This window comes from Elioraea sp. (genome assembly GCF_022842375.1).
GTDB lineage: Bacteria > Pseudomonadota > Alphaproteobacteria > Acetobacterales > Acetobacteraceae > Elioraea_A.
Genome location: NZ_JALHPR010000014.1, coordinates 56,483 through 112,901, shown reverse-complemented (window position 1 = coordinate 112,901; position 56,419 = coordinate 56,483). Strand labels below are relative to the sequence as shown.

The 56,419-nt window shown below is 69.5% G+C and carries 52 protein-coding genes and 1 tRNA gene (2 of these 53 cut by a window edge); 30 read left to right on the top strand and 23 right to left on the bottom strand.

Translation table 11 applies throughout. The features are described from left to right. Positions 1-1,499, top strand: partial view of a threonine--tRNA ligase gene (thrS, locus tag Q0C38_RS13470; RefSeq protein WP_291297615.1) — the 3' portion only. Its footprint begins 460 nt before the window's first position; 1,499 of the gene's 1,959 nt are visible here — the last part of the coding sequence; its start codon lies beyond the left edge, outside the window; its stop codon occupies positions 1,497-1,499. 63 nt (positions 1,500-1,562) lie between these two features. Beyond that, positions 1,563-2,081, top strand: coding sequence for a translation initiation factor IF-3 (gene infC / locus Q0C38_RS13465; protein WP_291297626.1), 519 nt, complete (start codon positions 1,563-1,565; stop codon positions 2,079-2,081). Positions 2,082-2,892: 811 nt separating this feature from the next. Here infC and Q0C38_RS13460 read toward each other — a convergent pair. The 13 genes from Q0C38_RS13460 to Q0C38_RS13400 form a co-directional block, all read right to left on the bottom strand. Further along, positions 2,893-5,346, bottom strand: coding sequence for a hypothetical protein (locus Q0C38_RS13460; RefSeq protein WP_291297614.1), 2,454 nt, complete (start codon positions 5,344-5,346; stop codon positions 2,893-2,895). A 33-nt stretch (positions 5,347-5,379) separates the two neighbouring features. Further along, positions 5,380-7,125 carry a DUF927 domain-containing protein gene (locus Q0C38_RS13455; RefSeq protein ID WP_291297613.1) on the bottom strand — a complete coding sequence of 582 codons (1,746 nt, stop codon included), beginning with the start codon at positions 7,123-7,125 and terminating at the stop codon, positions 5,380-5,382. A gap of 175 nt (positions 7,126-7,300) precedes the next feature. Next, complete coding sequence (locus Q0C38_RS13450; RefSeq protein WP_291297612.1) at positions 7,301-7,516, bottom strand: AlpA family transcriptional regulator; 216 nt, start codon at positions 7,514-7,516, stop codon at positions 7,301-7,303. A gap of 113 nt (positions 7,517-7,629) precedes the next feature. Continuing rightward, the gene (locus Q0C38_RS13445) at positions 7,630-8,460 is read right to left on the bottom strand and encodes a capsid assembly protein (RefSeq protein ID WP_291297611.1); all 831 of its coding nucleotides are present in this window, start codon (positions 8,458-8,460) and stop codon (positions 7,630-7,632) included. Then, positions 8,429-8,713 (bottom strand): hypothetical protein, encoded by a 285-nt coding sequence (locus Q0C38_RS13440; protein ID WP_291297610.1) that lies wholly within the window; start codon positions 8,711-8,713, stop codon positions 8,429-8,431. The genes Q0C38_RS13445 and Q0C38_RS13440 overlap by 32 nt, the downstream gene beginning before the upstream one ends. After that, positions 8,713-9,234, bottom strand: coding sequence for a hypothetical protein (locus tag Q0C38_RS13435; RefSeq protein WP_291297609.1), 522 nt, complete (start codon positions 9,232-9,234; stop codon positions 8,713-8,715). Before Q0C38_RS13435 ends, Q0C38_RS13440 begins: the two co-directional genes overlap by 1 nt. Continuing rightward, positions 9,231-9,647 (bottom strand): hypothetical protein, encoded by a 417-nt coding sequence (locus tag Q0C38_RS13430; protein WP_291297608.1) that lies wholly within the window; start codon positions 9,645-9,647, stop codon positions 9,231-9,233. The genes Q0C38_RS13435 and Q0C38_RS13430 overlap by 4 nt, the downstream gene beginning before the upstream one ends. Before the next feature lie 3 nt (positions 9,648-9,650). Beyond that, complete coding sequence (locus Q0C38_RS13425; protein WP_291297607.1) at positions 9,651-10,472, bottom strand: hypothetical protein; 822 nt, start codon at positions 10,470-10,472, stop codon at positions 9,651-9,653. A 102-nt stretch (positions 10,473-10,574) separates the two neighbouring features. Beyond that, positions 10,575-11,306, bottom strand: a complete 732-nt coding sequence (locus Q0C38_RS13420) for a hypothetical protein (RefSeq protein WP_291297606.1) — start codon at positions 11,304-11,306, stop codon at positions 10,575-10,577. Positions 11,307-11,319: 13 nt separating this feature from the next. Continuing rightward, on the bottom strand, positions 11,320-11,859 hold the full coding sequence (locus Q0C38_RS13415) for a hypothetical protein (RefSeq protein ID WP_291297605.1): 540 nt from the start codon (positions 11,857-11,859) through the stop codon (positions 11,320-11,322). A gap of 99 nt (positions 11,860-11,958) precedes the next feature. Then, entirely contained in the window at positions 11,959-13,230 is a 1,272-nt protein-coding gene (locus tag Q0C38_RS13410; RefSeq protein ID WP_291297604.1) for a site-specific integrase, read from the bottom strand. A gap of 505 nt (positions 13,231-13,735) precedes the next feature. Continuing rightward, entirely contained in the window at positions 13,736-14,605 is an 870-nt protein-coding gene (locus tag Q0C38_RS13405; RefSeq protein WP_291297603.1) for a M48 family metallopeptidase, read from the bottom strand. Positions 14,606-14,690: 85 nt separating this feature from the next. Then, positions 14,691-15,185, bottom strand: a complete 495-nt coding sequence (locus tag Q0C38_RS13400; protein WP_291297602.1) for a pyridoxamine 5'-phosphate oxidase family protein — start codon at positions 15,183-15,185, stop codon at positions 14,691-14,693. Between the two features lie 228 nt (positions 15,186-15,413). Here Q0C38_RS13400 and ffh point away from each other — a divergent pair, with 228 nt between their 5' ends. From ffh to Q0C38_RS13350, 10 genes are all read left to right on the top strand, one after another. Continuing rightward, positions 15,414-16,805, top strand: a complete 1,392-nt coding sequence (gene ffh, locus Q0C38_RS13395; protein WP_291297601.1) for a signal recognition particle protein — start codon at positions 15,414-15,416, stop codon at positions 16,803-16,805. Between the two features lie 61 nt (positions 16,806-16,866). Beyond that, a complete protein-coding gene (rpsP, locus tag Q0C38_RS13390; protein ID WP_291297600.1) occupies positions 16,867-17,220 on the top strand; it encodes a 30S ribosomal protein S16 in 354 nt (117 codons plus the stop codon). A gap of 28 nt (positions 17,221-17,248) precedes the next feature. Beyond that, on the top strand, positions 17,249-17,788 hold the full coding sequence (gene rimM / locus Q0C38_RS13385) for a ribosome maturation factor RimM (protein ID WP_291297599.1): 540 nt from the start codon (positions 17,249-17,251) through the stop codon (positions 17,786-17,788). Further along, complete coding sequence (gene trmD, locus Q0C38_RS13380; protein WP_291297598.1) at positions 17,785-18,534, top strand: tRNA (guanosine(37)-N1)-methyltransferase TrmD; 750 nt, start codon at positions 17,785-17,787, stop codon at positions 18,532-18,534. The genes rimM and trmD overlap by 4 nt, the downstream gene beginning before the upstream one ends. Positions 18,535-18,606: 72 nt before the next feature. Further along, positions 18,607-19,026 (top strand): 50S ribosomal protein L19, encoded by a 420-nt coding sequence (gene rplS, locus Q0C38_RS13375; RefSeq protein ID WP_291297597.1) that lies wholly within the window; start codon positions 18,607-18,609, stop codon positions 19,024-19,026. Between the two features lie 56 nt (positions 19,027-19,082). Next, positions 19,083-20,498, top strand: a complete 1,416-nt coding sequence (gene leuC / locus Q0C38_RS13370) for a 3-isopropylmalate dehydratase large subunit (protein WP_291297596.1) — start codon at positions 19,083-19,085, stop codon at positions 20,496-20,498. A gap of 11 nt (positions 20,499-20,509) precedes the next feature. Next, on the top strand, positions 20,510-21,115 hold the full coding sequence (gene leuD / locus Q0C38_RS13365; RefSeq protein ID WP_291297595.1) for a 3-isopropylmalate dehydratase small subunit: 606 nt from the start codon (positions 20,510-20,512) through the stop codon (positions 21,113-21,115). 88 nt (positions 21,116-21,203) lie between these two features. Then, a complete protein-coding gene (leuB, locus tag Q0C38_RS13360; RefSeq protein WP_291297594.1) occupies positions 21,204-22,316 on the top strand; it encodes a 3-isopropylmalate dehydrogenase in 1,113 nt (370 codons plus the stop codon). A gap of 103 nt (positions 22,317-22,419) precedes the next feature. After that, positions 22,420-22,496 (top strand) — tRNA-Arg (locus tag Q0C38_RS13355). A gap of 140 nt (positions 22,497-22,636) precedes the next feature. Further along, positions 22,637-23,455 carry a class I SAM-dependent methyltransferase gene (locus Q0C38_RS13350; protein WP_291297593.1) on the top strand — a complete coding sequence of 273 codons (819 nt, stop codon included), beginning with the start codon at positions 22,637-22,639 and terminating at the stop codon, positions 23,453-23,455. Here Q0C38_RS13350 and Q0C38_RS13345 read toward each other — a convergent pair whose 3' ends face one another. Next, positions 23,456-25,078: a DUF6311 domain-containing protein gene (locus tag Q0C38_RS13345; protein WP_291297592.1), complete on the bottom strand. Its 1,623-nt coding sequence runs from the start codon at positions 25,076-25,078 to the stop codon at positions 23,456-23,458. Between the two features lie 335 nt (positions 25,079-25,413). On the opposite strand from Q0C38_RS13345, the gene Q0C38_RS13340 reads away from it, so the two are divergent. From Q0C38_RS13340 to Q0C38_RS13315, 6 genes are read left to right on the top strand one after another with little or no spacing between them, the layout of a single operon-like run. Continuing rightward, a complete protein-coding gene (locus tag Q0C38_RS13340) occupies positions 25,414-26,028 on the top strand; it encodes a sugar transferase (RefSeq protein WP_291297591.1) in 615 nt (204 codons plus the stop codon). Between the two features lie 40 nt (positions 26,029-26,068). After that, a complete protein-coding gene (locus Q0C38_RS13335; RefSeq protein WP_291297590.1) occupies positions 26,069-27,580 on the top strand; it encodes a flippase in 1,512 nt (503 codons plus the stop codon). Next, a complete protein-coding gene (locus Q0C38_RS13330; protein ID WP_291297589.1) occupies positions 27,577-28,653 on the top strand; it encodes a glycosyltransferase family 1 protein in 1,077 nt (358 codons plus the stop codon). Before Q0C38_RS13335 ends, Q0C38_RS13330 begins: the two co-directional genes overlap by 4 nt. Beyond that, positions 28,650-29,774 carry a glycosyltransferase gene (locus Q0C38_RS13325; protein ID WP_291297588.1) on the top strand — a complete coding sequence of 375 codons (1,125 nt, stop codon included), beginning with the start codon at positions 28,650-28,652 and terminating at the stop codon, positions 29,772-29,774. The genes Q0C38_RS13330 and Q0C38_RS13325 overlap by 4 nt, the downstream gene beginning before the upstream one ends. Then, positions 29,774-30,649, top strand: a complete 876-nt coding sequence (locus Q0C38_RS13320) for a glycosyltransferase family 2 protein (protein ID WP_291297587.1) — start codon at positions 29,774-29,776, stop codon at positions 30,647-30,649. Before Q0C38_RS13325 ends, Q0C38_RS13320 begins: the two co-directional genes overlap by 1 nt. Further along, complete coding sequence (locus Q0C38_RS13315) at positions 30,646-31,524, top strand: glycosyltransferase family 2 protein (protein ID WP_291297586.1); 879 nt, start codon at positions 30,646-30,648, stop codon at positions 31,522-31,524. Before Q0C38_RS13320 ends, Q0C38_RS13315 begins: the two co-directional genes overlap by 4 nt. On the opposite strand, the gene Q0C38_RS13310 is transcribed toward Q0C38_RS13315, so the two are convergent. From Q0C38_RS13310 to Q0C38_RS13300, 3 genes are read right to left on the bottom strand one after another with little or no spacing between them, the layout of a single operon-like run. Further along, positions 31,521-32,318, bottom strand: a complete 798-nt coding sequence (locus Q0C38_RS13310) for a YdcF family protein (protein ID WP_291297585.1) — start codon at positions 32,316-32,318, stop codon at positions 31,521-31,523. The genes Q0C38_RS13315 and Q0C38_RS13310 overlap by 4 nt on opposite strands. Continuing rightward, positions 32,315-33,826 (bottom strand): hypothetical protein, encoded by a 1,512-nt coding sequence (locus Q0C38_RS13305; RefSeq protein ID WP_291297584.1) that lies wholly within the window; start codon positions 33,824-33,826, stop codon positions 32,315-32,317. The genes Q0C38_RS13310 and Q0C38_RS13305 overlap by 4 nt, the downstream gene beginning before the upstream one ends. After that, positions 33,823-35,553, bottom strand: coding sequence for a DUF6311 domain-containing protein (locus Q0C38_RS13300; RefSeq protein ID WP_291297625.1), 1,731 nt, complete (start codon positions 35,551-35,553; stop codon positions 33,823-33,825). Before Q0C38_RS13300 ends, Q0C38_RS13305 begins: the two co-directional genes overlap by 4 nt. A gap of 174 nt (positions 35,554-35,727) precedes the next feature. Between Q0C38_RS13300 and Q0C38_RS13295 the strand changes: the two genes are divergently transcribed. Further along, positions 35,728-37,005, top strand: coding sequence for an MFS transporter (locus Q0C38_RS13295; RefSeq protein WP_291297583.1), 1,278 nt, complete (start codon positions 35,728-35,730; stop codon positions 37,003-37,005). On the opposite strand, the gene Q0C38_RS13290 is transcribed toward Q0C38_RS13295, so the two are convergent. Genes Q0C38_RS13290 through Q0C38_RS13265 form a run of 6 tightly spaced genes read right to left on the bottom strand, consistent with a single transcriptional unit; the run spans position 36,995 to position 41,793 of the window. Continuing rightward, entirely contained in the window at positions 36,995-37,750 is a 756-nt protein-coding gene (locus tag Q0C38_RS13290; protein WP_291297582.1) for an SDR family NAD(P)-dependent oxidoreductase, read from the bottom strand. The two genes, Q0C38_RS13295 and Q0C38_RS13290, sit on opposite strands and share 11 nt — an antisense overlap. Before the next feature lie 3 nt (positions 37,751-37,753). After that, on the bottom strand, positions 37,754-38,200 hold the full coding sequence (rpiB, locus tag Q0C38_RS13285) for a ribose 5-phosphate isomerase B (protein WP_291297581.1): 447 nt from the start codon (positions 38,198-38,200) through the stop codon (positions 37,754-37,756). Positions 38,201-38,212: 12 nt separating this feature from the next. Next, a complete protein-coding gene (locus Q0C38_RS13280) occupies positions 38,213-39,490 on the bottom strand; it encodes a TRAP transporter large permease (protein WP_291297580.1) in 1,278 nt (425 codons plus the stop codon). A 9-nt stretch (positions 39,491-39,499) separates the two neighbouring features. Beyond that, the gene (locus tag Q0C38_RS13275; RefSeq protein ID WP_291297579.1) at positions 39,500-39,964 is read right to left on the bottom strand and encodes a TRAP transporter small permease; all 465 of its coding nucleotides are present in this window, start codon (positions 39,962-39,964) and stop codon (positions 39,500-39,502) included. Positions 39,965-39,987: 23 nt separating this feature from the next. After that, positions 39,988-40,995: a TRAP transporter substrate-binding protein gene (locus tag Q0C38_RS13270; protein ID WP_291297578.1), complete on the bottom strand. Its 1,008-nt coding sequence runs from the start codon at positions 40,993-40,995 to the stop codon at positions 39,988-39,990. 39 nt (positions 40,996-41,034) lie between these two features. After that, positions 41,035-41,793, bottom strand: coding sequence for a FadR/GntR family transcriptional regulator (locus Q0C38_RS13265; RefSeq protein WP_291297577.1), 759 nt, complete (start codon positions 41,791-41,793; stop codon positions 41,035-41,037). Positions 41,794-41,924: 131 nt separating this feature from the next. On the opposite strand from Q0C38_RS13265, the gene Q0C38_RS13260 reads away from it, so the two are divergent. From Q0C38_RS13260 to Q0C38_RS13210, 11 genes are all read left to right on the top strand, one after another. Then, a complete protein-coding gene (locus Q0C38_RS13260) occupies positions 41,925-43,418 on the top strand; it encodes an FAD-dependent oxidoreductase (protein ID WP_291297576.1) in 1,494 nt (497 codons plus the stop codon). 98 nt (positions 43,419-43,516) lie between these two features. Further along, positions 43,517-44,317, top strand: coding sequence for an ABC transporter ATP-binding protein (locus Q0C38_RS13255; RefSeq protein ID WP_291297624.1), 801 nt, complete (start codon positions 43,517-43,519; stop codon positions 44,315-44,317). Continuing rightward, on the top strand, positions 44,314-46,245 hold the full coding sequence (locus Q0C38_RS13250; protein ID WP_291297575.1) for a long-chain fatty acid--CoA ligase: 1,932 nt from the start codon (positions 44,314-44,316) through the stop codon (positions 46,243-46,245). The genes Q0C38_RS13255 and Q0C38_RS13250 overlap by 4 nt, the downstream gene beginning before the upstream one ends. Positions 46,246-46,252: 7 nt before the next feature. Next, positions 46,253-47,146 (top strand): branched-chain amino acid ABC transporter permease, encoded by an 894-nt coding sequence (locus Q0C38_RS13245; RefSeq protein WP_291297574.1) that lies wholly within the window; start codon positions 46,253-46,255, stop codon positions 47,144-47,146. Between the two features lie 6 nt (positions 47,147-47,152). After that, positions 47,153-48,223 (top strand): branched-chain amino acid ABC transporter permease, encoded by a 1,071-nt coding sequence (locus Q0C38_RS13240; RefSeq protein WP_291297573.1) that lies wholly within the window; start codon positions 47,153-47,155, stop codon positions 48,221-48,223. 86 nt (positions 48,224-48,309) lie between these two features. Beyond that, positions 48,310-49,590 carry an ABC transporter substrate-binding protein gene (locus Q0C38_RS13235; protein WP_291297572.1) on the top strand — a complete coding sequence of 427 codons (1,281 nt, stop codon included), beginning with the start codon at positions 48,310-48,312 and terminating at the stop codon, positions 49,588-49,590. Between the two features lie 55 nt (positions 49,591-49,645). After that, positions 49,646-50,494 carry an ABC transporter ATP-binding protein gene (locus Q0C38_RS13230; protein WP_291297571.1) on the top strand — a complete coding sequence of 283 codons (849 nt, stop codon included), beginning with the start codon at positions 49,646-49,648 and terminating at the stop codon, positions 50,492-50,494. 24 nt (positions 50,495-50,518) lie between these two features. After that, positions 50,519-51,775: an AMP-binding protein gene (locus Q0C38_RS13225; RefSeq protein WP_366937265.1), complete on the top strand. Its 1,257-nt coding sequence runs from the start codon at positions 50,519-50,521 to the stop codon at positions 51,773-51,775. Between the two features lies 1 nt (position 51,776). Continuing rightward, positions 51,777-52,949 (top strand): isovaleryl-CoA dehydrogenase, encoded by a 1,173-nt coding sequence (locus tag Q0C38_RS13220; RefSeq protein WP_291297570.1) that lies wholly within the window; start codon positions 51,777-51,779, stop codon positions 52,947-52,949. Then, a complete protein-coding gene (locus tag Q0C38_RS13215; RefSeq protein WP_291297569.1) occupies positions 52,946-54,547 on the top strand; it encodes a carboxyl transferase domain-containing protein in 1,602 nt (533 codons plus the stop codon). Before Q0C38_RS13220 ends, Q0C38_RS13215 begins: the two co-directional genes overlap by 4 nt. A gap of 8 nt (positions 54,548-54,555) precedes the next feature. Further along, a protein-coding gene (locus tag Q0C38_RS13210; RefSeq protein WP_291297568.1) for a biotin carboxylase N-terminal domain-containing protein crosses the window boundary here: on the top strand, positions 54,556-56,419 show its 5' portion. The gene runs 116 nt beyond the window's last position; 1,864 of the gene's 1,980 nt are visible here — the first part of the coding sequence; its start codon is at positions 54,556-54,558; its stop codon lies beyond the right edge, outside the window.

The window sequence follows — 56,419 nt, the reverse complement described above, 5'->3', positions numbered from 1 at the left end:
AGTACAAGGTCGAGCTCATCCAGGACCTGCCGCGGGGCGACACCATCACCCTCTACCGCCAGGGCCAGTGGGTTGACCTCTGCCGCGGCCCGCACATGCCGACGACGGCGCAGGTCGGCGATGCGTTCAAGCTGATGAAGGTGGCCGGCGCCTATTGGCGCGGCGATCACCGCAACGCGATGCTCTCGCGCATCTACGGCACCGCCTGGCGCGACCGGAAGGAGCTCGACGCCCATCTCCACCAGATCGCCGAGGCCGAGAAGCGCGACCATCGCCGCATCGGCCGCGAGATGGGGTTGTTCCACCTCCAGGAGGAGGCGGTGGGCTCGGTGTTCTGGCACCCGAAGGGCTGGCGCCTCTATCGCGCGTCGGAGGCCTATATGCGCCGCCGCCTCGACGACGCCGGCTACCAGGAGGTGAAGACGCCGCAGCTGGTCGATCGCGGCCTCTGGGAGGCGTCCGGCCACTGGGAGAAGTACCGCGAGCACATGTTCGTGGCCGAGGTGCAGGACGAGAAGGAGAAATCCCGCGTCCTGGCGCTGAAGCCGATGAACTGCCCCTGCCACGTGCAGATCTTCAACACCACGATCCGCTCCTACCGCGACCTGCCGCTCAGGCTTGCGGAGTTCGGCGCCTGCCACCGCTACGAGCCATCTGGCGCGCTGCACGGCATCATGCGCGTGCGCGCCTTCACGCAGGACGATGCGCATATCTTCTGCGAGGAGAGCCAGATCGCCGAGGAGACGGTGCAGTTCGTGGCCCTGCTCTCCTCCGTCTACCGCGACTTCGGCTTCGAGAGCTTCCGCGTGAAGTTCTCCGACCGCCCCGCCACGCGTGCCGGCACCGACGAGACGTGGGACCGTGCCGAGGGCGCGCTGAAGGAGGCCTGCCGCACCGCTGGCGTCGAATACGAGCTGAACCCCGGCGAGGGCGCATTCTACGGGCCCAAGCTCGAGTTCGTGCTGCGCGATGCGATCGGGCGTGACTGGCAGTGCGGCACGCTGCAGGTCGATTTCGTGCTGCCCGAGCGCCTCGATGCGCTCTACGTCGCCTCGGATGGCTCGCGCAGGCGGCCGGTGATGCTGCACCGCGCGATCCTTGGATCGTTCGAGCGTTTCCTCGGCATCCTGATCGAGCAGTATGCGGGGCGCTTCCCCCTCTGGCTCGCGCCGCTGCAGGTGGTGGTCGCCCCCATCACCTCTGATGCGGATGGCTATGCGAAGGAGGTCGCGCAGGCCTTCGCGCGCGCCGGCATGGTGGTCGAGACCGATCTCTCCACCACCAAGATCAACGCCAAGATCCGCGAGCATTCGGTGGCGCACGTGCCCGTGATCGCCGTCGTCGGTCGCAAGGAGGCGGAGGCGAGGACGGTGGCGCTCAGGCGGCTTGGCGGCGAGGCGCAGACGGTTCTGCCGCTCGACCAGGCGGTGGCGATGCTGGCCGCCGAGGCCTCACCGCCCGACCTGAGGCCCGCGATGGCTGTTGAAGCCGCAGCCTGATATAACCACACTCACTATCCCGGAAACGTCTAGGAGGCCTGAGCCATAGCCCGTCCGACCACCCTGGCGCCGCCGACCCGAGAGGGCCCGCGCGTCAACGAGGAGATCCGCATTCCCCAGGTTCGCCTGATCGGGAGTGATGGCGAGATGATCGGTGTGCTGACGACGCGCGATGCCCTCTACCGCGCGGCACAGGAGGGCCTCGACCTCGTCGAGATTTCCCCCGGCGCCGACCCGCCGGTGTGCAAGATCCTCGATTTCGGCAAGTTCAAGTACGAGCAGCAGAAGAAGAAGAACGAGGCTCGGAAGAAGCAGAAGGTCGTCGAGATCAAGGAGATCAAGGTTCGCCCGAACATCGACGACCATGATTACGATGTGAAGATGCGCCAGATGAAGGGTTTCATCGAGGAAGGCGACAAGGTGAAGGTCACGCTTCGCTTCCGTGGCCGCGAGATGGCGCATGTCGATCTGGGCATGAAGGTGCTGGAGCGCGTGCGCGCCGAACTCGACCCCGTCGCGAAGGTCGAGCAGATGCCGCGGATGGAAAACCGCCAGATGATCATGGTGCTCACCCCTCGGTGAGAAACTGAGGTTGCAGGCCGGTCTCCCGCCGGCCTGCTTCCGGCCAGCAACCACATAGCAACCACGGGGCGCGATCTCGCCCACCGCAACCAGGCTGCTGGGGAACGCACTCTCGACCCCGTTTCAAGTGCACGAGCGGTGGAAGACCCCTCGGTCCATGCCCGCGTGGCGGTGTTCCGCCTCGGCCGGAGGGTGATGCACTCCCTCGGTAGGGGAGACGATGCCGCCTCCGAGCATCGATGCGGTAACCCGTTACCGTCACGCACACCCGGAGAACGCGGATCAATACCGCTGAAATACGTGCGCGACGTGTGCCCCGGTGCCCCAGTGCCCCACATGTGTCCATCCATCAAGTAAGTGATTGATATATAGGGGCTGCTTCAGCCGAAGCCCTGGGGCACTAGGCTGGGGCACTCGTCTTCGCTCAGTGCCCCAGTGCCCCAACACTTCAGGCCGGACATAGCGACAGGCGAAATCGAGTGCCGATCGCCGATGCCGGCGCCGTCAGCCGATCCGCGCACGGGCCCGAACGGAACAAGCGGCCGGCTTGCGCCGACCGCTGTCCCCAAGTTGCCAAGCCGAGTTTTCGCTGGCCTCGAACGGCGACGGTGCTATCTTCCGTCTGCATGGCGTCGAGCCGCACCCGCCCAGGCTCATTGTCGCGGGTTCCACTGCCGGTCCGCGAAACCGGGAGTGGCCGATACGGGCGGCGGTTCTGGAACCCCGAGTCGGATCGCCGGAGCCGCCGCCCTCGCCCTTCTCCAACAATTACCGGTTTGGCCGCAAGTGAACGGGCAACTTTTTTTGCGCCTCAGCCTCCTCCACCAAGGCCAAGGGGGGCGCGTGTTGGAGATGCCTCGCCCGGCCGCCACCAGAACTCCTGTCCGTAGTCCTGCCGCGCTTGGTTCTCGAGCCTGCGCCACTTCCGCGCATGGTCGGGGTCGGCCATCTCCTGCAGCCGGTCCCACATCAGCCGGTCGAGGGCGAGGCGCGCATACCAGAGAGACGTGCCCGGCGCGTTGAACCGGGCGAAGCGGGCAAGCTCGGCGCCGAAGTTGGTGTCTTTCGCCTCTGCTAGGCCCTGGATGTTCCCACCCGTCAGCCTCGACAGGTCATCGATCAGCCCGCCGGTCGGCCCGCCGATCGCCGTCATGTAGAAGCTGCGCTCGGAGCGGGTGAGTGACGAATAGAGGAAGTCGCCGAAGATGCCGGCGCCGCCGCCCTGCATGAACGCCGCACCCCAGAAGGTCGGCGTCGTCATGTCGCGCGGGTCCTTGCCGGCGGCGATCTGCTTGAGCTGCATCGAGAACGCGCCGGCGATGGTGAGCGACACGCCCAGCGCGACCATGTAGCGCCCGCGATCGCCGCCCCTGTAGGCCTCGAGGCCGCGGAGCAAGTGCGTCGTCATCATCGTCACGGGGAAGGCCTTGAGCTGCGTGGTCGAGCGGATCAGCTCGCCGACCAGCGTTCCGGCCTGCGTCTTGCCCAGCATCAGCGCCCGCTCGCGCGCGCCAGGCTGGGGGATGGCGAAGTCCGTCTCGATGGTGATCCACTGCATCAGCCGTGCGGCGGCATCGGCCTCGCGGCGGCCCTGCTTCGCGATGCTCTCGGGGTGCAGCACCTTGCCGCCGTCGCCCAGGTCGAACATCGGCGCGGCGCGCATCACGTCCCAATCCTCGGCCGTGATCCCGTTGCGCTCCATGCCGCGTCGGAAGCCAGGGCGGAGGCGATCGAAGGGGAGCGCGGCATCGTCGGCGAGCTGCGCCAGCGTCTCGATCTGGAAGGCCCAGCGGCCGGCTTCGGTGTGCGCCGTCAGCCCCGACGCACGAAGCACCGTGTCGGCGACGCGCGAGCCGAGCCCGGCGCCAACGATATCCGCCTGATTGCGCTGCGTGGCGGCGGCGACGCGCGCCCAGCCTTCCGCGATCAGGCCCGTGCGGATGGCGTCCTTGCGGTCGGCCGCGCTCGTCAGCAGGCTCATGTAGCGCCGCATCACGTCCGATGCGGGGATCCCGTTCCACGCGGCGGTGAGGCGCAGCGTGGCGAAGTCCGATGCGGCCGAGAGGACGGCGCTGCCCAACTTGGCCGCCGTCAACCAGGCGCGGGTTTCGCGCATGAAGCCAGCCGCGGCACGGTTCACCGCGCCAGTGCTCGCCCCGCTCACGGTGTCCCACAGCGCCTCGAGGCGGTAGGCCTGCCCATCGGTCGCGCCAGCCTTGCGAGCGGTGTCGATCACCACGCGCGCCTGATGATGCGCCGAGGGCCCGAGCACCTCGATCATGCCGATATCGCGCGCGAGCCCGTCGAGGTGCTGCGTCATCAGGCTGTAGATGCCGATGCCGTCGCCCGCCCCGAACCGTTCGTTCGCCTCGAGCCAGGCATCGGCCGAGGTCCACTCAAACGCGCGCCGTTCCTGTCGGCTGTTCGCCAGGCGGCCGGCGGTCTGCTGCCCGGGCACAAGCCGGGAGAGGCCATCGGTGACGATGGCGTCGTACGCGTCAACGAGGATCTCCTGAGCCCGCGCGCGATCGACCGGCTTGCCGGTCTGCCAGTCGAGAACGCGAAGCTTCCCGGCGCCGATCGCGTCGAGCATCGCATCGGAGAACTGCACGCGGGTCAGCCGCGCGACGGCATCGCGATCCCACACTTGGGGCAGCCGCCAGTCATCGAGCTTCCACGTGCGCCCGCCGCCATCGACCCATCGCTTCCGCGCATACTCGGCCGCCTCGGTGAAGCCGCGTGCCGCGGCACCGGCCACGCCATCGCCTGTCGCCTCGCCGTAGAGCTCGCGCACCACGTTGCGCAGCCCCATCGTGTCGCGCGTGAGGCCCACCGCCTTCGACCGGTAGGCGTCGAGGAAGTCGACCACCTTGCCATGCAGGATGGCGAGGACGGCGCGCTGCCGCCCCTCCACGTTCGATCCTGCCGCCTCGGCGATGCCGGCCGCGTCGGCGGCCAGGTCACGCGCGAAGATGGAGGCAGCGCCGGCGTAGGGGCCGCGCGGGTGCGCGGCGAGGCGGTCCATCAGTTCGGCGTGGCGGAGCACCTGAATGGCGTTCTGCCGCTTCTTCAGCCGCGCGTCGGCTGCAAGCTCGGCGGCAGCGCGGGCGAGCGCTTCCTGATCGCTGAGCGGCACCGCGCCGGCAGCGTTCTCGGCCTCGATCTCGCGCACCTTCTGCGCGATCGCGTCAGCCTGCTCGCGCGTGAGTGTCCCGCCGCTCACGCGATCGTCGAGACACTTCCGGAGCCTGTCGCTGCTCGTCATCACCCTCGCCTTCTTCTGCTCATGCCTTTGGGGTCATCCCTCGTCGCCTTCGTCAGCGAAGATCGAGGGCAGGATCGTGACGAGCTCGGGGCGCCCGACCCCCTTCACCGACTTCGGCAGGGTGAAGCGGAGCTTGCCGCCTTTCATCTGGGTTTTCAGCACACCCGCCGCGGCGAGCATCCGCTTGGCCTCGAGCTCGCTCATGCCAGCGGGCACGACTTCCTTCTCGAACGTCTCGGGCTGGATGCCGTAGACCCACAGCTTCGTCCCTTCGTCCGCTTCTTCCCCAGTCCACTTCCACCCTGCGCGCTCGATGGTGCGAGTGTCAGGCGGCGCGACGGTGCCAGCGAGGTCACCGGGCGGGAGCGGTTCCTTCAAGGTTTCGAACCGCGACGCGCCGTGCTGAAGGAGGAACCCTCGAACCGCTCGCAGCACGTTGCGCAGCTCGAGCGGTCCGACGCTGCCGCGGCTTTCAAGCCAGGCCGTGAAGCATGCCTCGGCCGCACGCTCGGCCTCGCCCAGTGGCCAGCCGGTGACATTGGCCTCGGTCGCGAGCTCGCCTGCGAGTGCGATCAACGCGAAGCGGCCGGCGGCGCGCTGCACCTGCCCATCGGCCCCGTGCGGCAGCATCGCTGCTGCGATCGCTTGCAGCCTCGCGCGCGTGGCATCGAGCCAGGCGGGGTCGGCCACGCGCGCAGCAAGCCAGGCAACGAAGGCAGGGCCGGCATGCCCATGGCAGTCCTGCGCCGCCTGCTTCAGCTGTCGCGAGAAGAGGGCGCCGCTGTCTGCATCGTGCAGCTTCTCGAACATGCCGAGGCCGCGGCCGGCATCTGCCGGGATGTCGAGGAAGCGCGTCTCCTGCCCGGCCTTCGCGGCAACCTTGCCGCGGTTCATCAGGCTGACGATGCCTTCCTCGCCGCTCGACACGAACAGCAGGCGCCAGGTGTTCATGGTCCGCAGGCCGCCCCTGTCGCGCATGCGCGCGCTGCCCGCTTCGTTGGCCAGCATGTAGACCATGTCTCCCACCTTCGTGGGGTCCGCCTGCCCGATCTCGTCGAGCGGCAGCACGCAATCCGAGTAGGTCTTCGCCATCTCCTCGACGCCGTTGATGGTCGCGCGCCACTGCCGCACGAAGGCATCGGGGCCGGACGGTGCGCCCCAGGCGGAGGCTGTGAGATGCAGCGCCGTCGTCTTGCCGACGGAGCTGCCGCCGCGGAAGTGAATGCCGCCGGTCTCTTCACCCAGCGGCGTCAGCAACGGGCCGGCGAAGGCGACCGCCACCGCGAGCACCAACCGACTGTTGCCGACGCACCGCGCGGCAATGTCCTGCTTCCAGTCATCGAGCGATCCCCGCTCGCGGAACACCCGCGGCGGCGGGTCAATGTCGAGGAAGAGCTCTTCGCCATCGGCAGGTGTGCCGCACACCCGACGTGGCAGGACGTAGGCCGCTCCGCCATCGGCGGGCAGCACCCATCCGATGCGGGACACGGTGCGCGCCTTCTTTGTCGAGCGCACGAGCGATAGGTAATTCACGAGGGCGGTTCGTGCCGATCGGCTCGCGTAGAGCCGGAGCCCACGCGCTGAGAGCCGCTCGAACACGGATCGTTCGTCTCCCGTCAGCATCGCCTGTGACACGATCACCCGATGCTCGAGCTCGTCATCGTCGTGCCAGGCGAGCATGACGCCCCAGTTGTCGCCGCCCTCGGGCCTCGTCTGTGCAACCACGCGGAACGGATCACAGATCCACTCGCCGTCGCACTCAAGGCCGGTGGCCGTCATCGTAAACCCAGCCGGGCATATCACCCCATGAACGTCAGGGAGTGCCGATGCCGCATGGCCGCCAGCAGTCCCAAGGGGCTGCTTGCGCCGGCGCTTCCGCCGCGCCTCCTCAAGGCTGATCGGCCCTTCCGGTTCGCCGCTCATGCGCGACGATCCGCGATGGTGGCGAGCGTGCTCACGCCGCGCTCGTGTGCGGGCGCTTCCGCTCCGCCACCCAGGCATCAAGATCAGCGAGCTCGTACACGGCAACGCGGCCAAGCTTGGCGTAGGTTGGCCCTCCGCCTGTCACGCGGAGCTTGTCGAGGGTGCCGGGCGCGAGCCCGAGATACTTGGCCGCCTCTGTCGTGCGGAGATACCGGAGTGGTGCTGTAGCAGTGCCGTGGGTGCTCATGGGCTTTGCGCTCTCCTGTAGGGTGCTCAACGCGAATGGCGCGACACTGCGTGTCCGGAGGATGCCGCCGCAATGCACTGCGGCGAATATCGCGTTCTGCGAAGGAAGGTGCCTTAGCGGCCGGACATCCGCGGCGGCTGGGCCTTGCCTGGATACAGCCGGGCGAAGCCGTCAGTGACGCGCTTCATCACCTTCGGGTCGCGATCCCTCCAGTACGCTGGCGTGGCCATCAGCTCATTCAGCGTCGCGACATCATCAGCCGAAGCGCTGCCGCCGATCGGCGCGAAGCCAGGCCCGTCACCGAGCGCAACGACCCTTTCCATGGCGGTCACCAGCTCGGGCGTGTCGACGCCGCGGAAGAACGCCGCCGCATCGTGGTCGCCGACCTTGGCGCGGAGCTTTCCGTACAGATGCGCGACGCGCGCCTCTCCGTTCTCGCCGAGGGCCTCGTAGAGCGCCGCCTGCCGCGCCTTCGCCGCGCGCCGAAGCTCGCGCGTCGAGGGGACGGTCTTTGTCACAAACTCCGCGATCGTCTCGTTCACCTGCGCCGGCGTAAGGCCCCGCTCGTGCGCAATCTCAAGGAACCCGGCAAGCTGCGGGTCATCGCGGTTCAGCTGGATGTATTCGGCACCAGGCTCGGGCCGGAAGTCTGGGCCAGGCGGTTCCGTCAGGATGTAGCGCCCGTCGGGCAGGCGGCGCGGGAGCGCCGCAAGGTAGGCATCGGGGCTGCCCGGCAGCCCCTTGCGCTGCTCCGCCTCGAGCTGGGCGCGGACCTCCTCGCGGAGGCGCGGTGCTTCGGTTTCGCGGTACGCGGCCTCGGCTTGGGCGATGCGCTGCCGAAGGTCGGTCGTCTCGCGCACCATGCGCTCGACTTCCGCCATATCGGGCGTGCCACCGGTGGCGGGCGCGCCCTCAGGCGCGGCGGTCGCGGGCTGCTCTGGCATGGTCCATCCTCTGCATGATCTGTGCGACAAGCTCGCGCCTGCCCTCGTGTTGACGAAGCTCGGCATCGGAAGCGCCGGGGCCGAGCACCCGGTTAAGCGTGACAGCGCGAAGATGGGCGAGCACGCGCGCGCCAGGCCCGTCGCTGAAGGTGGCGAGCATCGCTTCGCTGATCTGTTCTTCATGCTCCGGCGAGCGCCGTATGCCGTCGATGCCAACAACCGACGGCGGCGCCTTGGTTTGTGGCGTGCCCATCAGATGCGCTCGCCGCTGCCGCTCTTCGACGTGCCGGGGTAGAGCTCCTTGAAGCCGGCTTCCACGCTCTGGATGAACGCCGGATCGCGATCGCGCCAATAGCGCGGGTCCTTCATCGCAGTCTTCAGCTCACCCTCGCGCTGCGTCCTATAGGCAGGATCAGCCGCACGCCCCGTCACTCCGGCCGGCACGGCAGGCTTCTCGAAGGATGGCAGCGGCGCCGTCTTGATCGTCACGGGTGCGCCGCGGATCTGCTGCACCGGCGGCAACGTCGCCGGTAGCCAGTCGCCGCGCATTGCCGCTCGCACCTCGGCGGCCGAAGGCTTGTCGCGGTGGTAGAGAAGCGCCTCGAGGCGCAGGAATTCCTCCGGCTTCGAAAGCGTGCGATCGATGCGCTCCGCCTCGGCGTCGCCCAGGGCACGCCGAAGCTCGCCGAACACCTGATGCGCACGCCGCACGCCCCCGTGGCCGAGCTGCTCATAGAATTTCGCTGCCTCAGTGGGGTCAGGGGGCTGTGTCATGAATGGGTCTCCTTTCGCTGGGAGGGCTGCGTCACGAACCGCTCGCGGACGGTCATGTCCCGTTCTTCCCCGAGCACTGCCGCGCCGCCGATCGCGGCAACCGCAGCCGCCGCTACGCGAACGGCGGTGATCATCTGCCGCGGGCTGGGGCGTTTCGTGTCGCCGTTCCAGTGTGTGCCTGAGCGCCACCGCAGCTCGTCTGCTCGACGCATCGCGCGATCGGCGTCCCACCACCGCGCGATGTGGCGCAGTGCCGCCACCGCGGCCCGGCCTGCCCGCTTCTCGCCAGGCGTGAGGCTCCGCACCCCCTCGATTTCGGCAAGCACGTCGACCGTGCGCTCGAGGCCGAACATCGCGAGATATGCGAGCTCGCCCTCGACGCGATCATCTGGCGCCGTCGCGGTCTCCGCCATGGCTCAGGCCAGCTCGCTCGGCAGCTTGCAGAGGACGGAGGCTGCCGGGCGCTCGACCCGCCCCTCCACCACGTCAAGCAGCAGCGCGCGAAGCGACGGCAAATGCACCTCGATCGGTCGCAGCTGGTCCGTCAGACGCCAGCGCCCATCGACAGTGGCAGGCACAGCAGCGCGGAGGATGCCGCCCGCCCCCTCGCGATCGGCGCCGCTGCCATCCTGGAAGCCGCTCACGACCAGGTGCGGCGTGACCACGATCGGCGCGCGGACATCGCTGGTGATCGGCTGTGCGACCGGAACGAGATTGAGGAGGATCGCGTGTGAGATGAACGCCATCGCCGCGTTGACCGTGAACACTTGCGCCATGGGCGGCGACTGCTTCAGCAGCTCCCACGCAGCGTCCCCCTGCCACGGATGCCAGGCTCGCTTGTCCGCCAGCTCCTCGGCCGTGGCGGCGCGGAAGGGAGCGCGGGCGATCCATCGTGCGGCGAAGGCAGCGTGGACCGCGCCTGCGTCGACCAGCATCTCGCCGAGCGGGAGCCAGGTGTTCGCGCGCCGATCGAACGCACGCGCCGTGAGCTGCCGCGAGCCGAGCTCGACCGGTGGCGCGAGGCATTCGCCGCTGCCGTCGGGGAAGAAGCAGCGAAGCTCAGCGCGGCGAACAAGGGCGATGATCGACGTGAAGACCGTTTCGCCAGTGAGGGCGAAGGTCGCCATCGTCTCGGCCATCACGCTGCCGCACGGGCGGAAGTCCGCACGGTCGTCGGGCGGGAAGGGAAGCCCCGCATGCGGTCGCGGGGCGTCGAGGGCAAGGGCTGCGTCGGGCATCGGCTTCTCCTGTTCGCGCCCTCTGGCAGGAGGGGCGGTGGAGCCGATAATCCACAGCCGAAACCCGACGGCCTAACTGAACAAAGTGGCGTCAGACTTAATTCAGTTTGTCGACTTCTCGCGCGCCCCGCGCGGTCTCTCGGGTTTGAGGCTTAACTCGGGCCGATGCCGTTTGACCTCGGCCCAAGGGCCACTCCATCGCCCTTTCGGCCCGTCCGGCTCGACTTTTTCCTGTGCAGAAATTTGCGGCAGTATCTTCCCCGTGGTGCGAAGCGCTTCTTCCTGCACGCGGATCAACGAACGCGCGCGCTCGCTCAGCGGCGCGTGAGCACTGCGAGGCTCAGTCCTAACGCCGCCACGCGCGAGAGGCTCCGGGTCCGCCCCCGGCGCACCTGTCAACACTGGCTCTCGGCCATCGAGCCAGGCCCGCACGTCGCCCGCGCTGACGATCGGCCGTCCTCGCGGGGCGTTGACGACAACCGGCAGCGTTGCACTCGGCAACATGCGCGCGGTGAGGGGTCGGGAGGGAACGCTCACCCTCTCACCCGGCCACATGGCGCGGGCGCCGGCGGTGCTTCGCCAGAACTCCGGCGGAATAGGCTCTGTGATGCCATCATCGAACAGCGCCTCGGCACGAAGCACGCCATCGGCGAGGGCGCGGCGGACCGCGTCGCGGGCCGGCTGCGGCGGCGACGGCGCGATCGCACCGCGGATGACGGCGGGGAGCGTCACCCCGTCGTCGTCCGGTGTGGCGGTCGTCGATCCATGGCGCGCCCACCAGGCAGCAACGGCCGCGTCCAGGAACAACCGACCAGCCGGCGGGATGAGCGACATGGCGCGCCCCCCGTCAGTGCAGCCGGGCGGGCGCGGCGATCGACGCGTCGGCCTCCGCATCCTCGCGTGCCGCCGCGGCGCTGGCTCCCGTCGGTTCTGGCGTGACCCTGACAAGGGGATGCCCCGTGTTGATGCCGCTCGTTCGGTCATAGGCGGTTGCCAGGGCGGCCTCGATCTCCCTCGCCGTGCGCAGCGCGAGATGCACAAGCGGATGCTTCCGGTTCGGCATCCGATAGCGCAGCGCGCGCACAAGGGTGCGCAGCGTCGCCGCGCCATCGGCCAGGTTGGCGAGGGCGCTTTCGGCGCGATCGTCGACGCCCCCGCCCCGCTTCGGCAGCCTGCGCCGCACGGCTTCGATCTGATCGACCATCGCATCGGCCGCCCATCGCACGCTTTCGCAGGGGGATGTTCCCTCGTCGTCGCGCATCGGCGGGTCCGCGTTGATGTCGATCAGCGTCGCCGCAACCTCGGAGATGCCGCGCGCGAGCTGCGCGGCCTCCTCGAGCTCGGCACGCAACGCGCCGGCAGGCGTGATATTCGTCTGGGTAGCCATCATGTCGCAGTCCCTTTGCGCTTGGTCGGTCAGGGCCGGGTGGTGTTCGCTGCACCACTCGGCCCGCCCTATGCCCGGAACCGCCGGGCGCGGCCGTCTCTATGTCGCCGCTTTCGCGAGCCTCCGGCGGCGTCGAGCCTCGGTGATCGTCACGACCTCGCTTGCCGGGGCCGGCTCCGCAGCGCCGCCAGGCATCGGCAGGCCGAGCGCTCGGGCGGCTTGGTCACCGACAAGTGCAGCCGCCCGCTTCACGGGATCGTCGGCCAGGTGCGCATAGGCAGCCGTCGTGCGCGGCTGGCTGTGCCCGAGCAGACGGCCGATCACGGGCAGGCTCAGGCCTGCGGCAGCGCCCAGGCTGGCGTGGGTGTGCCGCAGGTCATGCAGACGCACCGGCTTCAATCCGGCGCGCACGCGCACATCGTTCCAGGGGCGGTTGAGGCAGGAGAACGGCGCGCCGGCCTTCTCCCCCGGGAAGACGTAGGGGTTCCGGTCGATGCGGGGGAGCGCCCCGAGGATCTGCATGGCCGCCGGCGGAAGGTGGATCACCTTCGCGCCCGTCTTGCTCTTCGGCAGATGCAGGCACGCGCGGTCAATGTCGACGTTCTCCCAGCGGAGCGTGCGGATTTCGGACCGGCGCGCGCCGGTCAGGATCAGCATGCGGAGCGCCGACGCCGCATAGGGGTTCAGCTTCCCCTCGGCCTCGAGCGCGGTCATGGCTTCGCCAACGGTGCCGAGCTCGGCCTCGCTCAGGAAGCGTTGCCTCCGCTCCTCCTTGAACCGCTGCACCCCCTTGCACGGGTTGCCCGACGCCTCGGGGCGGCGGTGCTGCGAGACGCACCACGCCATGAGCGCGGCGAGGGCGGCGAGGCCGCGGTTCGCCTGATAGGGGGCTGCCTTCTGCCGCGCGTGCCAGGCGGCGACCTCGGCGCGGGTGAGCTTCGCCACCGGCTTCTTGCCGAGCTCGGGGAGGATCACGCGGTCGAACAGGTCACGATAGAGCGCGATCGTGCTGCCCTCCCGCTTGCCCTCGCTCTCCGCGATCCAGGCGGCGAAGGCATCGGCCAGCGTGTCGGCCGCGGCGGCGTGCTCCTCGAGACGCTCCGCCTGCGGATCACCGCCGGCAGCAATCCTGCCCAGCGCCCGCTCGGCGAGGGCGCGCGCCTGCTCGGCCGTGATCGCGCCGAAGGTGCCGAGCGTCAGCCACCGTTGCGGGCCGCTCGGGCCGCTTGGCCGATACTTGAGCACGAACACCTTGCGGCCGGACTTGTAGGCGCGAAGGCCATAGCCGGGCAGCGTGCCATCCCAGATCAGGCGCGGCTTCTCGCCGTCGGCCTCGGCTGCCTCGACGGTCCGCTTCGTCAGCTTCGGCATGGGTTCCTCCGCTCATGGTGCTGCCCTGGGGCACTCGGGGCGCGGTGCCCCAGGGGGGTGACCGCCGGTGCCCCAAGGTAAGGCCCTGATCGCACACGGGAATTCGCCGTGTGGGGCACTGGGGCACGTGGGGCACCACTTTTAGGCTCTATACGAATGCGCACGTCGCGTCGGCCTCCGGCGCGCGCGTCACATCCGATCATTCGGCCTGGGAAATAGCCGCGATCCACGGCAGGGGGCGGCGTCGCCATTTTTTGACCCCCCCTCCTCTCCTGGGCGATCGAGCGAGCCCCCCGGGGGGTGCTCCATGGCTGCTGATCCGGCCCATCCGCGATCCAGCAACCAAGCAGCAACCACGATAGCGGCAATCGCTGCCCATGTCAGCACCCTTGATAGGGCTACATTCGGCCTTTCGGTAGGGTTATGCTTGGTTGCGGCAACCCCGTCAGGGATGCATTAGGAGATGATCATGGTGCTGACGCCGCGCTGAGCGCGGCGTCGGTTCTCAGCCCCGCCGGGCTGCCACAGCCCGCCGCACGTCGGGGTCCTCGCGAATGAGCACTGCGAGCCGCTCCCGCCTGTCGCCATGGGAAGGGTGGGTCGAGAGGAAGGTCGGGCCTCGGGCCTGGCCCTGCTGCGCCTCCATCCTGTCCCAGAATCGCTGGGCCGCCTGCGGCTCGTAGCCCGCGCGGGCGGCGTAGACCAAGCCCAGCCTGTCCGCCTCGAATTCGTGGCTGCGCGAGAACGCGGCACCGCCCATCGCGGCCCCGAGGCCGAGTGCTGCGCCGATCGCGGGCGAATACCGCCGCGCACCAGCGCCTGCCGCCACCGCGGTGCCGAGCACTGCGGCGCCGAGGCCAAGCGCGAGTTGCTGGCTCACCCGCTCCTGCGCATGCCGGCCGGTGAGGTGGCCCATCTCATGGCCCATGATGATGGCCAGCTCGTCCTGGTTGCCGCCGACGAAGCCCCACATCCCATCGAAATAGCCCGAGTAGCCGTTCGGCAGCACGAAGGCGTTCACGCTGCGGTCAGCCAGCAGCTCCGGCCGGAAGCCCTGCGGCGGCTGCGGCGCGCCCTCGACGTCCGATAGCCTGCCCGCCACGCGCTCGAGCGCGCGCTGCCGCGCCGGATCACGCAACGGCCCGCCCGAGCGGCGGCGGATGTCAGCCTCCGCGATGTTCGACATCTGCTCGAGCTCGGCGTCGGACACGAGGATGAGCTGCGAACGCCCGAGCTGTTCGTTCTGCGCGCAGCCGCCGAGGGGCAGGCCAAGTGCAAGCGCGGTCAGCATGCCTGCTCCTGCTGAGAGCAGGGCGCGGCGGCGGTGGCAATAGGCGGGGCTCGCCAGTGGCAGGCGCCCCTCGGTCGCGGCCATGCCGGTCTCCCCCGTGATCGCATGTTGCCGCGGCAGGATGCCGCAAGCCGGCGGCACCTTTCCAGGCGGATCGGGGGAGGCGCGCTCAGGGCGGCCGCGACAGGGAGACGCGGGCGACCTTCTCCTTCGCGTCCTGCTTCGGATTCTTGCCAAACATCAGCTTCAGCCCCGCGACCAGGCTCGTCTCGTTCAGCCAGATCTCGGCCTCGGTGGTGTCGAAGCGCAGCAGCACCAGCGTGGGGTCTGCCCTGCCATGCTCGTACCAGACGGCAATCTGGCTGTTCCAGAGCCGGTCGATGACGGCGGGGTCGTCATCCCGCACGAGGGTGCCCTCGATCGTCGCGAACAGGTCGTGACCGGACGAGACGAAGGCCGCCGTTGCCCGCGCGCCGCTGCCGAGCTTCTGCACCAGCACGGCGTCGGTCGAGGTGAAGAACCAGATGGGCGGCGCATCGCGGTCGAACTGGGCGGTCATCGGGCGGGTATGCCCGCCCTCGGCCCCGACGAGGCCCAGCATCACGATCTTGTCCGCGCGCAGGGCCGCCCAGAGCCTGGTTTCCATGTCGTGGTCGTCGGCCATCGGTCGCTCCTCCCCGGTCCGTCTGGGAGGCTGCAACCGCTCGGCGGGCCTGGAGTTGCACCCGCCACCCCCGCTGCTCCGCTTGACGCAACCGCCGGGTCCGGCCATACACCGCCGACCACGGCAGACCCTGCCGCTCGTCCCACCCGGTGTGGGGCACCGCCGCTCCGCGAAGGCTCGCGCAGCGGCGCATTCGCGTTTGGGGCCCGCCTGGATGATGGAGCGAGCATGTTCGACGCCCTTTCGGGCCGGCTGACTGGGATTTTCGACAAGCTGCGCCGCCGCGGCGCGCTGTCGGAATCCGACGTGACCGAGGCGCTGCGCGAGGTGCGCGTGGCACTTCTCGAGGCTGACGTCGCACTGTCCGTCGTCAAGACCTTCATCGACGACGTGCGCGAGAAGGCCGTCGGCGAGAGCGTGCTGAAGTCGGTCACGCCAGGCCAGCAGGTCGTCAAGATCGTCAACGACGCGCTCGTCGCCATGCTCGGCCCGGCGGCCCCTGGCATCGACCTGAACGCCCCCGCGCCCGTCGTCATCCTCATGCTCGGCCTGCAGGGCAGCGGCAAGACGACGTCGGCCGGCAAGATCGCGCTTCGCCTGCGCACGCGCGACCGCAAGCGCGTGATGCTCGCCTCGCTCGACACGCAGCGGCCCGCCGCGCAGGAGCAGCTCGCCACGCTGGCTGACCGTGCGGGCGTGCTGAGCCTTCCCATCGTCGCCGGGGAGCGGCCTGTCGCGATCGCCCGCCGAGCGATGACCGAGGCGCGCCAGGGCGGCTTCGACGTCCTGGTGCTCGACACCGCGGGCCGCCTCGCGATCGACGAGGCGCTGATGGAGGAGGTGGCCGAGATCGCCACCGTCGCCTCCCCGCACGAGAAGCTGCTCGTCGTCGATGCGATGACCGGCCAGGACGCGGTGACAGTCGCGCGTGCCTTCCACGAGAAGGTGGGCGTCACCGGCATCGTGATGACGCGGATGGATGGCGATGCCCGCGGCGGTGCGGCGCTCTCGATGCGCGCAATCACGGGCGCGCCGATCCGCCTCGTCGGTGTCGGCGAGAAGCTCGACGCGCTCGAGGATTTCCACCCCGATCGCGTGGCCGGCCGCATCCTCGGCATGGGCGATGTCGTCTCGCTCGTCGAGAAGGCGGCTGCGACGATCGAGGCGGATGACGCCGAGAAGCTCGCGGCCAAGCTGCAGAAGGGCACGTTCGACCTCGACGACTACCGCAAGCAGCTCGGCCAGATCACCAAGATGGGCAGCCTCCAGGGCCTGCTCGGCATGCTGCCTGGCGCGTCGAAGGTGAAGGCGCAGATGGCCGAGGCGCGGGTCGACGACAAGATCCTGAAGCGCCAGGTCGCGATCATCGACAGCATGACGAAGGCAGAGCGCCGCAAGCCCGAGATCATCAAGGCTGGGCGCAAGAAGCGCATCGCTGCCGGGGCCGGCATGAAGGTCGAGGACGTGAACCGCCTGCTGAAGCAGTTCGACGACATGACGACGATGATGAAGCGCATGCAGAAGATGGGCCAGAAGGGCATGCTCCGGCAGGGCCTCTCCGGCCTGATGGGCGGCGGCGGGGGATTTCCCGGCATGCCCGGCGGCAAGCGGCCGTTCTGATCGGCCAACGACACCCTACCGAAACGACACACTCTTCTTCCGACAGAAGGAACCTGATGGAATGAGCCTCAAGATCCGCCTTTCCCGCGCCGGTGCCAAGAAGCGCCCCTACTATCACATCGTCGTGGCAGACAGCCGCAGCCCGCGTGATGGCCGCTTCATCGAGAAGGTGGGCGCGTACAACCCGATGCTGCCGGCCGACCACGCCGACCGCGTGAAGCTCGAGGCCGAGCGCATCCAGGACTGGATCGGCAAGGGCGCGCAGGTGACCGAGCGGGTCGAGCGTTTCCTCGCCAAGGCGGGCCTCGTTCCCGCCCCGGTGATGCGCGAGCAGTCCAAGCAGCACCTGCCGAAGAAGAAGGCCCAGGAGCGCGCCGCCGCCGCTGCCGCCGCCGCAGCCGCGGCGAACGCCTGAGCCTGCGCGCAGCGGAAATTGACGCGCGATGCCTGATCCTCGAGTGCTGATGGGGGTGATCGGCCGCCCGCACGGCGTGCGGGGACTCGTGCGCGTGCAAGCCTTCACCGCGCGGCCAGAGGACATCGCCGCCTACGGCCCACTGAGCGACGAGACGGGCGAGCGGACATTCCGCCTCGAGATCGTCACGCCTGGCGAGATGCCGGTCGTGCGCATCACGGGTGTGGCGGATCGTGATGCCGCCGCGCGGCTGACGGGCACGCGGCTCCATGTCGCTCGCGCCGTGCTGCCGCCGGCCGAGGGGGACGAGTTCTACCTCGCCGATCTCGTCGGGCTTGCCGCGCTCGATGCATCGGGTGCGGCGGTGGGCACGGTGACGGCGGTGCATGACCATGGCGCTGGCACCTTCCTCGAGATCGTGCGGGATGGCGCCGCGGCGATGCTGCTGCCCTTCACGCGCGCGGCCGTTCCGGTGGTCGACATCGCGGCTGGGCGCATCGTGATCGATCCGCCAGCCGAACAGATCGTGCCGCCCTCTGCGGATGTGGGCGAGGGGGCGGCGGCATGAACTGGACCGCGCGCGTCCTTACCCTGTTCCCGGAGATGTTCCCCGGGCCGCTTGGCCACTCGCTCGCCGGCCGTGCGCTCACGCGCGGCGACTGGGCGCTCGAGACGATCGACATCCGCGCGCATGCGACGGGGCGGCATCGGTCGGTCGATGACACGCCCTTCGGCGGCGGGGCGGGCATGGTGATGCGGCCCGACGTGCTCGATGGCGCGCTGACCGCTGCCGAAATAGCGGATGCGCCGCTCGTCGTGCTGACCCCGCGCGGGCGGCCGTTGACGCAGGCGCGCGTCGCCGCGCTCGCCACAGGCCCGGGCGTGGTGCTGCTCTGCGGCCGCTACGAGGGGATCGACCAGCGCGTGATCGATGCGCGCGGGATGGAGGAGCTCTCGGTCGGCGACTATGTGCTGTCGGGCGGCGAGCCTGCGGCGATGGTGCTGCTCGATGCCTGCGTGCGGCTGCTGCCAGGCGTGATGGGTGCTGCGGAGAGCGCGTCGGAGGAGAGCTTCGCGGGCGGCCTGCTGGAATACCCGCACTACACGCGGCCCGCGCTCTGGAAGGGGCATGCGGTGCCTGAGGTTCTGATCGGCGGCAACCATGCGGCGATCGCCGCATGGCGGCGTTCCGAGGCGGAGAGGATCACGCGCGAGCGGCGGCCCGATCTGTGGGCTGCCTATCGCGCAGCGCCCAGCGCCGTTGCCCCGGAAACAGCAACGACCGCGCGGCCCGAAGCCGCGCGGGTGACATGACCAACGCGACATAAGAGGAACGCGCCGCGGGGGGCTTCACGCCGCGGCCATGAGGTGACAAGGAGAACGACGATGAACATCATCCAGCAGATCGAGGCCGAGCAGGTCGCGAAACTCACCGCCGAGCGGGCGGTGCCCGCCTTCGCGCCCGGCGATACGCTGCGCGTCATGGTCAAGGTGGTCGAGGGTGAGCGCACCCGCCAGCAGGCCTTCGAGGGGGTGTGCATCGCGCGCAAGAACGCGGGCATCAACTCCAACTTCACCGTTCGCAAGATCAGCTATGGCGAGGGGGTGGAGCGTGTGTTCCCGCTCTATTCGCCGAACGTGGCCGAGATCAAGGTGATGCGCCGTGGCGATGTGCGGCGCGCGAAGCTCTATTATCTCCGCGGCCGCACCGGCAAGGCAGCACGCATCGCCGAGAAGATGGGGCTGACGAACACCGCTGCCGCCGCCGTACCGGCGGACGAGGCGGTGGAAGCAAAGCAGGACTGAGCGAGTAAGGTTTGGGCCGGCCGCGCCGGCTGCCGCAAACGGGGGGAGAGAGGGACATGGCCGCAGGGCGCCCGCGCACGCTGTTCGACAAGATCTGGGACAGCCATGTTGTGGAACGGCTGCCGGACGGCACATGCCTTCTCTACATCGACCGTCACCTCGTGCATGAGGTGACGTCGCCTCAGGCGTTCGAGGGGCTGCGCATCGCGGGCCGGCCGGTGCGCCGTCCCGATGCGACCTTCGCTGTGGCCGACCACAACGTGCCGACGTCGGATCGCAGCGCCGGCATCGCCGAGCCCGAGAGCCGCATCCAGGTCGAGACGCTCGAGAAGAACGTCGCCGATTTCGGCGTTCCGTACTTCCCGCTGCGCGATGCGCGCCAGGGCATCGTGCACATCGTCGGGCCAGAGCAGGGCATCTCCCAGCCGGGCATGACGATCGTCTGCGGCGACAGCCATACCTCGACGCATGGCGCGCTCGGCGCACTGGCCTTCGGCATCGGCACGTCGGAGGTCGAGCATGTGCTCGCCACCCAGACGCTGCTGCAGAAGCCAGCCAGGAACATGCTGGTGCGCGTCGACGGCGCGCTGCCGCTCGGCTGCACGGCGAAGGACATCATCCTTGCCATCATCGGGCGCATCGGCACGGCGGGCGGCACGGGCCACGTGATCGAGTTTGCCGGCGAGGCGATCCGCGCGCTCGACATGGCCGGGCGGATGACGGTCTGCAACATGTCGATCGAGGGCGGCGCGCGGGCCGGGCTGATCGCGCCTGACGAGACCACCTTCGCCTACATCAAGGGCCGCCCCCACGCGCCGCAGGGTGAGGCGTGGGACCGTGCCCTCGCCTGGTGGAAGAGCCTGCCCTCCGATGAAGGTGCGGCGTACGACACGACGGTGGTGATCGATGCCGCCACGATCGTGCCGCTCGTCACCTGGGGCACGAGCCCCGAGGACGTGGTGGCCATCACCGGCACCGTGCCCGACCCTGCGAGCGAGACGACCGACGCGCGCCGCGCGGCCAAGCAGCGCATGATCGAGTACATGGGCCTCACGCCGGGCCAGCGTATGCAGGACCTCGCGGTCGATGTCGTGTTCATCGGCTCCTGCACCAATGGCCGGATCGAGGACATCCGCGCTGCCGCCGCCGTGGCGAAGGGCCGCAAGGTGGCTGACGGCGTGCGCGCGATGGTGGTGCCCGGCTCCGGCCTCGTGAAGGAGGCGGCGGAGGCAGAGGGGCTCGACAAGGTGCTGCTCGAGGCTGGCTTCGAGTGGCGCGAGGCTGGCTGCTCGATGTGCCTCGGCATGAACCCGGACCAGCTGAAGCCAGGCCAGCGCTGTGCCTCGACGTCGAACCGCAACTTCGAGGGGCGCCAGGGCCCGGGCGGGCGTACGCACCTGATGAGCCCGGCGATGGCTGCGGCAGCGGCAATCGCCGGCCGGCTGGCCGACGTGCGCGACCTCGCACGCTGAGGGAGAGAGCGATGCAGCCCTTCACGACGCTGACCGGCATCGCGGCCCCACTGCCGCTGCCGAATGTCGACACCGACAAGATCATCCCCGCGCGCTTCCTCAAGACGATCCTGCGCACGGGCCTTGGCAAGAACCTGTTCGACACGCTGCGCTTCAACGCCGATGGGTCGGAGAACGCCGATTTCGTGCTGAACAAGGAGCCGTACCGGCGCGCCGAGATCCTGGTCGCGGGCCCCAATTTCGGCTGCGGCTCCTCGCGCGAGCATGCGCCCTGGGCGCTGCTCGATTTCGGCATCCGTTGCGTGATCGCACCTGACTTCGCGGATATCTTCTTCAACAACTGCTTCAAGAACGGCATCCTGCCGATCAGGCTGCCGCAGGCGGTGTGCGATGCCCTTGCCGCCGACGCTTCGCTCGGCCCCAATGCGCGCATCACCGTCGACCTCGAGCGCCAGGTGGTGGTTCGGCCGAATGGCGACGAGATCCGTTTCGAGGTCGATGCATTCCGCAGGCACTGCCTGCTGAACGGCCTCGACGATATCGGGCAGACGATGGCGCATGCGCCGAAGATCGATGCGTTCGAGGAACGCCGCAGGGCGGAGCAGCCCTGGCTTTGATGGATTGCGGCTCTGATTGACTGGAACGCGCCGATCCGCTTGCGCGCGGGGGTGCGCGGCGGGGCGTTGGCAAGGGGGAGGTTGGGTGATGGCATCGAACAAGAGGCTTCTGGTTCTTCCCGGCGACGGGATCGGCCCCGAGGTGATGCGCGAGGTGCGCCGCGTGATCGACTGGATGGACCGCCGCCGCGCAGTCACCTTCGATCTCGGCGAGGCTCTCGTCGGCGGTGCCGCGATGGACGCGCAGGGGCTGCCCATCACGGACGAGACGATCGAGAAGGCGAGGTCGGCGGACGCGGTGCTGTTCGGTGCGGTCGGCGGCCCGAAATGGGACACGCTCGGCTTCGACAAGCGGCCAGAGATCGCGATCCTGCGCCTGCGCCGCGAGCTCGGCCTGTTCGCCAATCTCCGCCCCGCGACGGTGCTCGACCCGCTGGTCGATGCATCGACGCTGAAGCCCGACGTGGTGCGCGGCCTCGACATCATGATCGTGCGCGAGAGCACGGGCGGCATCTATTTCGGCGAGCCGCGCGGCATCGAGACACTGCCCGACGGCACCAAGCGCGGCGTCAACACCGAGGTCTACACCACCGGCGAGATCGAGCGTGTGGCGCGCGTGGCGTTCGAGCTGGCACGCAAGCGCAACAATCGCCTCTGCTCGGTCGAGAAGGCGAACGTCATGGAGAGCGGCCTGCTCTGGCGGCAGACCGTGACGGCACTGCACGCCCGCGAGTTCGCCGATGTCGAGCTCAGCCACATGTACGCCGACAATTGCGCGATGCAGCTGGTGCGCAATCCGCGCCAGTTCGACGTGATCGTGACGACGAACCTGTTCGGCGACCTGCTGTCGGATCTTGCCAGCATGCTCACCGGCTCTCTCGGCATGCTCCCGTCGGCCACGATCGGCGGGCTGTCGGCCGATGGTCGCCGCCATGCGCTGTATGAGCCCATCCACGGCTCGGCGCCCGACATCGCCGGCCGCGGCATCGCCAACCCGATGGCGCAGATCCTCTCCTTCGCCATGCTGCTGCGCTTCAGCTTCGACATGGTGGAGGATGCGCAGCTGATCGAGCGCGCCTGCACCAAGGTTCTGTCGAGCGGGCTTCGCACCGCCGACATCATGCAGCCAGGCATGGCGCGCGTCTCGACCCAGGTGATGGGCGAGGCGGTAACGCGGGAGCTCGATAAGATCGCTGCCTGATCGATCCACCTCCGCCGGTGCAGGCCGGACTTCTCCGGTCCGCACTTGCGGGGGGGCGGGCGTTCCGTTAGAACGCCGCCTCCGTCGCTGAAAGGCGACCTGCGCGCCCGTAGCTCAATTGGATAGAGCGTCTGACTACGGATCAGAAGGTTGTGGGTTCAAGTCCTGCCGGGCGCGCCATTCTCCAAGTGAACTCTCTGTGACGTGCTGAGCTGCCCATGAGGGATTTCCATGGGCGCGAGCCGCTTCAGGCCGCATGCGGTCTGCGCTAAAGTGAACGCCCGCCGTTGAGTCGGCATGGCTTTGGCGAGGGGCGATCGATGTCGATCTCATCGCGTCATGACGCCTGGAGCGCCGGCACGAGCTACGACGCCTACATGGGGCGATGGAGCGGCGAGGTCGCGACCCGCTTCCTCGCGTGGATCGACGTTCCCGCGAGCGTCGACTGGCTCGAGGTCGGCTGCGGCACCGGGGCGCTCTCCGCCGCCATCCTCGCCACCTGCGCGCCGCGGAGCCTTCTGGCCATCGATCCGTCCGATGGTTTCCTGGCCACCGCGCGGCACAAGCTCCCCGACCCGCGTGCCACGTTCGCGCCCGGCGGGGCGGATGCCCTGCCTGCCGCCGACGCCAGCCGCGATGCGGTCGTATCAGGCCTGGTTCTCAACTTCGTGCCGGACCGGGAAAAGGCACTCGCCGAGATGCGCCGCGTGGCACGCCCGGGGGCGCGGATCGGCTTCTATGTCTGGGACTACCCCGGCCGCGGCGTCGCGTTCATGAGGGAGTTCTGGGACGCAGCGACCGCGCTCGACCCCGCGGCGCGGGATCTGACGGAGGACAGGCGCTTTCCGTTCTGTACGCAGCCGGATTTGGTGGCGCTCGCGCATCGCGCGGGGCTCGTCTCGGTCGCAGCGATCCCGATCGAGGTCGCGACCGGGTTCGCGGACTTCGACGATTTCTGGACACCCTTCACCCTCGGCGCCGGCCCGGCGCCCGGCTACTGCATGAGCCTCGAAGCCGATGCGCGGGCAAGGCTGCGGGAGAGGCTCCGCCACACCCTGCCGCGCTCGGCGGATGGCGCGATCGCACTGACCGCGCGCGCCTGGGCGGTCAAGGCGGTCGTGCCTCCAGCATCCGGCTGATCAGCGGCAGGCGACGGCTGCGCCAACCGCGCCGCAGCGGATCGCTGCGTCAGGCACGAGCGGCACCAGGGCCGGCACGGACGCGGGCAGGATCAGCCGGAGTTCGCCCGGCGCGAGCGGGGCGGCGGCGCGTGCCGCGTCATCGCAGCGCGGCGGCGTGCGCCAGCGCGCGAGATGCATCGTGCTCGCGGGCAGCGCGCGCTCGGCACCGAGGGCCAGGGCCTCGTGCGCGGCGACGAAGGTCGCGGTCGCATCGGCCGGAATGCACGGCCATGAGGGAAGCAGCGTCAGCGCCCGCGCCTGCATCATCATCGGGCGCAGGGCGGGGGCGTCGAGCGTCCAGGCCGGGCGCGCGTTTGCCCAGTCAGCAAGGTCGCGCCGGATCGGCGCGGCATCAACCGCCTGGACGATCCCGAACGCCAGCACGAGAACCGGCCCCGCGCGCCCGCTCCGTGCCAGCAGCACGGCAGCGCCGATCAGCAGCGCGTAGGCCACCGGCCAGAAGAACCGCCCCGAGGCGCGGAACTGCTCGAGGACGCCAGGCACGGTGCCGAGGTCGAGCACGATCCGCTCGCCGAGCCCGACCCGGTGGCTGATGGCGAGAACCGTCAGCCCCGCGAGGGCGAGCGCGAGCCCGCCGTGGCGGCGGACCAGGGCGACCAGCGCGGCGGGCCGCAGCACCGCCGCGAGAACGAGCCCGCCGATCAGCCCCGCGCCGAGCCAGTTGTAGCCTTCCCACCCGCCATGCCCCGTCGCGTCGATCTCGCGCGCGATGCCGCCACCGAACAGGGCCGAGCGGTAGGGCCAGACCGGCGACAGGAGGTTCAGCGCGAACTGCCCGTAGCCGCCATCCCCCGTGGCGCCGAGATAGCCGAAAGCCCCCATCGTCACCGCAACGGCCGCGACCGACGCCACGACGCCGAGCGCAGCCCCGGCCCAGCGCCGATCGCCCCGCAGCAGCAGCGTCAGCGGCGCGGCGGCGATCAGCGCGCTCGCCATGGCCGCGAGATAGGGGTGGACGAGAAGGGACGCGACCAGGAACGCCCCGGTCACGATCCAGAGCCTGCGCGAAGCGTCGCGGACGAGGCGGAGAGAGACGCCGAGAGCGAGCAGGATCACGGCATGGCCCGTCAGCGCCGCATGGCCATAGCGAGCCAGGAAGGCGGGCATGGCGAGTGCCGCGAGCACCACGCCGATCGCAGGCAGCAACCGCCGCTCTCCCGCACTTCTCAGCGCGAACACCGCGGCGAGCGCCTGGCCCAGTGTTGCGATCGCGTACCAGAGGCCGATGCCATGGAACCCTGCCGGCAGCAGCGGTGCGGCGAGCTTCAGCGGCAGCGCGAGCAGCGGGATGCCATCGGCGAACGCGATGTTGGTTCCCTCCGGCGTGTTGAGGTTCAGCGCGAGCAGCGGCGGCCAATGCCATGAATCACGGATGAAATACGCCTGCGCGATCGCATGCTGCGCTGCATCACCGGAGGGCGCCCAGCCACGGCCGGCTTCGGGAAACAGGAACGTGAACGGAAAGATGAACAGCACCTGAAGGAGGCCGATAAGGCCGGCGCCGAGATACGCCGCCGTCGCAGGGATTCCCTGGCTCTCCTTCGTGTTCCGCCGGTTCATCGATCCACCTGCATGCTGTTGCCCGGCGCGCACGGGTGACGCTCTACCCCCGACCCCGTCGATCGACAAGCGATGCGCGCGCAGGTTGTTGCGGTGCCACAAATCCGCCCCAAGCCCGTCGTGATGCCGCCCATGAGCAGCGTCATAACCGCGCCGCTGGTGATCCGAAACCGGTCTTGGTGTGGCGGTGTCTGCGGCGTGCAGCGCCCTGCAAACAGAAGCCGGAACGACGGGTCAGGCGGGAATAGAGGATGGTCATGTCCGGTCTTCGGGCTTCCGATGCGTTGCGTCCCGGCTCGTTTCTCGTCTTCGGCGGCGGCCGTCGGGCTGCCTCCGTGCTGCGTCCTGCTGCCAAGCGTACGCTCGATATCGCGGTCGCGGGCACGGCGCTGGTCCTGCTCGCCATCCCGATGCTGCTGCTCGCGCTGATCGTGCGCATCGATGGTGGCCGGGCGATGTTCTCCCACGCCCGCGTCGGCCTGGGCGGGCGGCTGTTCGGCTGCCTCAAGTTCCGCTCGATGGTGCCTGACGCCGAGGCGCGGCTGAACGCGCTGCTCGCGTCCGACGAGGCCGCCCGCACGGAATGGGCCGAGACGCGGAAGCTGAAGAACGACCCGCGCGTGACGCGGATCGGCCGTTTCCTCCGCGCCACCTCGCTCGACGAGCTGCCGCAGCTGATCAACGTGCTGAGGGGCGACATGAGCATGGTCGGCCCCCGCCCGGTGCAGGCGGCGGAGCTTGCCACCTACTACGGCGCGGCCGCCGAGCATTACCAGTCGGTCCGCCCGGGCATCACCGGCCCGTGGCAGGTGAGTGGCCGCAACGAGACGAGCTATGACCGCCGCGTCGCACTCGACGTCGCCTACGCCACCCAGCCCTCGCTGATCGAGGACGTGCGGATCCTGCTGCGCACGCCCGCGGTTGTTCTTCTCCGCCGGGGTGCCTACTGAGGGCTGCATCTCCCGCCACGGGAGAGTATTGGTCCCATCCATGACTGACGATGCCGCCTCCCGCGCAGGGGGGCGGCGGCTCGTCTCGGGCGTCGCGTGGAACGCGCTCGGCCGCGGGCTGCCGCTCCTCCTTGCCCTCGCGCTCACCCCCGTGCTGGTCAGCCAGCTCGGGATCGAGCGGTGGGGCCTGTTCACCCTGGCGCTGGCACTGGTCGGCGTGTTCGGCATGCTCGATCTCGGCGTCGGGCCGGCACTGACCCGTGCCCTGTCGGAGCGAATCGGCGCTGGCGAGAAGGAGGGTGAGGGGGCGCTGGTCGCGAGCGCGCTCGCCGCGCTGATCGCATCATCCGCGGTGTTCGCCGCATTCGCCTGGTGGGGAGTCGGGCCGCTCGTGCGGCACGTGCTGAACGTACCCGATGCGCTGGTGGCAGAGGCGGTGGCCGCGATGCGCGTGCTCGTTGCTGCCGCACCGCTGGTCGTCGCCAACGCGGCCCTCTGGGGCGTTCTCGCCGCGCACCAGCGGTTCCGCGCGGCGAACCTGGTCACCATCCCGGTCAGCATCTTCTACTATCTCGGGCCGGTGCTTGCGCTGATGGCGTGGAACTCGCTGGTCTCGGCCATGCTGGCGCTGGTCGCCTGCCGGCTGGCCAACACGATCTCCTATGCCTGGCTCGTGCGCCCGCTGGTGCCCGGCATCAGGTTCGGCGCGATCAGGCCGGCGCTTGTCGTGCCGCTGCTGCGCTTCGGCGGGTGGATGACGTTCTCGTCCGCGCTGACGCAGGCGCTGCTCTACGCCGACCGGTTCATCATCGGCGCGCTGCTCACCCTCTCGGCGGTAGCGTTCTACGCAACCCCGCTCGACCTCGTGCTGCGGTTCTGGATCCTCCCCGTCGCAGTGGCGCAGGCCTTGCTGCCAGCGCTCGCCTCGAGCTTCCGCACCATGAAGGCCGAGACGGTGGCGCTGCTGCGACGCGGCACGCTGCTGATCACCGCGATCGTGCTGCCGGCCGCCATCATCCTCGTCACCTTCGCGCGGCCGTTGCTGCATCTCTGGCTCGGGCCGGCCTTCGCGGAGGGGGGCGGCGATGTGCTGCGCATCCTCGGCGTCGGCATCCTGTTCAATTGCGCTGCCTTCGCCGCGACCAGCCTGATCGAGGCGGTGGGCCGGCCCGATCTCACCGCCCGGTTCTCGCTCGCCCAGGCGGTGGTGTTCGTGCCGCTTTCCGCCCTGCTCGTGACCACGGTTGGCATCGAGGGGGCAGCGATCGCCTGGACGCTGCGGGCAGCACTCGACTGCGCCGGCCGCTTCACGCTTGCCGCGCGCGTCTATCCGGAGGCGGCAGAGGCGGTGCGCGCGCTCGCGCTGCCGCTTGGCCTTTCCGGTGCGGGGCTCGCGCTTGCCGCGGCGCTGCCGACGATCACGGCCGCGCTCGCGGTCGGTGCCGTCACGGCCGGGGGCTTCGCCGTGCTCGGCTGGCGCGGCCTGCCGGCGGAGGATCGCGCGGCACTGGCGCTCGCGCTGCGCTCGCCTGCCTCGGTGCTGCGCCGATGAGGCCACTCGTGCTCAACGGCCGGTTCCTGACGCAGGGGCTGACCGGCGTGCAGCGTTTCGCGATCGAGACGACACGCGCGCTCGATGACCTGGTGGGCGAAGGTGCCGCACCGCCGATCCGCCTGCTTGCGCCTCCCGGGGCCGAGGCCACCTGGCTGTCGCACATCCGGGTCGAGACCGTCGGCTCCCGCGGCGGGCAGGCGTGGGAGCAGATCGACCTTCCCCGTGCGGCGCAGGCTGGGTTCATCGTGAACCTCGGCAACACCGGGCCGATCATCGCGGGCCGCAACCAGGCCGTGGTGATCCACGATGCCGGGGCCTTCGACACGCCGGAGAGCTACTCCTTCACCTTCCGCACCTGGTATCGCGCGTTGCACCGCATCCTCGCATTGCGGGGTGCGCAGATCGTCACGGTATCGAAATTCTCGCGCGGCCGGATCGCTGCCAATCTCGGCATCCAAGAGGCGCGGATCGGCGTGATGGCCGAAGGTGGCGAGCACATCCTGCGCGAGACGCCAGACATGTCGGCTCTGCAACGGAACCGGCTCGTCCCTGGCCGCTTCGCTCTCGCCGTCGGCACGCGGGCGGCGCACAAGAACCTCGGTGCCCTCGCTGCCGCTGCGGAGGCGCTGGCCGCGCGCGGGCTCGTCATCGCTGCCGCGGGCGCTGCCGATCCTGCCGTGTTCCGCCCGGCAGGCCAGGCCGGCGGCAAGGGGGCGGTGGCACTCGGGCGCGTGTCGGACGCGGCACTCCGCGCGCTCTACGAGAACGCATTCTGCCTTGTGTTCCCCTCGCGCTACGAAGGCTTCGGCCTGCCGCCGGTCGAGGCGATGGCGTCGGGCTGCCCCGTCATCGCCTCGCGCGCCGGTGCTGTGCCGGAGGTGTGCGGCGATGCGGCATTGTGGTTCGACCCGGCCGATCCGGCGAGCCTTCCGACAGCGCTCGCACGCCTGCTCGACGAGCCCGGCCTTGCCGCCACGATGCGCGAGCAGGGCCTTGCGCGGGCAGCAGAGTTCACCTGGGCGAAGGCAGCGGAACGGCTGCTCGCGCTCATCGGGGAGAAGGCCGCATGAAGGTCGCGATCGTGCACGAGTGGCTCGATACCTATGCGGGATCGGAACGTGTTCTCGAACAGCTCCTGCTCGCCTGGCCGGACGCCGACCTCTTCGTGGTGTGCGACTTCCTGCCCAGCGATGAGCGCGGCTTCCTCGGCGGCCGGGTGCCGCGGACCACGTTCATCCAGCGCCTGCCCTTCGCGCGGAAGCATTTCCGCAAGTATCTCTCGCTGATGCCGATGGCGGTCGAACAGCACGACCTTTCCGGATACGACCTTGTGCTCTCCTCCAACCATGCGGTGGCCAAGGGCGTGCTCACGGGCCCGGGGCAGCTGCATGTGAGCTACATCCACTCGCCGATGCGCTATGCCTGGGACCTGCAGCACCAGTACCTTCGCGAGAGCGGGCTCGACCGCGGCATCAAGGGCGCGATGACGCGGCTGATGCTGCACAAGCTCCGCATCTGGGACCGTGCGTCGGCCGCAGGCGTCGACATTCTCGTTGCGAATTCGAGCTATATCGCCGAGCGCATCAGGAAGGTGTGGCGGCGCGAGTCGGTGGTGGTGCACCCGCCCGTCGCGGTGCAGCGCTTCACACTCAGGCGCGAGAAGCAGGAGCATTACCTCGTCGCCTCGCGCATGGTGCCCTACAAGCGGATCGAGCTCGTCACCGCCGCGTTCCGCCGCATGCCAGGCCGCAAGCTCGTGGTGATCGGCGATGGGCCCAACATGAAGACGGTGCGCGAGGCAGCGGGCGATGCGGGCAACATCACCTTCCTCGGCCGCGTCAGCCAGCCTGAGCTGATCGCGCGGATGCAGGGCGCACGCGCGGCGCTGCACGCGGCGGAGGAGGATTTCGGCATCGCCATCGTCGAGGCGCAGGCCTGCGGCACGCCGATGATCGCCTATGGCCGTGGCGGTGCGCTCGACATCGTGCGCGCGCCGCCGGCGAACGACCCGACGGGCGTGTTCTTCGCCGACCAGACCGCTGACAGCATCATCGCGGCGGTGGAGGAGTTCGAGGCGCTCGGCGACGCGATCACGGCCGAGGCTTGCCGCGAGAACGCGATGCGCTTCGGCGAGCCCGTGTTCCGCGATGCGATGCGCGCCCTCGTCGCGCGGCAGATGGGCGAGCGCTGATGCGCTTCAGCCTCGTCGTCGCCACGAAGGGGCGCAGCGACGATGTCGGCGCCCTGCTCGCCACACTCGCGGCGCAGGGTGCCGTCGGCGCCGAGGTGATCATTGTCGACCAGAACGAGGATGAGCGCCTTGCGCCCGTGCTCGCGCCCTGGCTGCCGAGGCTCGCTGTCATCCATCTGCGCTCGCGCATCGCCAATGCGAACAACGCGCGCAACCTCGGCCTCCGCCACGCCAGGGGCGAGATCGTCTGCTTCCCGGATGATGACTGCCTGCTGCCCGAGGGTGTTCTCGCGCGCGTCGATGCCGCCTTCGCGGCCGATGCGTCGCTGATGGTGCTGACGGGCCCCGCCGCCTCGCCCGAAGGTGGCCTCGGCTCCGGCCGCTGGCGGGAGGAAGGCGGGCCGATCACGCCCGGCAATGTCTGGACAAGCGTGATCGAGTTCAACCTGTTCCTCCGCCGCGAGGTGGCCCTCGCGCTCGGCGGGTTCGACGAGACGCTGGGCCCCGGCACGCGTTTCGGCTCTGCTGAGGGCAACGACCTCGTCGCGCGCGCGGTCCGCGCCGGCCATGCGGCGCGCTACGATGCCGGCTTGCGCATCATCCACCCCGACAAGCGGCTGACGCCCGTTGCCGTCGCCCGCGCGGCACTCTACGGGGCGGGGCTCGGCGTGGTGCTGCGGCGGCACGCGCCAGGGTTGGGCACGGTGCTGCCCTTCGTCATCCGCCCGCTGGGCGGCATCGTGGTGAGCCTGCTTCGCTTCCGCATGCTCGCCGCACGATACTATCTCGCAACGGTGCGTGGCCGCATCGAAGGCCTGCTCGCGGGCGATGCCGCGCGCCGGCCTGTGCCTGCGCCGCTGGAACCTCGGCTGTGAGCCTCTCGATCGCCGTCGGCATCGCGACGCGCGGGCGGCCGGCCATCCTGGCCGAGACGATCGCGGAGCTCGACCGGCAGGTGCGCCGCCCCGATGCCGTCATCGTCTGCCACGTGGCGCCGGACGATGTGGGCGACCTTCCCGCACGGCGCCCCGACATCACCTTCCTCACCGCGCCGGCCGGCCTGCCGCGGCAGCGCAACACCATCCTCGATGCCGCGGCCGCGCATGACGTGGTGCTGTTCCTCGATGACGACTTTCTTCCCGCACCGGAATGGCTCGCCGTTCTCGAGGCCGTGATGCTCGCGCGGCCCGACTGCGTGGTCGCGACGGGAACGGTCATCGCCGATGGCGCGAAGGGGCCTGGCATCACGGTGGCGGAGGGTCGCGCGATCCTCGCAGCCGATGTCGCGCCGCCCGATGCGCTTGCCGCCGTGCCGCATTTCAACGGCTATGGCTGCAACATGGCGTTCCGGATGGCACCCGTGCATGCCTACGGCATCAGGGTCGACGAGGCGCTGCCGCTCTATGCCTGGTACGAGGATATCGATGTCTCGCGCAGGCTCGCCGCGCATGGGTCGATCCTCCGGCTCGCCGGTGCGCGCGGCGTGCATCTCGGCGCGAAGGCAGCGCGCACGCCCGGCCTCAGGCTCGGCTACAGCCAGGTGGTGAACCCGATCTACCTCGCCCGGAAGGGCAGCTTTCCGTGGAGCCACGCGATCCCCTCCGCCGCGCGGCACTGCCTGATCAACCTCGTGCGCTCTGCCTCGCCCGAGCCGCATGTCGACCGGTTCGGCAGGTTCCGCGGCAACATGCTGGGGCTATGGGACCTGATCCGCGGGCGCGCGCATCCGGGTCGCATCCTGCAGCTTTAGGGCGCGGGGAACACCGCGTCCGTCCGGCCCATCAGCCAGTAGGCGGTCAGCCCCACCCACTCGCGCAAGGCCCCCTCGAACTGGCCGATGCGCTCTGGGAACGGCGCGTCGTAGAGGGCGGCGAGGCTTCGTCCGGTGCGGTAGTTCACCGGCCACGGCACGATCGGAAAGCCGGCCTCGCGGAACACGCCGACGGACCGCGGCATGTGGCTTGCGGAGGTGACGAGGAGCCACGTCTCGCCGGGTGCCGGGTTGATCAGCGCGCGCGAGAGCACAGCGTTCTGGTGCGTGTTGCGGCTCTCGCTCTCGTAGGTCACGCGCGCCTGGTCGAGGCCCATCGCGGTCCAGAGCGCGCGGGCGACATCGGCCTCCGTCAGCCCGCCATGGATCAGCGAGCCCTGCCCGCCGGTGAAGACGATGCGCGCATCCGGATAGCGGCGGGCGAGCACGACGGCCTCCGTCATCCGCTCGGCAGCCCCATTGAGTGCCGGGATGCCGCGCGCCTCGGTGAGGTTCTGGTCGACCGCGCCGCCGAGGATGATCACGCCATCGACATGGGCGGGCGGGTTCGCAGGCCGTGCGAACCGTTCCTCGAGGGGGATGAGCATCAACCCGCCGATCGGCGTCACGATGACCATGACGAAGAAGCCGAGGCCCGCGGCGAGCGGCCAGCGGCCCCAGCGCCGGCCGCGCCACATCAGCACAAGGCCGATCAGCGCGAGGATCAGCGCGAAGGTGCCGGGCCGCAGCACGAACCAGAGCAGCTTGGAGATGACGTAGCTGATCGTCGTCATGGCGTCTCTCTCAGGCGGTAGATCTCCACCGGCCCGTTCGCTTCCAGCACCCGCGCGGCGAACACATAGTCACGCGCGAGGGCGGCCTCGATCACGCCGCGGATGGGGGGGCGGATGGCGGTCCACCAACCTCGGTCGACCACGATGGCGGCAGGGCGGCTGGCGAGAACGCGATCGATCTCGGCATCCGCGTCGATGCCGGTCACGCCGCTGTACCAGCCGGCAAGGTGGGCGGGAAACGCGAACCGCGTCGGCACCGCGACGTCAGCCAGAACGTAGACGACGGGGTGGTAGTTGGCGATCCAGACCGGTGCGCCATCGGGCACCGTCGCGCGCACCGCCTCCGCCACCAGCCGCACCGGATCGGGCCTACGGAAGCCGGGGCCGAGCTCGATCCGCCGCGCGGCATCGGCCACCCAGGCGTTCACGGTCATCGCGCCGACGATGAGGCCGAGCAGCCACACCGGGCGCGCCGGCATGAGAAGCTGCGCGAGCGCCCAGGCGCCGGCCGCGGCAAGCAGCGACAGCGGCGGCAGGATGATCAGGAAGTAGTGGTTGAAGAACATGCCGGGTGCCGCGACCGCGACCGCGGCGACGACGAACCACACAGCCCCGAACCGTGCGGCGCGTGCGACGCCGGCGCCCGGCAGCAGCGTTGCGCTGGCGAGCGCGAAGGGCCAGGCAAGGAAAAGGATGACGGAGACAGCCATCCATGCCGCGTCACGGAACGCGATGCGCGCGCCAACGTAGCGCAGTGGGGCGATGAACCAGACATCGACGAACACATCGAACGCGCCCTGCGCGGCGTAGGCGAGCGCGATCACGAGCGTCGGCAGTCCGCAGGCGCCGGCATAGACGAGCGCGAGCACGATGAGCCGCCGGAGCGTCAGCGTGCGTGCGGCAAGCCCCGCGCCCGCGATCACCGCGAAGGCGAAGCAGCCTTCCAGCACCACGATCGACTTGATGGTGAGCGCGATGCCGATCAGCAGCCCGGCGCTGATCACGGCGGCCATGCGCGGCGGCTCGTCCTCATCGAGCGCTCGCCGCGCCTCGATCGCCGCGATCAAGAGCGCGGTGACGGCGAAGGGTGCGAACAGGATCTCGGTATTCGTCGCGAGCCCGCCGAAATTCGTCGTCATCGCGATCGAGAGAAGCCCGGCCGAGAACGCCGCGAACGTCGGCAGCCCCAGCGCGCGCGCGAGCAGGGTGAGCGCAGTGGCGGTCGCGGCAACGGCGATGGTGCCGATCAGGCGGACGGCGAAGATTACCGGCAGCGGCAGCAGCATCGCCAATGCGGCCAGTGCCGGCGCGCCGATCGGGTGCATGTCCCACACCCCGATCAGCGGCCAGGTGCCGGCGAGCCAACTGCGCGCCTGGACGATGTAGAGCCCCTCGTCGGTGTCGATCACCGCCGGCACGAAGGAGAGCGAGCGCAGCGCGAGCGAGGCTGCGAGCATCGCGAGCGGCAGCCCGATCGGGCTGGTGATCGCGGCGGCAAGGCCCCTCATCGTGTTCCCTCCGTGATCGTGCCCTCGGGCAGGCCGGCGAAAGGCGGCGCAAGGCGGCGGATGTTCGCCGGTACCTCGCGCTCGCCCCAGCCGGGGGCGAGAACCACGAGCCCGTCGATCAGCAGCAGCGCATCACGCGCCCTGTCACGGCCGAACTCGGCGCGGATCAGGCTCTCGCGGTCGCGCAGCACGTAGAGCGTGCCCGGCTCGTGCCTGCCGGAGAACAGGTCCGCCGCCACGCGCCCCCGCAATGCGTCCACCTTGCCCGGATCGATCCGCGCGAGATAGACGGCATCGGTCGTCATGCCGTGGCGGATCGCGAAGCGCGCGGCCGATTCCCAGTGCAGCCCGCGGTCGGCGGCCGGCACCGCGCGGATGCGGCTGTAGGCACCGCCGAGCGTGTCCCAGAACGGATCGGGCAGGCGCTCGGGCTGGATGCGCGGCTGCTTGATCGCGAGCGATTCGTAATGCCGCATCGAGGGCAGGAGATCGGCGAGCTGGATCGCGGCCAGCGCCACGAACAGCCCCGCTGCAACGCGGGCGCGTCGCTCGCCGATCGCGCGCAGCACGACGATGGCGGCCCCCGCGAGCAGGGCGTAGCCGAGCGGCCAGGCAAACCGCGTCGAGGCCCTGAGCGTACCGGCAAGGCTCAGCATCCAGTGCGGCGGCTCGAACAGCGTGATGCGCACGCCCAGCACCGAGGGCTCGTGCGTGGCCGCGAAGGCGATCATCGCGATGAGCGCGAGCACGAGCGGCCAGCGCGCGAGGATCGTCCGCCCAAGTCCGGTATCCCGCCGCACCGCCACGGTGCCGAGGCCGACCAGCAGCAGGATGATCCCGCCCAGGCCCAGATAGTCGCTGCCCGACTCGCCGTGGCCCACGTCAGGGATGGCTGGGATGAGTGAGCCCCAGAGGCTGCTGTCGACCCAGGCGAGAACGTTGAAGCCGAGATCGCCGTAGCCCGGCGCGCCGAAGCCGGCGCTGATGGCGAAGAACCCGGCGAGCCAGAGGCCGCTGATGGCAAGCCCGGGCACCACGGCGGCCTCCGCCACGCGCGCCAGCGCGGGGGAAGCGATCGCCCGCCTCAGCCAGTCGGCCCCCCAGAGGGCACCGACCATGACCAGCAGGTAGGAGTGCACCAGGCTGGTCGCGAGCACGAGCAGCCCCCAGCCCACCGGCCGCCGCCAGCCGCGCCCCTCGGTGAAGCAGAGGAGCAGGGCGGTCAGCACCGTCCACTGCCCCGCCAGCGCGAGGTGGCCCTGCATGCGCATCAGCATCATCGGTTGCAGCGTGATCAGCGCCGCCGCGCCCAGCAGTGCGACGCGGCCCCACCCGGTCGTGCCGATACCCGAGAGAGCGGCGAGGCGGAGACCGAGCACAGCCTGCGCGATGCCGCAGGCCAGCAGCCAGGCGCCCCAGTACTGCTCGACCGTGATGAACGGCGAGAGCGCCTTCAGCGGCAGCGCGATCAGCGGGATGATGTCGGCGTAGAAGATGGTGCTCGAGAGCTCGAGCCCGTAGCCGGGGTTGAGCCCGGGCGGGAAGCGCCACGCATCGCGGCGGAACCAGGACCAGCCGAGCCAGTACTGGACGGGGTCAGGCCCCATGGGCCCGGCGAGCATCCAGCCCGTCGCGGTGGGGGAGAGGACGCCGTGCCAGAACTCCCACGGCGTCGGCCCGAAGGAGAGGATCACGACGGCCGCGCCGAGCAGGGCGGCGGCGAGCATCGTCACCGCATCGGGGCGTGCGGAGTCTGGCCGCGTGGCGTGGTCGGATGGGTGACGCATGGCTGGGTCCCGCTCTCTGCCCTCTGATTGCGGCGCGCGTCGGGCACGGTTAGCGTCGGGTTGGGAAAACGCCGGCACGCCGGGTGCGCGCCGCTTGCATGAGGCAACGAAGGCATGGATCGCGCGGCCGCGTCTGCGGAGGCCGGGCTCCGGGCGGCGGCGTGGCGGGCTGGCGGCGTCGAATCGCGCTATGCCTGGATCAGGCTGGTGGCGGTGCTGCTGCTCGGCATGATCGGCGGCGTCGGCATGTGGTCGGTCGTCGTGGTCCTGCCCTTCGTGCAGGCCGAGTTCGGCACGGCGCGGGCGGATGCGTCGCTTCCCTATACCTTTGTCATGCTTGGCTTCGTCGGGGGCAGCGTCATCCTCGGCCGCGTGGCTGACCGCTACGGCGCGATGGTGCCGGCGCTGATCGGCGCCTGCTCGCTCGGTGCGGGCTATGTCGCGACGTCATTCGCGCCGTCGATGTTCAGCTTTGCCCTGCTCAGCGGCGTGCTGATCGGGCTGTTCGGCGCATCCGCCGTGTTTGCGCCGCTGGTGGCCGACAGCTCCCGCTGGTTCGACCGCAACCGCGGCATCGCGATGGCGGTGGGTGCCAGCGGCAACTACCTCGCCGGTGCGGTGTGGCCGCCGATCCTCCAGGCGCTCGTCGCCGCCTTCGGCTGGCGCCAGGCGCATCTCGTGGTCGCGGCCGTGTGCGTCACGACGATGATCCCGTTGGCGCTGGTGCTGATGCGCCGCGTGCCGGTGCTCGCCCCGCTCGCCGCGGGGCCGGGCACGGGGGCGGAGCATCCGATGCCGCTCGGCCTCAAGCGGAACACGCTGCAGGGGCTGCTGATGCTCGCGGCCGTATCGTGCTGCGTGGCGATGTCGATGCCACAGGTGCACATCGTCGCCTACTGCGTCGATCTCGGCTACGGCCCCGCGCGGGGGGCGGAGATGCTGTCGCTGATGCTTGGCTTCGGCATCATCAGCCGGCTCGCCAGCGGCGTGATCATGGATCGCATCGGCGGGCTCGCGACGCTGCTGCTCGGCTCGGTGCTGCAGGCGGTGGCGCTCGCGCTGTTCCTGCCGTTCGACGGGCTGATCGCGCTCTACGTCGTCTCTGCCGTGTTCGGGTTGTTCCAGGGCGGCATCGTGCCGGCCTATGCGTTCATCGTGCGCGAGTACCTGCCCGCGCGGGAAGCGGGGCTGCGCGTCGGGCTTGCCATCGCCTGCACGCTCGCCGGCATGGCGCTCGGCGGCTGGCTGTCGGGCGTGATCTTCGACTTCACCGGCTCGTATGACGGCGCGATCCTGAATGGGCTCGCGTGGAACGCACTCAACATCATGATCGTCGCCTGGCTGCTCCGCCGCGCGCTGGGCCGGGCGGAGCCTCGCGTGGCTATAGCCTGAGGCTGTTGCCGCCTTCGACGGCGAGCACGGTCCCGGTGATGTAGGCGGCCTTCTCAGAACACAGGAACATCACCGCGTCCGGCGCATCGCGCCACGCCGTCAGCCGCCCGAGCGGGATCGCGGCCGTGGTGTCGGCGATGTGCTTCTCGCTGAGCGGGCTCACCTCGCTGCCCGCCGCGAAGCCGGGCTCGACGATGTTCACGCGGATGCCGTGCGGGGCGAGCTCCAGCGCGAAGCCCTTGGTGATGCGTTCGAGCGTCGTCTTCGACGTGCAGTAGAGAACCCGCGAGGGGCGGAGCTTGCGCGCGGCCCCTGAGCCGATGGCGATGATGTTGCCGCGCACGCCGGCTGTTATCATCAGCTTCGCCATCTCTCGCGTGACGAGGAAGGGCGCGCGCACGTTCACGCCCATGATCGTGTCGAACTCCTCCGTCGAGGTCTCGACGAGGAGCTTGCCGGGATAGATGCCGGCGTTGTTGATGACGATGTCCGGCGCGCCCCAGCGTTCGGCCACCAGCCGGGCGAGGGAGAGGATCGACGTCTCGTCGGTCAACTCCGTCACGTGGGTGAGTGTCGTCGCGCGGTCGAGGCCGAGTCCGGTCTCGGTGGCCGCGAGCGCATCGGCGCGATTGTCGGTCAGGCACAGCACCGCGCCCGCTTCGGCGAAGGCGCGGGCGAACCAGCGCCCGTAGATGCCGCCCGCGCCCGTGATCAGGACGCGCTTGCCCTGGAACTCGCCCTCCACGTCTCAGGCCTCGCTCTCGAACGCCGTGAGCTTGGCCACGCGGCGGACGTGATCGTCGGTGGCGTTGAACTTCGCGTCGAGGAAGCTGCGCACCAGGTCCTCAGCAAGCCAGGCGCCGACGATCTTGGCCCCGATGCACATCACGTTCACATCGTCATGCTCGACCGACTGGTGCGCCGAATGCGCGTCATGGCACACGGCCGCACGGATGCCGCGCCGCTTGTTCGCCGCGATCGAGGCGCCGACGCCGGTGCCACAGACGAGCATGCCGCGATGCGCGCGGCCATCGGCCACGCGGTCACACACCGCGCGGGCGATGTCAGGGAAATCGACCGGCCTGTCGTCGAAGCTGCCGACATCCTCGACCTCGTGGCCGGCCGCGCGGATGGCAGCGATGACATCGGCCTTCAGCGAGAACCCGGCATGGTCAGAACCGACGACGATCTTCATGGCAGGGCTCCTTCAGCGGATCAGGTGGGGAATGGTGAGGGAGAGAGCGGGAATGTACGTGATCGCGGCGAGTGTGGCGAACAGCGGCACGTAGAACGGCACGAGCGCGCGCAGCAGCGACCGCATGGACACCTTCGCGATGTCCCCGATCAGGAACAGCGCGAGACCCATCGGCGGCGTCAACAGCCCGATCATCAGGTTGAACACGATGGTGAGGCCAAGGTGAACGGGGTCGACGCCGGCCGCGACCACGGGGGGTGCTACGATCGGCACGACGAGCAGTGTGGCCGTCGTGCTGTCGAGGAACATGCCGGTGACGAGGAAGATGACGTTGACGAGCAGCAGCAGCGTGTTGGCATCGGTCGAGAGGCCTGACAGCCAGGCGCCGAAGGCTTGCGGGATCTCCTCGATCGCGAGGATCCAGCCGAACATCGCCGCGGCCGCGACGATGACGAGGATGGCGGCGGTGTTGCGCGCCGAGAGAAGGGCGGCATCGAGCACGTGCGCCACCGTCATCTCGCGGTAGACGACGAAGCCGACGAACAGCACGTAGCAGGCCGTCACGGCCGCCGCCTCGGTCGGCGTGAAGGTGCCCGACAGCATGCCGGTGACGATCAGAACGGGCGCGGCCAGCGCTGGGGCGGCCGGCAGGAAGGCGCGGATGATCTCGCCGATGCGCGGCCAGCGGTCCGATCGCGGATAGCCGGCGCGAAGGGCGACGATCGCAGCCGTCACCATCAGCGCCAGCGTGCAGACGATCGCCGGCAGGATGCCGGCGAGCAGCAGCTGTATGATCGAGACGGAAGTGACCGAGCCATAGACGATCAGCGGGATCGAGGGGGGGAAAATCGGGCCGACCAGCGCGCTCGCCGCCGTCACGGCAGCGGAGAAGGGCGCATCGAAGCCACGCTCCTTCATCGCCTTGATCTCGACGCGGCCAAGGCCGCCCACATCGGCGAGTGCTGCGCCGGAAATGCCCGAGAAGATCAGCGAGGCGACGATGTTGACCTGCGCGAGCCCGCCATGAATGCGCCCAACCAGAACGTCAGCGAAACGAAAGATCCGCTCCGTGATGCCCGAGAGGTTCATCAGGTTGCCGACGAAGATGAAGATCGGCACGGCAACGAGGGGGAAGCTGTCGAGAGCGTAGGTGACGCGGCTGGCGAGCAGCGAGAAGGGCAGGTCCTCGACCACCACGTAGGTGATGGCCGGGATCAGCACGGCGAACACGACCGGCACGCCCGCGATGAACAGCGTGCCGAAGCCCGCGATGACGAGATAGCCGAGCATGCGTGAGGGTCAGACCATGGTCGGGTTTTCGGGGCGCGGGCGGAACAGGCGGTAGAGATGCAGCAGCCCTGCCCCGGCGAAGCCGATGAAGGCCGCTGCGAGGAAGATCCAGAACGGGATGCGCAGCGTTGGCGTCTCGTTGCGCGGGTTGGCGGCCAGCGCCTCCCACACCGCCCAGGCCATCACGAAGGCCGCAATGGTGCAGGCGATGCCGATGGCGAGGTCAGCCGCGCGGCGTCCTCGCCGCGGCAGCATGCCCTTGGCCTCGGCCATCACGATGTCCTCGCCCTTGTCCACCACCAGCGGGTAGGCGAGGAACACGAGCAGGATGAGTGCCATGCGCGCGACCTCCTCTAGCCCCACGATGGGGGCGACGAAGAGATCGCGCAGCACGATCTGCAGGCTCGGCAGGAGCACCAGCGCCGCCAGGCAGGCGACGGAGGCGACCTGCAACGGAAAGCGGACGAACTTCATGCCGCTGACCTGCCGTATCAGCCTCAGCTGATCTGGCCGATCCGCGCGATCAGTGGCGCCCAGGTCGGGAAGTCGGCATTGACCTGCTTCAGCACCGCCTCGCGGAACGCTGCCTGGTTCAGGCCGTTCTCCGGGGTGATGAAGGTCATGCCACGGCCCTGGAGCTCGCCGACCAGCCTGGCCTCGTCGGCCTTCGCCCACGCGAAGCTCTCCGTGCCCTTCTCGCGCAGCGCCTCGGTCACCGCCGCGCGCTCATCGGCCGGCAGGCGCTGCCAGGCGCGGTCGTTGGCGAACACCGCGAGCAGGCTGATCATGTGCCCGGTCATCGACACGTGGCTCTGCACCTCGAACAGCTTGTTGGCGCTGATCATGGTGAGCGGGTTCTCCTGGCCGATGACGAGGCCCGTCATCAGCGCGGTGGGGAGTTCAGCGACCTCGACCGGCGTCGGCACCGCGCCGAAGCCCTTCACCATCGACACCCAGAGGGCGAGCGGCACCGCGCGGAACGGGCGGTTGGCGAGATCGGCCGGCGAGCGGACGGGGAACTTCGACGAGATGTGCCGCGCGCCGCGATAGATGCGCCCGACGATGCGCACGCCGGAGGCAGCGACGAGCTTGTCGTTGATCTCCTTCAGGACCGGCGAGGTGTCAGGGTCGGTCGCGCGCAGCGCATGCTCGCCGTCGCGGTAGATGTACGGTGCGTTGAACACGCCGATCTCGGGCACGAATTTCGCGAGCGCGGCGAAGTCGTGGTGCCCCATCTGGATGGAGCCCTGCTGCACGCCGTCGACCATCTCGGAGACGCCGCCGAGCTGGCTGTTGGGGAACACGCGGATGTCCGTCTTGCCGCCCGACTTGGTGCGCGCGAGCGTGGCAAGCTCCTCGGCGAAGCGCGTCTGCACGTCACCGGCCGCACCCACATGGGCGTAGCGCAGCGTGGCGGCGAGCGCCTCGCTCGGGCTGAGCAGGGTTGCCGCCCCGGTGGCGGCGGCGGCGGCGAGCGCGGTGCGGCGCGTGATGGCGAATGACATGGTGTTTCTCTCCCTTTCGTTGGCAGGCGCGGTAGCAGGTCAGCCCGCGGCGGGCCGTGGAACCTCCGCGAGGCGTTCGCGGCGCAGTTCGTCGCCGATGCGGAAATGGGCGCGCAGCGTCGCATCCGCCCGGTCAGGCTCGCGCGCCATCAGGGCCGCGAACACGGCCCGGTGGGCATCGGCGAGGCTGGCGCGGATGCGCTCCGTCGCGATCGTCTCGCGCCGTCGCGCGACGTGGGAGGCGAGCAGCAGTTCCGCCAGCGTGTCGTGCATCGCGATCAGTGTCGGGCTGGCGGACGCGGCAACTAGGGCAGCGTGGAACGCGGCATCGGCGTGCCCACCGGCCTCGGCGTCATCGAGCGTGGCGAGGATGCCGTCGAGCCCTGCGCGCACGCGGGCAAGCTCTGCGGGGCCGGCGCGGGTGCAGGCGAGCCTGATCGCCTGGCACTCGATGGCGACGCGCGCCTCCATCACGTCCTCCACCGCACCGGCATCGGCGGCGAGGGTGAAGGTGAATACGTCGCGCAGCATCTCGGGCGAGGGGCGGCGGATGACCGAGCCCGAGCCCTGCCGCGTCTCGACCAGGCCGAGCTGCACGAGGCCGCGCAGTGCCTCGCGCAGCACCGGGCGGCTGACACCCAGCGCCGCCGCGAGGTCACGCTCCGGCAACAGGCGATCACCGGGGCGGAGGCGGCCGGCGAGCATCGCGTCCTTGATGTAGCCGATCACGCGGCCGACGCCGGGTACGCCCCGGTCGGGCTCTCTCAGGATCAGCACGGGCTCAGCTTCCATGGCCATGGTCTGACCAATTTCCGCCGTGCCTGCCGTGCCGTCAACCGGGTTGGTGTGCAGTGCACAAAGCGTCCTGCATTGCAGGGCGGGATGCGGCGTGCCTATCGTGCGAACCGTTTCGATTCCGCGAGGAACCCATGGCCAGGACGAAACTCTTCGCTGCGCTCCAGCGCGCCGTGCGCCTTGCCGATGCCGCGGGAAAGCCGGGCGCGCCGCCGCTCGACGAGCTTGCCGCCATGCCTCTCACCCGCCGCGCCGTGCTCGGTGGCGCCGCGGCGCTCGCCACGGTCCCCGCCTTCGCGCAAGCGCGGCGTGACCTCAGCGTCGCGGTCATCGGCGGTGGGCTCGCCGGCCTCGTCTGCGCCGACAGGCTGCGCGGTGCGGGCATCGCCGACGTCACGGTCTACGAGGCGAACCGGCGTATCGGCGGGCGGGTGATCACGGGGCGGGGATCGGCCGGGCCCGGTACGCTGGTGGAACTCGGCGGCAGCTTCATCAACACCGACCACCCGGTCATGCTCGGCCTCGCAAGCCGCTTCGGCCTCGCGCTGGAGGACGGTGCCGAGGGCGCCGATGCAGCACTCACCACCACGTACTGGATCGGCGGGCAGAAACGCAGCCTGGCCGAGATCGCCGCGGCGTCGTCGGATCTCGTCGTGCGACTGGCGACGCTGCGCGATGCGTCCGACGATGCGAAGGCGGTGACCGATCGCCAGTCGGCCGCGGCGCTGCTTGACGCGATGGGCGTGTCGGGCTGGCTGCGCACGCTGCTCGACATCGGGCTCATGCAGGAGATGGGGGCCGAGCCTGGGGCGATGTCCTCGCTCTACCTGATCGAGGCGTTCGCGCCCGATCCGGCCAACCCGAAGCTCGGCCTGTTCTCGTCCGACCAACGCTTCCAGGTGGAAGGCGGGAACGACCGCATTCCCGCAGCCCTCGCCGCCACGCTCGGCGATCGGGTCAGAACCGGCCAGCGCCTCGAGGCGCTGCGGCAGCACGGGCGGCGCTATCGCGTCACGCTGAACGGGCGCGACGTGGTTGCCGATGTCGTCGTGATCGCGATCCCCGCGACGACGCTGCGCGCCGTCACGCTCGACCTGCCGTTGCCGGGACTGACGCGGCGGGCGATCCGCGAACTCGGCTACGGCACCAATGCCAAGCTGTTCGCAGGCGTGTCGTCACGCCCCTGGCGCGATGAGAGCGTGAGCGGGGAATGCCTGAACGACCTCGGCTTCCAGACGGTGTGGGAGGATCATGCCGGCCCTGGCGCCGGCGGGGCGGGTGCGCTGACCATCTTCGCCGGCGGCGAGGCGGGCCGTGGCTTCGGCCGCGGTGCGCCGGCCGCGCGCGCGAAGGATATCACCGCGCGTCTCGACACGGTGTTCCCCGGCACGGCAGCAGCCTTCACCGGCGGGGCGGAGCGGATGCATTGGCCCTCGAACCCCTATGTCGGTGGCTCCTACTCCTGCTTCCGGCCTGGGCAGTGGTATGGGTTCTCCGACGCGTTCGTCTCTTCGGGCGGGGTGTTCTTCGCCGGCGAGCATACGAGCGGACAGCATTCCGGCTACATGGAAGGCGGGGCGGAGAGTGGGCTTGCGGCGGCGGAGGCGATCCTCGACAGGCATGGCTAGCGGGGTTTGCTTGCGGCGCAATCGGGCCGCCAGTTAAGCTCCCGCCAATGCGCACGAAGCGCTGATCCCTGGGAGACGCCCTGGTGCAGACCACGCCGATGCTGGAGGCCGCGCATGTCTCGCTGCGCTTCGGTGGCGTGCGTGCGCTGACCGATGTGTCCTTCGCCGTCCGCCCGGGCGAGCTGTTCTCGATCATCGGCCCGAACGGGGCGGGCAAGACCTCGATGGTGAACTGCATCTCCGGCCGCTACCGGCCGACGGAGGGCAGCATCAGCTTCGAGGGCGCCGACATCACCTCACTCAGGCCCAATGCGCGCGCGGGCCTCGGCATCGGCCGCACCTTCCAGAACCTGGCGCTGTTCGGGCACATGACGGTGCTCGACAACATCATGGTCGGCCGCCACCACCTGCTGAAGCACGGCTTCCTCACCGGCATGGTCTACTGGCTCGGCGGCGCGCAGAAGGAGGAGCTCCGCCACCGCCGCGAGGTCGAGGACATCATCGATTTCCTCGAGATCCAGCACGTGCGGAAGGCCCAGGCCGGAACGCTGAGCTACGGCCTGCGCAAGCGCGTGGAACTCGCCCGCGCCGTTGCCCTCCGCCCCAAGCTGATCCTGCTCGATGAGCCGATGGCGGGCATGAACCTCGAGGAAAAGGAGGACATGGCCCGCTTCATCATCGACCTCAACGAGGAATGGGGGATGACGGTGATCATGATCGAGCACGACATGGGCGTGGTGATGGACATCAGCCACCGCGTCATGGTGCTCGATTTTGGCAAGAAGATCGCCGAGGGCGCGCCGGACGAGGTGATGGCGAACGAGCATGTGCGTCGCGCCTATCTTGGCGAGGCCGACGAGGTGCTGGTCGATCCTGACGAGGCCGCCCCCGTGTCATGACCGTACTTCCCGACCCGCGGCAATACGATACGCTGCCGAAACTCCTCGCGCTGCATGCGCGTGAGCATGGCAGCGACATCGCGCTGCGCGAGAAGGATTTCGGCATCTGGCGCACCATCACCTGGGGCGAATACCATGCGCGCACGCGGTCGATCGCGCTGGGGCTTCGCGCGCTCGGTGTCACGGCGGGGGAAACCGTCGGGCTGATCGGCGACAACAGGCCCGATTGGGTGATGGGCGAGATCGCCACCCATGCTGTCGGCGCGATGAGTCTCGGCATCTACCGCGACGCGCTCGACGAGGAGGTGGCCTACCTGCTTGCCTACGCCGAGGCGTCAGTGGTGCTGGCCGAGGATGAGGAGCAGGCCGACAAGCTGCTGGCGATGGGCGATCGCGTGCCCGGCCTCCGCCACATCGTGTTCGCCGACCCGCGCGGGATGCGCAAGCATGACGATCCGCGGCTGATGTCGCTCGCCGACCTGATTGCCCGCGGCGAGGCGCTGCACGCAGCAGAACCCGGGCTGTATGAAGGGATGGTGGCCGCAGGTGACGGCGAGGCGATCGCCATTCTCTGCACGACATCGGGCACCACGGCGCGGCCGAAGCTCGCGATGCTGACATCGGGTGCGCTGATCCGGCACTGCGCCTCCTATCTCGGCGCCGATCCGAAAGGGCCGGAGGATGAGTACGTCTCGGTCCTGCCGCTGCCCTGGATCATGGAGCAGATCTACGCCCTCGGCTTTGCGCTGCTCTCGCGCATGAAGGTGAATTTCGTCGAGGAGCCCGAGACGATGCTCGCCGACTTCCGCGAGATCGGGCCCAGCTTCGTGCTGTTCGCGCCCAGGCTCTGGGAACAGATCGCGGCCGATGTGCGCGCGCGCATCATGGACGCCTCCCCCTTCAAGCGGCGCATGTACGAGTACGCCATGAAGATCGGGCTCGCCGCGCTCGACCAGGGCCGCCGTTCGTGGCTTGCCGATGCGCTGCTGTTCCGTGCGCTGCGCGATCGCCTCGGCTTCTCGCGCATCACCTCCGCCGCGACCGGCGGGGCCGCGCTCGGGCCCGAGACGTTCCGCTTCTTCCTCGCCCTCGGCGTGCCGCTGCGCCAGCTCTACGGCCAGACGGAGCTGCTCGGCGCCTACACGTTGCACAAGGCGAACGAGGTCGACTTCAACACGGTGGGCGTGCCGTTCGATGCCTCGATCGAGGTGACGATCGACCAGCCGGACGCGAACGGCGTGGGCGAGATCGTCACGCGCCATCCCAACCGCTTCTCCGGCTACTACCGCTCCGACGAAGGCGCGGGCGACCTGCGCGATGGCTGGCTGCACACGGGCGATGCCGGCTATTTCGATGCCAGGGGCCAGCTCGTGGTGATCGACCGCATCAAGGATATCGCGATCACGGCGGGCGGTGACCGGTTCAGCCCGCAATTCATCGAGAACAAGCTGAAGTTCAGCCCCTATGTGGCCGAGGCGGTGATCCTCGGCGATGCCCGCGACTTCCTCGCGGCGATGATCTGCATCCGCTACCCCGTCGTGTCGAAATGGGCGGAGCGCCAGCGCATCTCCTTCACCACCTACAGCGACCTCGCCGCCAAGGCCGAGGTGGCGGAACTGCTGCGCCACGAGGTCGAGACGGTGAACGCGGGCCTGCCCGAGGCGCAGCGCATCCGCAAGTTCCTGCTGCTCTACAAGGAGCTCGACGCCGACGACGACGAACTTACCCGCACGCGCAAGGTCCGCCGCGGCGTGATCGGCCAGAAATACGGCGACATCATCGACGCGATCTATGGCGGCAGGCCTGCCATCCCCGTCGATACCGTGATCAAGTTCCAGGACGGCACGACGCAGCGCATCCGCACCACGCTTGCGGTGGTCGAGCTTCTGCCCGTGCCGTCGCCGGCGCACGCACCGGCCACAGCATGAGGCATCCATGAACTGGGAATTGCTGTTCCAGCTGACGCTCAACGGGCTGATCGTCGGTGCCCTCTACGGCGTCGTCGCGATGAGCTTCGTGCTGATCTACAAGGCGAGCCAGGTGGTGAACTTCGCGCAGGGCGAGTTCCTGCTCGTCGGCGCCTGGGCGTGCTGGTGGCTGCTGACCACCTTCCAATTGCCCTTCATCGCCGGCTTCCTGCTCACCCTCGTGTTCATGACGCTGTTCGGGTTGATCCTGCAGGTGGTGGTGCTGCGGCCGCTGATCGGCGAGCCGGTGATCAGCGTGATCATGGTCACGATCGGGCTGTCGATCTTCTTCCAGGCGCTGATGAAGTGGCTGTTCGGCGTGTTCGCCCAGCCCTTCCCGCCGATCTTCGAGACCAACAAGGTGAACATCGCCGGCCTTGAGGTGCAGACGGTGTATCTGCTCTCGCTCGCGATCTCACTCGTCATCATGGGCGGCTTCGCCTGGTTCTTCACCGTCTCGAAGCACGGGCTTGCGATGCGCGCGACGGCGTTCGACCAGCAGGTCGCGCAGTCGCTCGGCATCTCGGTGCGGCAGGTGTTCGCGATGTCCTGGGCGATCTCGGCCGTGGTGTCGTCGGTCGCGGGCGTCGTCGTCGGCGTGGTGAACGGGGTGTCCTCGGCGCTGTCATTCTACGGCATCAAGGTGTTTCCCGCCGTCATCCTCGGCGGGCTCGACAGCGTGGTGGGCGCGGTGGTGGGCGGGCTCATCATCGGCGTGCTCGAGAACGTCGCGCATTTCGTCGACAGCGAGTTCCTGAACTGGGGCAACATGTTCCAGATCGCGCCGTTCTACGTCCTGATCATCATCCTCATGATCAAGCCCTACGGCCTGTTCGGCACAAAAAACATCGAGCGGGTGTAGACCAGCATGGCCGGCATCTCCCTCACCCCCTGCGGCGATTTCCGCGAGAGTTACCGCGCCGACACGACGATCTTCCCGACCCGGCTCTCGCGCGCCTTCGCGATCGCCGCCGTCGGCCTCGCCTGCCTCGCCCCGCTGACGGGCGACCGCTACATGCTCAGCCTGCTGATCCAGTCGGGGTATCTCGGCATCGCCGCGCTCGGGCTCAACGTTCTCGTCGGCTTCACCGGGCAGATCTCGATCGGGCATGCGGCATTCTTCGGCGTCGGCGCCTTCTCCTCGGCCTTCCTGGTCGAGCATGGCGTGCCGGTGTTCTTCGCCATCCCGCTTGCCGGCATCATGACGACGGCGGTCGGCATGGTGTTCGGCCTGCCGGCGGCGCGGCTGAAGGGACTCTACCTCGCCATCGCCACGCTCGCCGCCCAGTTCATCATCGAGGATTTCTTCGCCCGTGCACGCTGGTTCACCGGCGGCGTCGCCGGGCGGGTGACGGAGCCGTTCAGCGTGTTCGGCTTCCGCTTCGACACGAACGAGACTTATTTCTATGTCGTGCTGGCCTATGTCGTGCTGATGTTCGTCTCGGCCGCGAACCTGATGCGCACGCGTGACGGCCGCGCACTCATCGCGGTGCGTGACCATTATCTCTCCGCCGAGATGATGGGCATCAACCTCACCTACTACCGGACGCTCAGCTTCGGCATCTCCTCGTTCTATGCCGGCATCGGCGGGGCGCTCTACGCCCACTACCTGCTGTTCGTCTCGGTCGAGGCGTTCAACATCCTGTTCTCGATCCAGTTCCTCGCCATGATCATCATCGGCGGGCTCGGCTCGGTGATGGGCTCGCTGATGGGGGCGGTGTTCATGACGATGCTGCCGGAGATCGTGCAATGGCTGGCCGACGGGCTGGCCGGCAGCCCGATCGACCGTGCGCTCGGCCTCGGCTCTGCCGTCAGCTACCTGCGGGAGATGACGATCGGGGCGGCGATCGTGCTGTTCCTCATTTTCGAGCCCGATGGCCTCGCCCGCCGCTGGCGGCTCATCAAGGCGTACTGGAAGCTCTATCCGTTCTCGCACTAAGCTCGCGGCATCGCCGCGGGGAACCGGGGGCACGAGCCCCGCAACGGCAAAGCACAAGGAGGGAGTCGATGCGTCATTGCAATGGAATGAGGGCCCTGCTGCTCGGAGGCGCGGTGGCGCTGGGCCTTGGCGGCGTGGCGGAGGCGCAGACGCGCATTCCCGTCGGGCATCTGATGGACAATTCCGGGCCGACCTCCGACGTGGGCGTTCCCTATGGCCAGGGCGTGGCTGACGCGCTCGCCTGGGTGAACCGCACGCGCGGCGGCGTCGCCGGGCGACAGCTGAACGTCTCGGGGTTCGACTACGGCTACCAGGCGCCGCGCGCCATCGCGCAGTACCAGGCGTGGGTGCAGCGCGAGCGCGTCGTCGCCATCCAGGGCTGGGGCACGGTCGACACCGAGGCGCTGATCACCTTCGTCACGCGTGACCGCATTCCCTACATCTCCGGCTCCTACTCCGCCGCGCTGACCGACCCGACGGGCCGCGCCCCGCGGGCGGACAAGGCAGCGCCGTTCAACTTCTTCTACGGTCCGTCCTATTCCGATGCGCTGCGCGCGATGATCCAGTGGGCGGCCGAGGACTGGAAGGCGAAGGGCAGGCCGGGGCGTCCGAAATACGTCCATATGGGCGCAAACCACCCGTACCCGAACTCGCCCAAGGCGGCGGGCGAGGCGCTCGCGGCGGAGCTCGGCTTCGACGTGCTGCCCGCGGTGCAGTTCACCCTGGCACCGGGCGATTTCACCGCCCAGTGCCTGACGCTGCGCAACTCCGGCGCCAACTACGCCTATCTCGGCAACACGGCGGGCTCCAACATCTCGGTGCTGCGCGCCTGCCAGACGGCGGGGGTGAACGTGCAGTTCCTCGGCAATGTCTGGGGCATGGACGAGAACGCGATGAAGGCTGCCGGTGCTGCGGCGAACGGCGTGGTGTTCCCGCTGCGCACGGCCGTCTCGTGGGGCGGTGATGCGCCGGGCATGGCGAATGCGCGTGCAATCAGCCAGGGTGGCGCCACCGCGCAGGCCGAGTATCGCCCCGTGCACTATCTCGCCGGCATCTGCTCGGCGATGCTGATGGTCGAGGCGATGGAAACCGCCGCGACCGGGGGCCAGGTGACGGGCGACCGCATCCGCGAGGGCTTCTACGCCCGGCAGAGATGGGTGCCGCGCGGCTTCGAGGGCGTGTGCAAGCCCTCGACCTTCACGGTCGAAGATCACCGCGGGCAGATGGCGATCTCGCTCTACCGCGCGGTCGTGTCCGGCGACACCACGCAGGGCTCGGTGGCGGAGCTTATGCGCAACGGCACGATGAAGCTCGAGCCGGTGACCGAGATCACCCTCGAGCGCCGCCAGGACTGGCTCGGCTGGTGACGATGGATCGCGTGGCGGCGGGGCAACCCGCCGCCCGCACCTGCGGGAGACGGTGATGGACAGCTTGCCGGAAAACGCCACCGCCCCCCGCGCGCCACGGCTCGTCGATACGCTGCCGTCGCTCCTCGAGGTGAACAACATCGAGGTCGTCTACAACGACGTGATCCTCGTTCTCCGCGGCCTTTCGCTGAAGGTGCCGCAGGGGCATATCGTGGCGCTCCTCGGCGCGAACGGGGCGGGGAAATCGACCACGCTGAAGGCGATCAGCGGCCTGCTCAAGACCGAGGAAGGCGAGATCACGCGCGGCGACGTGATGTTCGCCGGCGAGCGCATCAACGGCATCGATCCCGATCGCATCGTCCGCCGCGGCATCTTCCAGGTGATGGAGGGGCGGCGGATCATCTCCGACATGACGTGCATCGAGAACCTCCGCCTCGGCGCCTTCACCCGCCGCGACAACGGCGTGAAGGACGATATCGAGCGCGTGTTCGGCTATTTTCCCCGGCTGCGAGAGCGCACCGGGCTTGCCGGCTACCTCTCGGGCGGCGAGCAGCAGATGCTCGCCATCGGCCGCGCGCTGATGGCACGGCCGAAGCTGATCCTGATGGACGAGCCCTCGATGGGTCTCTCGCCGCTGCTGGTGAAGGAGGTGTTCGGCATCATCCGCCGGCTGAACCGCGAGCTCGGCATCACCATCCTGCTCGTCGAGCAGAACGCGCGGATGGCGCTTTCCGTCGCCAGTTACGGCTATGTGATGGAACAAGGCAAGATCGTGCTCGATGGCACGGCCGAAGCCCTTGCCGACAACGAGGACGTCAAGGAATTCTACCTCGGCGGCCATGGGGCCGAGCGGAAGAGCTTCCGCAACCTCAAGAGCTATAAGCGCCGCAAGCGCTGGCTCTGAGCAGGGCGGCTGGAGGGCAAGGGTTTGGCAGTCACGCGCCGTCGCGAGGGTGAGTTCTTCGACGTTCTGGAGGCCCGCGATCCGCAGGCGCGCGAGGAAGGGCTCATGGCCTCCCTCGCCGCGCATATCGGGCAGGCGAAGGCGCAGGCACCCTACTATGCCCGCGTGCTCCAGCACGTCGAGGCGAACCAGGTGGGGAGCCGTGCGGCGCTCGCGCAGCTGCCGCTGACGCGGAAATCAGATCTCGTGACGCTCCAGGCAGGCCGCCCGCCCTTCGGCGAGCTCATCGCCATCCCGCCGGGGCGGCTGGCGCGCATCTTCGTCAGCCCCGGCCCGATCTTCGACCCCGAGGCACCTGGACGTGACTTCTTCCGCTTCGCCCGCGCGCTGTTCGCGACCGGTCTGCGCGCCGGGCAGATCCTGCACAACACCTTCGGCTACCACTTCACGCCCGCGGGGATGATGCTGGAATCAGGCGCGCGCGCCCTCGGCAGTGCCGTCGTGCCGGCTGGCCCCGGCAACCTTGAGCTCCAGGCGCGGGCGATCGCGCATCTGCGCAGTCATTGCTATGCCGGAACGCCGGACTTCCTGAAGGCGATCATCGAGAAGGGCGAGGAGCTCGGCCTCGACCTCGCGACGCTGCGCCGCGGCCATGTCACGGGCGGCGCCTACACGCCTTCCCTCCGCGCCTGGTACGCCGAGCGCGGCCTCACCGTGCTGCAGAGCTACGGCACCGCCGATCTCGGCCTTGTGGCTTACGAGAGCGAGGCGCGCGAGGGCATGATCCTCGACGAGTTCGTGATCGTCGAGATCGTCCGCCCCGGCACGGGCGACCCGTTGCCCGATGGCGAGGTGGGCGAGGTCGTCGTCACGCTGCTGGTGCCCGAGTATCCGCTGATCCGCTTCGCCACCGGCGATCTCTCCGCCGTCTTGCCTGGGGAATCGCCCTGCGGGCGCTCCAACATGCGCATCAAGGGCTGGATGGGCCGGGCAGACCAGGCGGCCAAGGTGAAGGGCATGTTCGTGCGGCCCGAACAGATCGCCGATCTCGCGAGGCGGTTCCCCGATCTCGGCCGGATCCGGCTCGTGGTCGACCGCGCCGGCGATACCGATACGATGACGCTTCACGCAGAAGCGCCCGCGCCTGACGAGGCGCTGGCCGCGAGGCTGGCCGAGGCGTTGCAGGCGATCACCAAGCTGCGCGGCACCGTGACACTCGCTGCCCCCGGCTCGCTGCCGAATGACGGGCGCGTCATCGAGGACGTACGGAAGGTGGAATGAGATGATCCCGAACCGGCTGGCCACGCTCGAGTTCGACCATGGCGAGGAGATCGCCATGCTTCGCGACAGCGTGCGCGCCTTCTCCGCCGACCGCATCGCCCCGCTCGCCGCCGAGATCGACCGCACCGACGAGTTCCCCCGCCATCTCTGGCCCGAGATGGGCGCGCTCGGCCTGCACGGCATCACCGTCGGCGAGGAGCATGGCGGCGCGGGCCTCGGCTATCTCGCCCATTGCGTGGCAATGGAGGAGGTGAGCCGCGCCTCGGCTTCCGTCGGCCTCTCCTACGGCGCGCATTCGAACCTCTGCATCAACCAGATCAAGCTGAACGGCAGCGACGAGCAGAAGCGCCGCTACCTGCCGAAGCTGATCAGCGGCGAGCATCTCGGCGCGCTGGCGATGAGCGAGCCTGGTGCCGGCTCCGACATCGTGTCGATGACGCTGAAGGCAGAGAAGCGCGGGGATCGCTTCGTGCTCAACGGTACGAAGATGTGGATCACCAACGCGCATTATGCCGAGACGCTGGTCGTCTACGCCAAGACCAACCCCGCTTCCGGCAAGGACGGCATCACCGCCTTCATCGTCGAGAGCGGCTTCAAGGGATTCCGGCCCGCGCAGAAGCTCGACAAGCTCGGCATGCGCGGCAGCCCGACGAGCGAGCTGGTGTTCGAGGATGTCGAGGTGCCGGAGGAGAACGTGCTCGGCCGCGTCGGCGGCGGCGTGCGCGTGCTGATGAGCGGGCTCGACTATGAGCGCGCGGTGCTCGCCGCGGGCCCCCTCGGCATCATGCAGGCGTGCATGGATGTCGTTCTGCCCTACGTGCATGAGCGCAAGCAGTTCGGCCAGGCGATCGGCGAGTTCCAGCTCGTGCAGGGCAAGCTCGCCGACATGTACACGAGCTTCTCAGCCTGCCGCGCCTACGTGTACGCGGTGGCCGAGGCGTGCGACCGCGGGCGCGTGACGCGGAAGGATGCAGCGGGCGCGATCCTCTACGCCGCCGAGGCCGCGACCAAGATGGCCCTCGACGCGATCCAGCTTCTCGGCGGCAACGGCTACATCAACGAGTATCCGACGGGCCGGCTGCTGCGGGACGCGAAGCTCTACGAGATCGGCGCCGGAACGAGCGAGATCAGGCGCATGCTGATCGGCCGCGAGCTGTTCCGCGAGACCGCGTGAGCAGGCTTCCCTCAAGCGTCGACACGCGGTCTGACGCGTTCCGCCGCAACGCCGCAGCCAACGCAGCCTCCCTCGCCGAGCTCGAGGCGCGCGTCGCGGAGGCAGCGCAAGGCGGGAACGAGGCCTCGCGCGCGCGGCACGTCTCGCGCGGCAAGCTGCTCCCGCGGGAGCGCGTCGAGGCGCTGCTCGATCCGGGCACACCGTTCCTCGAACTCTCGCCGCTCGCCGCCTTCGGCATGTATGGGGGCGAGGTGCCGGCGGCGGGGATGATCACCGGCGTCGGCCGCGTCGCGGGGCGGGAGTGCGTGATCGTCGCCAACGACGCGACGGTGAAGGGCGGCAGCTACTATCCGCTGACGGTCAAGAAGCACCTCCGCGCCCAGGAGGTGGCAGAGGCGAACAACCTGCCCTGCATATACCTCGTGGACAGCGGCGGGGCGAACCTGCCGAACCAGGACGAGATCTTTCCGGATCGCGATCATTTCGGCCGCATCTTCTTCAACCAGGCGCAGATGTCTGCCAAGGGCATCCCGCAGATCGCGGTGGTGATGGGAAGCTGCACGGCGGGCGGCGCCTATGTGCCGGCGATGTGCGACGAGAGCATCATCGTCCGCAACCAGGGAACGATCTTCCTCGCCGGCCCCCCGCTCGTGAAGGCAGCGACGGGCGAGGTCGTGACGGCAGAGGACCTCGGCGGGGCGGATGTGCACACGCGCATCTCGGGCGTGGCCGACCACATGGCGAACGACGATGCGCATGCCCTCGGCCTCTGCCGGCGCATCGTCGGCCATCTCGGCGGCGCGCGCCCCGTGCTGCAGCGCGCACCACGCCCGCCTGCCTATGACCCGGCGGAGCTTGCAGGCATCGTGCCGCCCGATACGCGCACGCCCTACGATGTGCGCGAGGTGATCGCCCGCATCGTCGACGGGTCGGAGCTTGACGAGTTCAAGCACCGCTACGGCACCACCATCGTCTGTGGCTTCGCCCACATCTGGGGCCAGCCTGTCGGCATCATCGCCAACAACGGCATCCTGTTCAGCGAGAGCGCGCTCAAGGCTGCGCATTTCGTCGAGCTGTGCAGCCAGCGGAACGTTCCGCTCGTGTTCCTCCAGAACATCGCTGGCTTCATGGTTGGGCGGAAATACGAGGCGGGCGGCATCGCGAAGGACGGTGCCAAGCTTGTCACGGCGGTGGCCACCACGGCGGTGCCGAAATTCACCGTACTGATCGGCGGCTCGTTCGGGGCGGGCAACTACGGCATGTGCGGGCGCGCCTATTCGCCGCGCTTCCTGTTCACCTGGCCGAACAGCCGCATCAGCGTGATGGGCGGCGAGCAGGCGGCCTCCGTTCTCGCCACCATCCGCGCCGATGCCGCGGCCGCGCGCGGCGAGGCGTGGCCCGAGGCCGAGCAGGAGGCATTCAAGGCGCCGATCCGCGAGAAGTACGAACGCGAAGGCAGCCCCTACTACGCGACCGCGCGGCTCTGGGATGACGGGATCATTCCGCCTGCGAAAACCCGTGACGTGCTCGGCCTTGCCATCGGCGCCGCGTTGAACGCGCCGATCGCGCCGACGCGCTTCGGCCTGTTCCGGATGTGAGGGCGGCGATGTTCCGCTCCCTCATGGTGGCCAATCGCGGCGAGATCGCCGTGCGCGTGTTCCGCACGGCGCGGCGCATGGGGCTGCGCTGCATCGCCGTTCATTCCGAGGCCGATGCGGGTGCGATGCATGTGGCGATGGCGGACGAGGCGATCGCCATCGGTCCGGCAGCGGCCGCCGAGAGCTACCTGCGCATCGAGCGGATCATCGAGGCCGCCCGGCGAACGGGGGCAGAGGCGATCCACCCGGGCTACGGCTTCCTCTCAGAGAACCCGGCTTTCGCCGAGGCGTGCGCGGCGGCCGGCATCGCCTTCGTTGGGCCCGGCCCCGCTGCGATGCGCGCGATGGGCGGGAAGGCAGCGGCGAAGGCGCTGATGGAGAAGGCGGGCGTTCCCCTCGTGCCAGGCTATCACGGGGCGGCACAGGACCCGGGCCTGCTCGCCGCCGAGGCTTCGCGCATCGGCTACCCGGTGCTGATCAAGGCCTCTGCCGGCGGCGGGGGCAGGGGGATGCGCGTCGTCGCCGACGCTGCCGCGTTCGTCGAGGCGCTGGCCGGCGCGCAGCGCGAAGCGTCAGCCTCGTTCGGCGATGCGCAGGTGCTCGTCGAGAGGTACCTCACCCGCCCGCGCCACATCGAGGTGCAGGTGCTGGCCGATACGCACGGCACCACGCTCGCGCTCTCGACGCGTGATTGTTCGATCCAGCGCCGCCACCAGAAGATCGTCGAGGAAGCGCCGGCACCCTTCATCTCCGATGCGATGCGCACAGGCATCGAGGCCGCCGCCGTCGCCGCGGCGCGGGCCGTCGGCTATGTCAACGCCGGAACGATCGAGTTCATCGCCGAGGATGACGCGTTCTTCTTCATGGAGATGAACACGCGCCTGCAGGTCGAGCATCCGGTGACGGAGGCGGTGACGGGGCTCGACCTCGTCGAATGGCAGCTTCGCATCGCTGCCGGCGAGGCGCTGCCATTCACCACTGCACCCGCCGTCACCGGCCACGCGGTCGAGGTGCGCCTCTGTGCCGAGGACCCGCGCGCCGGCTGGCGCCCGTCCACCGGCAGGCTCTCGCGCTTCGTGATGCCCGACGGCGAGGGCGTGCGCGTCGATACCGGCGTGCGCGAGGGTGACAGCGTCACGCCGCACTACGATTCCATGATCGCCAAGATCATTGCCCATGGCGGGACGCGCGGCGACGCGATCGCCCGGCTCCGCGCCGCGCTGGCGGCAACGCGCGTCGAGGGCGTTGCCACGAACCTCGATGCGCTCGCCGCCATCCTCGCCCACGCGGGCTTTGCCGAGGCGGCGCCGACCACGGGCTTCATCGCCGCGCACGAGGATGTCGTGCTCGCCCCACCGCCGCCGGCACCGACGCGCGCGCTGATCGCTGCCGCCGTAGCCGTTCTCGTGGCGGAACGTGATGCCGAGGGTGGCGCGGGCCCCTGGTGCCGGCATGACGGCTGGCGCCTCTTCGGCAGGGCACGGCGGACGCTGACGCTGCGCGCCGGCGATCGTCCTGTCACGCTCGCGATCGCCTACGGTCCCGCGGCGTGGGAGATCACGCTCGACGGCGCTACCCACAACGTCTCGGCCGAGGCTGGCCCGCCGATGCGCGTGCGCATCGACGATGCGCGCTACGTCGCCGATTGCAGCCTGCGCGACGGCAGCGTGGGCGTGACGCTGCCGGGCCAGGGGTCATGGCGCATCGCGGTCGAGGATGCGCTCACCCCGGCCTCCGGCGATCTCGCGGGCGATGACCGCATCGCCTCGCCCATCCCCGGCCGCGTCGCCGCCGTGCTGTGTGTCGCGGGCGATGCCGTCACGCGCGGGCAGGTGCTCGTGGTGATCGAGGCGATGAAGACCGAGTTGCGGA

Excerpts from the sequence above, each read along its gene's own strand:
- rpsP (WP_291297600.1), top strand. The coding sequence starts at position 16,867 with ATGAGCCTCAAGATCCGCCTTTCCCGCGCCGGTGCCAAGAAGCGCCCC.
- Q0C38_RS13325 (WP_291297588.1), top strand. The coding sequence starts at position 28,650 with ATGAAGGTCGCGATCGTGCACGAGTGGCTCGATACCTATGCGGGATCG.
- Q0C38_RS13295 (WP_291297583.1), top strand. The coding sequence starts at position 35,728 with ATGGATCGCGCGGCCGCGTCTGCGGAGGCCGGGCTCCGGGCGGCGGCG.
- Q0C38_RS13335 (WP_291297590.1), top strand. The coding sequence starts at position 26,069 with ATGACTGACGATGCCGCCTCCCGCGCAGGGGGGCGGCGGCTCGTCTCG.
- trmD (WP_291297598.1), top strand. The coding sequence starts at position 17,785 with ATGAACTGGACCGCGCGCGTCCTTACCCTGTTCCCGGAGATGTTCCCC.
- leuD (WP_291297595.1), top strand. The coding sequence starts at position 20,510 with ATGCAGCCCTTCACGACGCTGACCGGCATCGCGGCCCCACTGCCGCTG.
- Q0C38_RS13245 (WP_291297574.1), top strand. The coding sequence starts at position 46,253 with ATGAACTGGGAATTGCTGTTCCAGCTGACGCTCAACGGGCTGATCGTC.
- Q0C38_RS13220 (WP_291297570.1), top strand. The coding sequence starts at position 51,777 with ATGATCCCGAACCGGCTGGCCACGCTCGAGTTCGACCATGGCGAGGAG.
- rpiB (WP_291297581.1), bottom strand. The coding sequence starts at position 38,200 with ATGAAGATCGTCGTCGGTTCTGACCATGCCGGGTTCTCGCTGAAGGCC.
- Q0C38_RS13265 (WP_291297577.1), bottom strand. The coding sequence starts at position 41,793 with ATGGCCATGGAAGCTGAGCCCGTGCTGATCCTGAGAGAGCCCGACCGG.
- Q0C38_RS13230 (WP_291297571.1), top strand. The coding sequence starts at position 49,646 with ATGGACAGCTTGCCGGAAAACGCCACCGCCCCCCGCGCGCCACGGCTC.
- rplS (WP_291297597.1), top strand. The coding sequence starts at position 18,607 with ATGAACATCATCCAGCAGATCGAGGCCGAGCAGGTCGCGAAACTCACC.
- Q0C38_RS13280 (WP_291297580.1), bottom strand. The coding sequence starts at position 39,490 with ATGCTCGGCTATCTCGTCATCGCGGGCTTCGGCACGCTGTTCATCGCG.
- ffh (WP_291297601.1), top strand. The coding sequence starts at position 15,414 with ATGTTCGACGCCCTTTCGGGCCGGCTGACTGGGATTTTCGACAAGCTG.
- Q0C38_RS13440 (WP_291297610.1), bottom strand. The coding sequence starts at position 8,713 with ATGGGCACGCCACAAACCAAGGCGCCGCCGTCGGTTGTTGGCATCGAC.
- Q0C38_RS13300 (WP_291297625.1), bottom strand. The coding sequence starts at position 35,553 with ATGCTCGCCGCCGCCCTGCTCGGCGCGGCCGTCGTGATCCTCTCCTTC.
- Q0C38_RS13410 (WP_291297604.1), bottom strand. The coding sequence starts at position 13,230 with ATGCCGAAGCTGACGAAGCGGACCGTCGAGGCAGCCGAGGCCGACGGC.
- rimM (WP_291297599.1), top strand. The coding sequence starts at position 17,249 with ATGCCTGATCCTCGAGTGCTGATGGGGGTGATCGGCCGCCCGCACGGC.
- Q0C38_RS13350 (WP_291297593.1), top strand. The coding sequence starts at position 22,637 with ATGTCGATCTCATCGCGTCATGACGCCTGGAGCGCCGGCACGAGCTAC.
- Q0C38_RS13430 (WP_291297608.1), bottom strand. The coding sequence starts at position 9,647 with ATGGCGGAGACCGCGACGGCGCCAGATGATCGCGTCGAGGGCGAGCTC.
- Q0C38_RS13250 (WP_291297575.1), top strand. The coding sequence starts at position 44,314 with ATGACCGTACTTCCCGACCCGCGGCAATACGATACGCTGCCGAAACTC.
- Q0C38_RS13450 (WP_291297612.1), bottom strand. The coding sequence starts at position 7,516 with ATGAGCACCCACGGCACTGCTACAGCACCACTCCGGTATCTCCGCACG.
- Q0C38_RS13320 (WP_291297587.1), top strand. The coding sequence starts at position 29,774 with ATGCGCTTCAGCCTCGTCGTCGCCACGAAGGGGCGCAGCGACGATGTC.
- Q0C38_RS13445 (WP_291297611.1), bottom strand. The coding sequence starts at position 8,460 with ATGCCAGAGCAGCCCGCGACCGCCGCGCCTGAGGGCGCGCCCGCCACC.
- Q0C38_RS13455 (WP_291297613.1), bottom strand. The coding sequence starts at position 7,125 with ATGACGGCCACCGGCCTTGAGTGCGACGGCGAGTGGATCTGTGATCCG.
- Q0C38_RS13330 (WP_291297589.1), top strand. The coding sequence starts at position 27,577 with ATGAGGCCACTCGTGCTCAACGGCCGGTTCCTGACGCAGGGGCTGACC.
- Q0C38_RS13260 (WP_291297576.1), top strand. The coding sequence starts at position 41,925 with ATGGCCAGGACGAAACTCTTCGCTGCGCTCCAGCGCGCCGTGCGCCTT.
- Q0C38_RS13255 (WP_291297624.1), top strand. The coding sequence starts at position 43,517 with ATGCTGGAGGCCGCGCATGTCTCGCTGCGCTTCGGTGGCGTGCGTGCG.
- leuB (WP_291297594.1), top strand. The coding sequence starts at position 21,204 with ATGGCATCGAACAAGAGGCTTCTGGTTCTTCCCGGCGACGGGATCGGC.
- Q0C38_RS13240 (WP_291297573.1), top strand. The coding sequence starts at position 47,153 with ATGGCCGGCATCTCCCTCACCCCCTGCGGCGATTTCCGCGAGAGTTAC.
- Q0C38_RS13310 (WP_291297585.1), bottom strand. The coding sequence starts at position 32,318 with ATGACGACGATCAGCTACGTCATCTCCAAGCTGCTCTGGTTCGTGCTG.
- Q0C38_RS13400 (WP_291297602.1), bottom strand. The coding sequence starts at position 15,185 with ATGGCCGACGACCACGACATGGAAACCAGGCTCTGGGCGGCCCTGCGC.
- leuC (WP_291297596.1), top strand. The coding sequence starts at position 19,083 with ATGGCCGCAGGGCGCCCGCGCACGCTGTTCGACAAGATCTGGGACAGC.
- Q0C38_RS13345 (WP_291297592.1), bottom strand. The coding sequence starts at position 25,078 with ATGAACCGGCGGAACACGAAGGAGAGCCAGGGAATCCCTGCGACGGCG.
- Q0C38_RS13405 (WP_291297603.1), bottom strand. The coding sequence starts at position 14,605 with ATGGCCGCGACCGAGGGGCGCCTGCCACTGGCGAGCCCCGCCTATTGC.
- Q0C38_RS13425 (WP_291297607.1), bottom strand. The coding sequence starts at position 10,472 with ATGCCCGACGCAGCCCTTGCCCTCGACGCCCCGCGACCGCATGCGGGG.
- Q0C38_RS13305 (WP_291297584.1), bottom strand. The coding sequence starts at position 33,826 with ATGAGGGGCCTTGCCGCCGCGATCACCAGCCCGATCGGGCTGCCGCTC.
- Q0C38_RS13275 (WP_291297579.1), bottom strand. The coding sequence starts at position 39,964 with ATGAAGTTCGTCCGCTTTCCGTTGCAGGTCGCCTCCGTCGCCTGCCTG.
- Q0C38_RS13435 (WP_291297609.1), bottom strand. The coding sequence starts at position 9,234 with ATGACACAGCCCCCTGACCCCACTGAGGCAGCGAAATTCTATGAGCAG.
- Q0C38_RS13415 (WP_291297605.1), bottom strand. The coding sequence starts at position 11,859 with ATGGCTACCCAGACGAATATCACGCCTGCCGGCGCGTTGCGTGCCGAG.
- Q0C38_RS13235 (WP_291297572.1), top strand. The coding sequence starts at position 48,310 with ATGAGGGCCCTGCTGCTCGGAGGCGCGGTGGCGCTGGGCCTTGGCGGC.
- Q0C38_RS13270 (WP_291297578.1), bottom strand. The coding sequence starts at position 40,995 with ATGTCATTCGCCATCACGCGCCGCACCGCGCTCGCCGCCGCCGCCGCC.
- Q0C38_RS13420 (WP_291297606.1), bottom strand. The coding sequence starts at position 11,306 with ATGTCGCTCATCCCGCCGGCTGGTCGGTTGTTCCTGGACGCGGCCGTT.
- Q0C38_RS13460 (WP_291297614.1), bottom strand. The coding sequence starts at position 5,346 with ATGACGAGCAGCGACAGGCTCCGGAAGTGTCTCGACGATCGCGTGAGC.